Origin of the sequence: Sphingomonas colocasiae (genome assembly GCF_019880585.1) — a bacterium.
In the GTDB taxonomy this organism is placed as follows: Bacteria; Pseudomonadota; Alphaproteobacteria; order Sphingomonadales; family Sphingomonadaceae; genus Sphingobium_A; species Sphingobium_A colocasiae.
The window spans coordinates 57,364-115,034 of sequence record NZ_JAINVV010000001.1 but is presented as its reverse complement, the minus strand read 5'-3'; the positions used below and the strand labels follow the sequence as shown (position 1 = coordinate 115,034).

Annotated in this window: 49 protein-coding genes and 2 tRNA genes (2 of these 51 only partly in view); 31 read left to right on the top strand and 20 right to left on the bottom strand. The window is 65.4% G+C overall.

The window, feature by feature from the left end; genetic code table 11:
- Both K7G82_RS00520 and K7G82_RS00515 read left to right on the top strand, forming a co-directional pair.
- Nucleotides 1–452: the 3' portion of a 3-keto-disaccharide hydrolase gene (locus K7G82_RS00520; RefSeq protein WP_222987867.1), read on the top strand. The gene continues 436 nt to the left of window position 1, outside the view; the window shows 452 of its 888 coding nt (coding positions 437–888); the start codon falls outside the window, past its left edge; its stop codon occupies nt 450–452.
- Nucleotides 453–465: 13 nt separating this feature from the next.
- Nucleotides 466–1,365 carry a 3-keto-disaccharide hydrolase gene (locus tag K7G82_RS00515; RefSeq protein WP_222987866.1) on the top strand — a complete coding sequence of 300 codons (900 nt, stop codon included), beginning with the start codon at nt 466–468 and terminating at the stop codon, nt 1,363–1,365.
- 167 nt (nt 1,366–1,532) lie between these two features.
- Here K7G82_RS00515 and K7G82_RS00510 read toward each other — a convergent pair whose 3' ends face one another.
- The 3 genes from K7G82_RS00510 to K7G82_RS00500 form a co-directional block, all read right to left on the bottom strand.
- Nucleotides 1,533–2,417: a 3-keto-disaccharide hydrolase gene (locus K7G82_RS00510; RefSeq protein ID WP_222987865.1), complete on the bottom strand. Its 885-nt coding sequence runs from the start codon at nt 2,415–2,417 to the stop codon at nt 1,533–1,535.
- Nucleotides 2,418–2,463: 46 nt separating this feature from the next.
- On the bottom strand, nt 2,464–4,290 hold the full coding sequence (locus tag K7G82_RS00505) for a hypothetical protein (RefSeq protein WP_222987864.1): 1,827 nt from the start codon (nt 4,288–4,290) through the stop codon (nt 2,464–2,466).
- Between the two features lie 181 nt (nt 4,291–4,471).
- Entirely contained in the window at nt 4,472–6,262 is a 1,791-nt protein-coding gene (locus K7G82_RS00500; RefSeq protein ID WP_222987863.1) for a phosphoenolpyruvate hydrolase family protein, read from the bottom strand.
- 205 nt (nt 6,263–6,467) lie between these two features.
- Between K7G82_RS00500 and K7G82_RS00495 the strand changes: the two genes are divergently transcribed.
- From K7G82_RS00495 to K7G82_RS00465, 7 genes are all read left to right on the top strand, one after another.
- A complete protein-coding gene (locus tag K7G82_RS00495) occupies nt 6,468–7,688 on the top strand; it encodes a Tm-1-like ATP-binding domain-containing protein (protein ID WP_222987862.1) in 1,221 nt (406 codons plus the stop codon).
- A gap of 32 nt (nt 7,689–7,720) precedes the next feature.
- A complete protein-coding gene (locus K7G82_RS00490; RefSeq protein WP_222987861.1) occupies nt 7,721–8,560 on the top strand; it encodes a phosphoenolpyruvate hydrolase family protein in 840 nt (279 codons plus the stop codon).
- Entirely contained in the window at nt 8,560–9,792 is a 1,233-nt protein-coding gene (locus K7G82_RS00485; RefSeq protein WP_222987860.1) for a ThuA domain-containing protein, read from the top strand. The genes K7G82_RS00490 and K7G82_RS00485 overlap by 1 nt, the downstream gene beginning before the upstream one ends.
- Before the next feature lie 226 nt (nt 9,793–10,018).
- Complete coding sequence (locus K7G82_RS00480) at nt 10,019–13,003, top strand: TonB-dependent receptor domain-containing protein (protein WP_222987859.1); 2,985 nt, start codon at nt 10,019–10,021, stop codon at nt 13,001–13,003.
- An 80-nt stretch (nt 13,004–13,083) separates the two neighbouring features.
- Complete coding sequence (locus tag K7G82_RS00475; protein WP_222987858.1) at nt 13,084–13,566, top strand: DUF1097 domain-containing protein; 483 nt, start codon at nt 13,084–13,086, stop codon at nt 13,564–13,566.
- An 82-nt stretch (nt 13,567–13,648) separates the two neighbouring features.
- Entirely contained in the window at nt 13,649–13,969 is a 321-nt protein-coding gene (locus K7G82_RS00470) for a hypothetical protein (protein WP_222987857.1), read from the top strand.
- A 146-nt stretch (nt 13,970–14,115) separates the two neighbouring features.
- On the top strand, nt 14,116–14,427 hold the full coding sequence (locus K7G82_RS00465; RefSeq protein ID WP_222988395.1) for a hypothetical protein: 312 nt from the start codon (nt 14,116–14,118) through the stop codon (nt 14,425–14,427).
- A 227-nt stretch (nt 14,428–14,654) separates the two neighbouring features.
- Here K7G82_RS00465 and K7G82_RS00460 read toward each other — a convergent pair whose 3' ends face one another.
- Complete coding sequence (locus K7G82_RS00460) at nt 14,655–15,806, bottom strand: DUF4139 domain-containing protein (RefSeq protein WP_222987856.1); 1,152 nt, start codon at nt 15,804–15,806, stop codon at nt 14,655–14,657.
- Between the two features lie 31 nt (nt 15,807–15,837).
- Between K7G82_RS00460 and K7G82_RS00455 the strand changes: the two genes are divergently transcribed.
- The gene (locus K7G82_RS00455) at nt 15,838–16,155 is read left to right on the top strand and encodes a hypothetical protein (protein ID WP_222987855.1); all 318 of its coding nucleotides are present in this window, start codon (nt 15,838–15,840) and stop codon (nt 16,153–16,155) included.
- A gap of 105 nt (nt 16,156–16,260) precedes the next feature.
- On the opposite strand, the gene K7G82_RS00450 is transcribed toward K7G82_RS00455, so the two are convergent.
- Nucleotides 16,261–17,805 carry a DUF4139 domain-containing protein gene (locus tag K7G82_RS00450; protein WP_222987854.1) on the bottom strand — a complete coding sequence of 515 codons (1,545 nt, stop codon included), beginning with the start codon at nt 17,803–17,805 and terminating at the stop codon, nt 16,261–16,263.
- A 207-nt stretch (nt 17,806–18,012) separates the two neighbouring features.
- On the bottom strand, nt 18,013–18,723 hold the full coding sequence (locus K7G82_RS00445; RefSeq protein WP_222987853.1) for an SDR family NAD(P)-dependent oxidoreductase: 711 nt from the start codon (nt 18,721–18,723) through the stop codon (nt 18,013–18,015).
- Between the two features lie 220 nt (nt 18,724–18,943).
- On the opposite strand from K7G82_RS00445, the gene K7G82_RS00440 reads away from it, so the two are divergent.
- Nucleotides 18,944–19,303: a hypothetical protein gene (locus tag K7G82_RS00440; protein WP_222987852.1), complete on the top strand. Its 360-nt coding sequence runs from the start codon at nt 18,944–18,946 to the stop codon at nt 19,301–19,303.
- Between the two features lie 46 nt (nt 19,304–19,349).
- Here K7G82_RS00440 and K7G82_RS00435 read toward each other — a convergent pair whose 3' ends face one another.
- Nucleotides 19,350–20,075 carry a M23 family metallopeptidase gene (locus tag K7G82_RS00435; protein ID WP_246623157.1) on the bottom strand — a complete coding sequence of 242 codons (726 nt, stop codon included), beginning with the start codon at nt 20,073–20,075 and terminating at the stop codon, nt 19,350–19,352.
- A gap of 206 nt (nt 20,076–20,281) precedes the next feature.
- Here K7G82_RS00435 and K7G82_RS00430 point away from each other — a divergent pair, with 206 nt between their 5' ends.
- From K7G82_RS00430 to K7G82_RS00385, 10 genes are read left to right on the top strand one after another with little or no spacing between them, the layout of a single operon-like run.
- Nucleotides 20,282–21,088 (top strand): aldolase/citrate lyase family protein, encoded by an 807-nt coding sequence (locus tag K7G82_RS00430; RefSeq protein WP_246623156.1) that lies wholly within the window; start codon nt 20,282–20,284, stop codon nt 21,086–21,088.
- A 53-nt stretch (nt 21,089–21,141) separates the two neighbouring features.
- Nucleotides 21,142–21,993, top strand: coding sequence for an inositol monophosphatase family protein (locus K7G82_RS00425; RefSeq protein ID WP_343228493.1), 852 nt, complete (start codon nt 21,142–21,144; stop codon nt 21,991–21,993).
- Nucleotides 21,990–23,909 (top strand): polysaccharide biosynthesis/export family protein, encoded by a 1,920-nt coding sequence (locus K7G82_RS00420; RefSeq protein WP_222987850.1) that lies wholly within the window; start codon nt 21,990–21,992, stop codon nt 23,907–23,909. The genes K7G82_RS00425 and K7G82_RS00420 overlap by 4 nt, the downstream gene beginning before the upstream one ends.
- Nucleotides 23,906–25,039: a capsule biosynthesis protein gene (locus K7G82_RS00415; protein ID WP_222987849.1), complete on the top strand. Its 1,134-nt coding sequence runs from the start codon at nt 23,906–23,908 to the stop codon at nt 25,037–25,039. The genes K7G82_RS00420 and K7G82_RS00415 overlap by 4 nt, the downstream gene beginning before the upstream one ends.
- Nucleotides 25,036–26,058, top strand: a complete 1,023-nt coding sequence (locus K7G82_RS00410; protein WP_222987848.1) for a glycosyltransferase family 2 protein — start codon at nt 25,036–25,038, stop codon at nt 26,056–26,058. Before K7G82_RS00415 ends, K7G82_RS00410 begins: the two co-directional genes overlap by 4 nt.
- A gap of 2 nt (nt 26,059–26,060) precedes the next feature.
- Nucleotides 26,061–27,371, top strand: coding sequence for a hypothetical protein (locus K7G82_RS00405; protein ID WP_222988352.1), 1,311 nt, complete (start codon nt 26,061–26,063; stop codon nt 27,369–27,371).
- On the top strand, nt 27,368–28,390 hold the full coding sequence (locus K7G82_RS00400) for an NAD-dependent epimerase/dehydratase family protein (RefSeq protein WP_222987847.1): 1,023 nt from the start codon (nt 27,368–27,370) through the stop codon (nt 28,388–28,390). Before K7G82_RS00405 ends, K7G82_RS00400 begins: the two co-directional genes overlap by 4 nt.
- On the top strand, nt 28,387–30,213 hold the full coding sequence (locus tag K7G82_RS00395; protein ID WP_246623155.1) for a thiamine pyrophosphate-binding protein: 1,827 nt from the start codon (nt 28,387–28,389) through the stop codon (nt 30,211–30,213). The genes K7G82_RS00400 and K7G82_RS00395 overlap by 4 nt, the downstream gene beginning before the upstream one ends.
- A complete protein-coding gene (locus K7G82_RS00390) occupies nt 30,210–30,644 on the top strand; it encodes a GtrA family protein (RefSeq protein WP_222987845.1) in 435 nt (144 codons plus the stop codon). The genes K7G82_RS00395 and K7G82_RS00390 overlap by 4 nt, the downstream gene beginning before the upstream one ends.
- Nucleotides 30,641–31,603: a class I SAM-dependent methyltransferase gene (locus tag K7G82_RS00385; protein WP_222987844.1), complete on the top strand. Its 963-nt coding sequence runs from the start codon at nt 30,641–30,643 to the stop codon at nt 31,601–31,603. Before K7G82_RS00390 ends, K7G82_RS00385 begins: the two co-directional genes overlap by 4 nt.
- Here the strand turns inward: K7G82_RS00385 and rfbG are convergent.
- Both rfbG and rfbF read right to left on the bottom strand, forming a co-directional pair.
- Nucleotides 31,555–32,637, bottom strand: coding sequence for a CDP-glucose 4,6-dehydratase (rfbG, locus tag K7G82_RS00380; RefSeq protein WP_246623191.1), 1,083 nt, complete (start codon nt 32,635–32,637; stop codon nt 31,555–31,557). The two genes, K7G82_RS00385 and rfbG, sit on opposite strands and share 49 nt — an antisense overlap.
- Nucleotides 32,638–32,642: 5 nt before the next feature.
- Entirely contained in the window at nt 32,643–33,416 is a 774-nt protein-coding gene (gene rfbF / locus K7G82_RS00375) for a glucose-1-phosphate cytidylyltransferase (RefSeq protein ID WP_222987843.1), read from the bottom strand.
- Nucleotides 33,417–33,496: 80 nt separating this feature from the next.
- Here rfbF and K7G82_RS00370 point away from each other — a divergent pair, with 80 nt between their 5' ends.
- A complete protein-coding gene (locus K7G82_RS00370; protein WP_222987842.1) occupies nt 33,497–35,131 on the top strand; it encodes an ArnT family glycosyltransferase in 1,635 nt (544 codons plus the stop codon).
- Nucleotides 35,132–35,165: 34 nt separating this feature from the next.
- Here the strand turns inward: K7G82_RS00370 and K7G82_RS00365 are convergent, their stop codons facing one another.
- The gene (locus tag K7G82_RS00365) at nt 35,166–35,363 is read right to left on the bottom strand and encodes a heavy-metal-associated domain-containing protein (protein ID WP_222987841.1); all 198 of its coding nucleotides are present in this window, start codon (nt 35,361–35,363) and stop codon (nt 35,166–35,168) included.
- A gap of 156 nt (nt 35,364–35,519) precedes the next feature.
- Here K7G82_RS00365 and K7G82_RS00360 point away from each other — a divergent pair, with 156 nt between their 5' ends.
- Both K7G82_RS00360 and cueR read left to right on the top strand, forming a co-directional pair.
- Complete coding sequence (locus K7G82_RS00360; RefSeq protein ID WP_246623154.1) at nt 35,520–38,054, top strand: heavy metal translocating P-type ATPase; 2,535 nt, start codon at nt 35,520–35,522, stop codon at nt 38,052–38,054.
- On the top strand, nt 38,051–38,548 hold the full coding sequence (cueR, locus tag K7G82_RS00355) for a Cu(I)-responsive transcriptional regulator (protein ID WP_222987840.1): 498 nt from the start codon (nt 38,051–38,053) through the stop codon (nt 38,546–38,548). The genes K7G82_RS00360 and cueR overlap by 4 nt, the downstream gene beginning before the upstream one ends.
- On the opposite strand, the gene K7G82_RS00350 is transcribed toward cueR, so the two are convergent.
- The 3 genes from K7G82_RS00350 to ettA form a co-directional block, all read right to left on the bottom strand.
- The gene (locus K7G82_RS00350) at nt 38,542–40,359 is read right to left on the bottom strand and encodes a gamma-glutamyltransferase family protein (RefSeq protein ID WP_222987839.1); all 1,818 of its coding nucleotides are present in this window, start codon (nt 40,357–40,359) and stop codon (nt 38,542–38,544) included. The two genes, cueR and K7G82_RS00350, sit on opposite strands and share 7 nt — an antisense overlap.
- Before the next feature lie 172 nt (nt 40,360–40,531).
- Nucleotides 40,532–41,803: an O-antigen ligase family protein gene (locus tag K7G82_RS00345; RefSeq protein ID WP_222987838.1), complete on the bottom strand. Its 1,272-nt coding sequence runs from the start codon at nt 41,801–41,803 to the stop codon at nt 40,532–40,534.
- Nucleotides 41,804–41,864: 61 nt separating this feature from the next.
- Nucleotides 41,865–43,544 carry an energy-dependent translational throttle protein EttA gene (ettA, locus tag K7G82_RS00340; RefSeq protein WP_222987837.1) on the bottom strand — a complete coding sequence of 560 codons (1,680 nt, stop codon included), beginning with the start codon at nt 43,542–43,544 and terminating at the stop codon, nt 41,865–41,867.
- Nucleotides 43,545–43,668: 124 nt separating this feature from the next.
- On the opposite strand from ettA, the gene K7G82_RS00335 reads away from it, so the two are divergent.
- From K7G82_RS00335 to K7G82_RS00320, 4 genes are all read left to right on the top strand, one after another.
- On the top strand, nt 43,669–45,039 hold the full coding sequence (locus K7G82_RS00335) for a M20/M25/M40 family metallo-hydrolase (protein ID WP_222987836.1): 1,371 nt from the start codon (nt 43,669–43,671) through the stop codon (nt 45,037–45,039).
- Between the two features lie 100 nt (nt 45,040–45,139).
- Complete coding sequence (locus K7G82_RS00330; RefSeq protein ID WP_222987835.1) at nt 45,140–45,373, top strand: hypothetical protein; 234 nt, start codon at nt 45,140–45,142, stop codon at nt 45,371–45,373.
- A gap of 158 nt (nt 45,374–45,531) precedes the next feature.
- Nucleotides 45,532–45,606: transfer RNA gene (locus K7G82_RS00325), tRNA-Ile, on the top strand.
- A gap of 28 nt (nt 45,607–45,634) precedes the next feature.
- Nucleotides 45,635–45,711, top strand: a tRNA-Pro gene (locus tag K7G82_RS00320).
- A 60-nt stretch (nt 45,712–45,771) separates the two neighbouring features.
- Here K7G82_RS00320 and K7G82_RS00315 read toward each other — a convergent pair.
- From K7G82_RS00315 to K7G82_RS00300, 4 genes are all read right to left on the bottom strand, one after another.
- Nucleotides 45,772–46,683 (bottom strand): glycerophosphodiester phosphodiesterase, encoded by a 912-nt coding sequence (locus tag K7G82_RS00315; RefSeq protein ID WP_222987834.1) that lies wholly within the window; start codon nt 46,681–46,683, stop codon nt 45,772–45,774.
- A 10-nt stretch (nt 46,684–46,693) separates the two neighbouring features.
- Entirely contained in the window at nt 46,694–49,858 is a 3,165-nt protein-coding gene (locus K7G82_RS00310; protein ID WP_222987833.1) for a TonB-dependent receptor, read from the bottom strand.
- A 144-nt stretch (nt 49,859–50,002) separates the two neighbouring features.
- On the bottom strand, nt 50,003–50,968 hold the full coding sequence (locus K7G82_RS00305; RefSeq protein WP_222987832.1) for a FecR family protein: 966 nt from the start codon (nt 50,966–50,968) through the stop codon (nt 50,003–50,005).
- Nucleotides 50,961–51,488, bottom strand: a complete 528-nt coding sequence (locus tag K7G82_RS00300) for an RNA polymerase sigma factor (protein WP_222987831.1) — start codon at nt 51,486–51,488, stop codon at nt 50,961–50,963. Before K7G82_RS00300 ends, K7G82_RS00305 begins: the two co-directional genes overlap by 8 nt.
- Nucleotides 51,489–51,594: 106 nt before the next feature.
- On the opposite strand from K7G82_RS00300, the gene K7G82_RS00295 reads away from it, so the two are divergent.
- Nucleotides 51,595–52,176 (top strand): HD domain-containing protein, encoded by a 582-nt coding sequence (locus K7G82_RS00295; RefSeq protein WP_222987830.1) that lies wholly within the window; start codon nt 51,595–51,597, stop codon nt 52,174–52,176.
- A gap of 63 nt (nt 52,177–52,239) precedes the next feature.
- Complete coding sequence (locus tag K7G82_RS00290; protein ID WP_222987829.1) at nt 52,240–53,793, top strand: amidase; 1,554 nt, start codon at nt 52,240–52,242, stop codon at nt 53,791–53,793.
- Between the two features lie 110 nt (nt 53,794–53,903).
- On the opposite strand, the gene K7G82_RS00285 is transcribed toward K7G82_RS00290, so the two are convergent.
- The 3 genes from K7G82_RS00285 to K7G82_RS00275 are packed head-to-tail and all read right to left on the bottom strand — an operon-like array spanning nt 53,904 to nt 57,225.
- Nucleotides 53,904–54,458 (bottom strand): pseudouridine synthase, encoded by a 555-nt coding sequence (locus K7G82_RS00285; RefSeq protein WP_222987828.1) that lies wholly within the window; start codon nt 54,456–54,458, stop codon nt 53,904–53,906.
- A 30-nt stretch (nt 54,459–54,488) separates the two neighbouring features.
- A complete protein-coding gene (locus K7G82_RS00280) occupies nt 54,489–55,565 on the bottom strand; it encodes a polysaccharide deacetylase family protein (protein ID WP_222987827.1) in 1,077 nt (358 codons plus the stop codon).
- Nucleotides 55,558–57,225, bottom strand: a complete 1,668-nt coding sequence (locus K7G82_RS00275) for a sensor histidine kinase (RefSeq protein ID WP_246623153.1) — start codon at nt 57,223–57,225, stop codon at nt 55,558–55,560. The genes K7G82_RS00280 and K7G82_RS00275 overlap by 8 nt, the downstream gene beginning before the upstream one ends.
- Nucleotides 57,226–57,399: 174 nt before the next feature.
- Between K7G82_RS00275 and K7G82_RS00270 the strand changes: the two genes are divergently transcribed.
- Nucleotides 57,400–57,671: the 5' portion of an Lrp/AsnC family transcriptional regulator gene (locus tag K7G82_RS00270; protein ID WP_222987826.1), read on the top strand. Its footprint extends 214 nt past the window's final position; the window shows 272 of its 486 coding nt (coding positions 1–272); it begins with the start codon at nt 57,400–57,402; its stop codon lies beyond the right edge, outside the window.

Below are 57,671 nucleotides of genomic sequence, written 5' to 3'. Positions count from 1 at the left end.
GCGACCGGCAGGAAATGGCGCTGCTCGGCCAGCAGGCGGTGATCACGCGACGCAGTGCCAATGGCGCGGGCACCGGGCGTGTCGTGCGGACGGTGACGGGCATGGTCAACGATCGCGCCGCCATCATCGGTTCGATCCGCCCCAATCCCGAATGGAACGAGGTCGTGCTGATCGCCTATGACAACCGCATGCTCTCCGCGATCAACGGGCTGCTCGCCTATGACGCGCTCGACAATGATCCCGTCGGCAAGCGCGACGGGCTGTTCGGCATCCAACTCCACAAGGGGCCGTCGATGTGGATCCAGTATAAAGACATCGTGATCAAGCCGCTGACGGCGATGCCGAAGGTCGAAGGGCGCTTCAGATCGACTCCGTCCGCAGCCCCCGCCCCGCTCAAGACCTACAAGGATTCGACGCGCGCCGCGCTGGCAGACGTCGCGCTGCCGGAATGAAGGGAGAGCTTGGATGATCACCACGCCATACAGGATCCTGATGGGTGGCGCCGCGCTCGCGACCGTCGCATGCCTCGCCGCCTCGCCGATCGAAGCCCAGCGCGCGCCGGCGGAACGTGTCGCGCCGGTGCCCAAGGGCTTCGTCTCGCTGTTCGACGGCCGCACGCTCAATGGCTGGCGCGGCGATCCCGCGGTCTGGTCGGTGCGCGACGGCGCGATCACGTCGAGTTCGGACAAGGGGCTGTCGCACAACACCTTCCTGATCCTGAACCGGCCCTATGCCAATTTCGAGATCCGGCTGAAATATCGCTTCGTCACGCGCGTCGGCAATTCGGGGCTCCAGTTCCGCAGCGGCCAGGTGGAGGGCAATCATGTGCTCGCCGGCATGCAATCGAACATCACGCCCGCGAATTTCAGCGCATGCGGCCTCCCCTCCTGCGGCGAGGAACGCTTCGGCATGCTCTACGAGGAGCTCAACCGGCTCGAGATGGTGCTGCTCGGCGAACGCGCCGTGATCACGCGGCGCCAGGCGACGACCGGCGGCCAGGGCGCGATCGTCCGCACCGTGCTGGGCACCACCAACCCGCGTGAGGCGATCATCGCGTCGATCAAGCCCTATCCCCAATGGAACGAGGATGTGCTGATCGTCCACGGCAATCGCATCGTCCATGTCATCAACGGGCTGGTCGCCTTCGACGCCACCGACAATGATCCGCTGGGCGCGAAGGACGGGCTGATCGGGCTCCAGGCCCATGCCGGCCCGCCGAGCACCGCACAGTTCAAGGATCTCGTGATCAGGCCGCTCACCAGCTTTCCGGATATCAGCCGGCGGTTCGTGACGAAGCCGGGGCCGGCACCCGAGCCGGTGCGCACGCAGCTCAATATCAAGCTGGAGAAAGCGGCGTCCAACTGAACAATTGATCCAATTACCGTTCGGGCTGAGCCTGTCGAAGCCCCCGTCCTGTTCCTTCGAAGTTGAAGAAGGACAAGGGCTTCGACAGGCTCAGCCCGAACGGGTCTGGATGATAGCGCGATCCTCCAACCCCCGCCCGCCGATCGACGCGCGGGGCATGAATACCCTCAATCCGGCATCGGCGTGTCGGGCAGATTGACCTTGGTCGAATCCTTGTAGGTCCGCCGCGGTTCCGGCGCCGGGCTCGGCCTGGTGATGAAGCGGCCGCTGATGTCGGGGAATGCCGTCAGCGGACGGATCACGATATCCTTGAACTGGACGGTGCTTGCCGGCCCCTTGTGGAGCTGCCAGCCGAGCAAGCCGTCCCTGGCGCCCATCGGATCCTTGTCGAGCGCGTCGAAGGCGAGATAGCCGTTCACCGCATGGACCATGCGATTGCCATGGACGATCAGCACATCCTCGTTCCACTGGCCCGCCGGCTTGACCGCCTTCAGGATCTCGTCGCGCGAATTCACCATGCCGGTGACGGTGCGGACGATGCGCCCCTGCCCGCCGCCCGCCGCCTGGACGCGCGTGACTTCGGCCTTCTGCCCCAGCAGCACCATTTCCTGGCGCTCGCCCAGTTCCTCGTAGAGCATCGCGAAGCGTTCGGGCGACTTGGTGATCGGCGTGACATTGGCCTGCATGCCGACCATGATGTGATTGCCGTCGAGCTGCGCGCTGCGGAACTGCAGCCCCGAATTGCCCGCCTCGGTCATGAAGCGGTATTTGAAGCGGATCTCGAAATTGGCATAGGGTTTGTCGAGGATCAGATAGGTGTTGTAGGGGATCGGCTGGTCCGAGGCACCGGTGATCGCGCCATCGCGGACCGACCAGTAAGCCGGATCGCCGCGCCAGCCCTTCAGCGTCTTGCCGTCGAACAACGATGTGAAGCCCGCCGGCACCGGCGCCTGCCCGCCCCCCGATTGGGCGCCCAGCGGCGCGGCGGCCGCGATCGCGAGCACGGCGAGCGCCGCGGATTTCAGGATCATTCTGCGATGCGGTCCGGTCATTCCATCCTCCCTTGGTGATTGGCGCGCCTCCGGGGCGCGGTGCGGTCTATCTGGCGCGCAGGCCGAACGCCTGGATGCGATCCGTGCCGACCAGCGCCATGCCGTTGACGATCGTCGGTTCGTTGTACTTGCCCGATGTGAAGAGCTCGCCGTCGCCGGTCTTCCACAGCAGTTTGAAGTTCAACGCGTCGAAGGCGTAGAGCACCGGCTTGGGCGCGCCGGCGCCATAGAGATTGGCGGTGCGCGGCGCATTGTTGTCGAGCACCCAGACGACCGCGTCGCGGCCGCCATTGCTGCTGACGACGGGGTTTCCGGGATTCTTGAAGGTCTGGCTTTCCTCCATGCCGTCCACGCGCAGGAAGGCCGGCTTGCCCGGGCTGGTGATCACCTTCACCCGCGCCAGCCCCGGCGGCGCATCGGTCGTCAGATTCTCGCCGATCTTCTTGCTGCCGCTGACGAAGACGTAGCTGCTGCCGCGCGCATCGCGGAAATAGGCGGCGGTGCTGCGGCTCTTGGCCTGATCGAACGCGCCGAGATCGTCGGAGAAGGGCTTGAACAGGTTGATCGGGCCGGGCTTGCCGAATTCGGGCTGCGGCTCGGGCGCGAGCAGCGACTTGTCCTGCGAGGGATCGTCGGTGCAGGGCTGGCGCTTGACGAGCCCGCCGGGCATGTGATCGCGATCGAGCAGATAGATATTGCCCTGCTTGCCGCCGCCCAGCGACAGCAGGCTGGTCGTGCTGGAACTGCCCTTGGGCAGATCGAACGCGATGACGCCGCTGCTGCCGATATCGATGTCGGTCTTCGATGCCTGGCAGTAATTATAGGGGGTATAGGTGCCGGTGAGCGTCAGCCCCTTCGAGCGATCGTCGACGAACTGCATGATCGTCTGGCCCCATGCATTGTCGCATTCGGGGCAGACGCCGGACAGGCCATAGAGCCGGCCGGGAATGAGGTTGGCGCCGGTCGAGACGTGAATGCGGCCCTGGCGATCGATCGCCGGCCCGCCCGAGGCCCACATGCCGCCCTGTTCCTGCTGGTTGGTCTGGATCGAGGTGAAGGCGGTCGCGACCTTGGCGGCAGCGGTATCGACGACGACCAGCCAGCCCACGCCATCGGGGCCGAAGGTCAGATACAGCCGCTCGCCATCGGCGCTGAGATTGAGCCCGCCGCGCTGCGTGTAGCAGGGTGTGCGGCAGACGGCGCGCTTGCCGTCGGACGAGAAGCTCTTCTTGTCGTCGGTCTCGGCCACCCATTTGGTGCTGCCGTTGCGGTTTAGCCCCGGCCGGTTCATCGTCGCCGCATCGAAATCGATGGGCCAGCCCGACATTTCCTCGCCGCTGCGGATATCGAGCGCATGGACCTGCCATTGCGGATCGCTGCAGCTCGTCACGTAGAGCCGGTTGGTCTTGGGATCGATCACCGGCGTCGCGAGATTGGCGAGCGTCCCCTTGCCGCATGGCGCCTCGGTGAGGCGCTTGCGCCACAGGATCGTGCCCGCCGGAACCCCGCCCGACGCCGCCGCGCTGATCGCATAGGCATAGCCGGTGGTGGTGACCGCGAACACGGTCTGGAACGTCTTGCCGGCATGGTCGCCGCCGGTCATGCGGACCGCGTTCATATAAAGCGGTGCCGCGAACAGGCGTGGCGGCGTCCCGTTGAAACCATCGAGCTGCGGCGACGACCAGAGTGCCCCGAAGCCGCCGCCCGAAACCGCCTTGGGCGTCAGCTTCTTCTCATTGGGATTCCAGCCGCTGCGCTGGCGATCATTGTGATTGGTCAGCTTGTCGAACGGCGACGTTCGCGTAACCTGCGCCGATCCCGCGGTCGATACCGCCGACAGGACGACAAACATCAGCGCGGTCTTCAGCTTCATCCGGCATTCTCCCCTGCGGCATGGCGCGTCGCCCGTCTGCGCGGGGCGGATTCACGCCAATGCCCGTTTCAATGCATGGACTGTGCCAGTTTCGGGATCGGGAGGAAGCCCCGTTTCGTCGCGAAATCGTCGCGCCACCCCTGTCACCAAGTAACAGTGGAAACAGTCCGGGTAACAGTTCTCAGTCGACCGGTTCGGTCACGCCTTGCCGTGCGGCATCGAGTTTCGCGTAAAGCGTCTTGCGGCTGATCTTCAGAGAGGCGGCCGCAACGCTCTTGTTGCCGCCCGCCAGCGCGATCGCGCGGTGGATGTCCTCGATCGTCACGCGCCGCGACAACGCATTGTCCGAAGCATGGCCCGCCGACATGGCCGTACGACGGCCGCCATCGGGCTGGAAATAAGTGCCGCGCAACACCGGGCCGTCTTCCAGGATCGCCGCGCGAGAGATCACCTGGCGCAATTCGCGGATATTGCCCGGCCAGCTATGGCGCGCCATGTCCTCCTCGAAACGCTCGTCGATGGCGAGGCCGGACAGACCGAGTTCCGCGGCGGTCTTCTGCAGGAAATCGCTCGCCAGCACGGACAGATCGTCCAGCCGTTCGCGCAGCGGCGGGATGTTGAGCGTCACCGTGCTCAACCGATAATAAAGGTCGGACCGGAATTTGCCTTCCTCCACCAGTTCGGCGAGCGAGCGATTGGTCGCGGCGATCACGCGGACGTTCAGGGGAATGGGATTGTCGGCGCCCACGCGCACCACTTCGCGCTGCTGAAGCACGCGCAGCAGCGCCACCTGCGCCGCCGGGCTGAGATCGGCGATCTCGTCGAGCAGCAGCGTGCCGCGATTGGCCAGCTCGAACTTGCCGATCCGGCGCCGGTCTGCGCCGGTGAAGGCGCCGCGCTCATGGCCGAACAATTCGCTTTCGAGCAGGCCTGACGGAATCGCGCCGCAGTTGAGCGTGATAAAGGGCTGTTTCGAACGCGGGCTGAGTTCGTGGATCAGGCTGGCGGCCAGTTCCTTGCCCACACCGGTCTCGCCCTCGATCACCACATTGGCGTCGAAGCGTGCGACGCGCTCGATCGTGCGCACCAGATCGTGGAAGGCGGGCGACCGCCCCAGCATCTCGCGCCGTCCCGGTTCCTCGACATCGGGATCGACCAGCCGCAAGGTCTTGCACCGGCGCACGAAGTTCGACGTGATCGCCTGCACCGGCAGACGTTCGAAGACCGATCCGCCGGCGATGCCGTCCACCTTCACCTGGCGGAACAGGGTCGCGAAATCCTCGACATCGGTGAACGGCCCACCATAGACCAGGCACAAGGGTCGCGACGCCGCGCCATCGAGCGCAGCGATCATGCGATTGATATGAATGAGCGAATCCTGAAGCCGGTCACGCCGGTCGCCGATCGCGAATTGCAGTGGGGTCAGCCCGGCATTGATGATGAAAGCATCGACGCCCACCGCCGCGAAGCGACGGATATCCTCGACATTGAGCACGAAGGCGAAGGTCGCCATGCCCTGTTTGCGCGCAGCGGCGAGCAGTTCGACTTCGTTCGACAGGCCATAGCCTTCCTCCTCGAACGCCTCGCGGATCTTGCCGTCGATAAAGCCCACCGTCGGCCAGTTGGTGACCCCATGCACGCCCATGCGCCGGAGATGCGCGAGCCGCGCATCGACATCGATCGTCGGATCGCTCGCCATCACACCCGCCACCACCGGCAGCCCGCCGGCATTGGGCAGGATATGGCGCCTCAGCAATTCCTCGGTCTGTTCATTGGCGTTGCCATAGGCGAGCAGCGACGCCAGCGAACCATGGCCCAGGCTGCGATACAGTCCGGCATTCAGCGCGAAAAGCAGGTCGGCGCCGGCCTCCACCACATATTCGGCGATCTGCCCGGAGCCCGCCGACACGGCCAGCACCGGCGATCCGCTCTGCTTGGCGGTCCGCGCGAGATCGCGCACGAGACTGTGCATCGCCAGCCTTTTCCTCCCCGGTTTTTGTTACCTATGGCGACCATGTTGTCACAGGGTAACAAAAGTGACAACCAGATGATGCGAAAAATCGGGCTGGCGCGGCTGTCTGCGTTCGTCATGATATTTGGCACGGTCCGTGCATTGCATTGGCCGAGCCCGCAAAGAGGCATCGAACCCGCAAAGATGGGTGGAGGGGATGAACGCAATGAGCAATCTGGCGCCGATCTATGTGTTCGCCACATTGGACACCAAGTTCGACGAGGCGAACTTCCTGGCGGACGCGTTGCGCGCCGAAGGCGTCCAGGCCGTGCTGATCGACGTCGGCACGCTCAATCCGCCCACCGCCCAGCCCGGCATCGACCGCGCGACCGTCGCCGCCTTCCATCCCGAGGGCGCCGGCGCCGTGCTCGGCCACACCGATCGCGGCACGGCGGTCACCGCGATGAGCCGGGCGCTGCGCAGCTTCATGATCGACGCCTATCGTTCCGGTCGCTGTTCGGGCGCGATCGGCCTGGGCGGCACGGGCGGCACCTCGATGATCGCGACCGCCATGCGCGGCCTGCCGATCGGCTTTCCCAAGCTGATGGTGTCGACGGTCGCGAGCGGCGACACCAGCAGCTATATCGGCACCAGCGACATCACGATGATGTTCTCGGTGGTCGACGTCGCGGGGCTCAACCGCGTCTCGCGCCAGATCTATCGCAACGCGGCGGCCGCGATCGCGGGCATGGCCCGCCTCGCGCCCGCGCAGGACGAGGGCCAGCGGGCGCTGGGCCTCACCATGTTCGGCGTCACCACGCCCTGCGTCACCAGCGTCCGCGAGATCCTGGAACCGATGGGCTACGACACGCTCGTCTTCCACGCGACCGGCGTCGGCGGCCGCGCGATGGAGGAACTGGCGGGCAGCGACATGCTCGACGGCGTGCTCGACATCACCACCACCGAAGTCGCGGACGAGGTGGTCGGCGGCGTCTTCGCCTGCGGCCCCGCCCGGTTCGACGTTATGCTGGAACGGCGCATGCCCTACGTGTTGTCGGTCGGCGCGCTCGACATGGTCAATTTCGGCCCGCTCGACAGCGTCCCGCAGCAATTCCGCGATCGCAACCTCTATGTCCATAACAGCAGCGTCACGCTGATGCGGACGACGGTGGAGGAGAATATCGCCTGCGCGCGCTGGATCGCGCGCAAGCTCAATGCCCATCCCGATGCCGGTTTCACATTGCTGATCCCCGAAGGCGGCGTGTCAGCGATCGACAAGCCCGGCGGCCCCTTCCACGATCCGGAAGCCGATGCCGCCCTGTTCGCGGAACTCGAAAGCGCCGTGGCCCAGGGGCCGACGCGCCGGATCGTCCGCTATCCCCATCACATCAACGATCCGGAATTCGCGCAGGCGATCGTCGATGAATATCGCAAGGTGATGCACTGAACATCGCCCACCCCATTTTGGTTGGAGGCTCTATGCGTTGGAAACGTCAGGAAATTCTGGGTCGGTTTCGTGAGAAGATCGCGGCGGGCATGCCGATCGTCGGAAGCGGAGCCGGAACCGGCATTTCCGCGAAATGCGCGGAACAGGGCGGCGCGGACCTGCTGATCATCTACAATTCCGGCCGTTTCCGCATGGCCGGGCGCGGATCGCTGAGCGGCCTGCTCGCCTATGGCAACGCCAACGAGATCGTGCTCGACATGGGCAAGGAAGTGCTCTCGATCGTCGAGCACACGCCCGTGCTCGCCGGCGTCAACGGCACCGATCCCTTTCTGCTGACCGATCGCTTCCTGCGCGAGATCACGGAAATGGGCTTCGCCGGCGTCCAGAATTTCCCCACCGTCGGCCTGATCGACGGTTCCTTCCGGCTCAGCCTTGAGGAAACGGGCATGAGCTACAGCAAGGAGATCGATCTGATCGCCGCCGCCAATGCCGCGGATCTGCTGACCACGCCCTATGTGTTCGACACCGAACAGGCGAAGCAGATGACGCGCGCGGGCGCGGACATCATCGTCGCGCATATGGGCCTCACCACCGGGGGCCAAATCGGCGCCAAGACCGCGATGAGCCTCGACGCCGCCGCCAATCTCGTCAACGAGATCATCGACGCGTCGCGCAGCGAGCGGTCTGACGTCATCGTGCTCTGCCATGGCGGGCCGATCTCCTCGCCAGAGGATGTTCAGGTGGTGCTCGGCCGCTGCCCCAATGTCGACGGCTTCTACGGCGCGACCTCGATGGAGCGCCTCCCCGCCGAGATCGCCATCACCGAACAGGTGCGCAAATTCGCCAGCCTGCCGCTGCAGAGGAAATCATGATGGCGCCGCGCTCCCGCCTCGTCCGCTGGTCGGTCGCGGCCGCCCTCGCCGCGGTCGCGACACCGTTGGCTGCACAGCCGACGATCGTGCTGATCGGCGGCAAGAAGCAGGGCATGGCGACGGGGGAGCATGATTTTCCAGACGGCGTTCTCAAGCTGGAGCGGCTGATCAAATCCTCGCCCGATTTCGCGAAACTCAAGCCGGTCGTGAAGACCTATCCGGTCGGTTTCCCGAAGAACCTGGCGGAGATCGACGATGCCAGCGTCGTCCTGCTCTATTTCGGCCCGGTCGCTGGCGCCGACGGCAAAAGCGTCAATCCGGCGCAGGATCCCGCCGTCCAGGCGCAGTTGGCCAAGCTCGCCGCGCGCGGCGTCGGTTTCGTCGCGATGCACCAGGCCTTCACCGTGCCCGATAAGGCGAGTGCGGCCCCGCTGGCCGATCTGCTCGGCGGCGTCCGCGCCTCGGGAAGCGACTATGCGATGGAAGCGGCGCCCGTCAGCGTCGTCGCCAAAGGGCATCCCGTCACCAGCGGCGTCGGCAATTTCGATTATCTCGACGAATATTATTCGGCGATCGATTTCGGCAAGGTGACGCCGGTGCTCAGCGGCCGCGCGCATGTGCAGTTCCGCAAGGCGGGCGCCGTCTATGAGGAACCCGCGAAGGACCGCGTCATCGCCTGGACGGTCGAGCGCCCGGGCGGCGGGCGCACCTTCAGCTTCGCCGGCGGCCATTATCTGGCGTCGCTCGATCATCCGCAGGTCCGCACCGTCCTGCTGAACGCGATCCTCTGGGCCGCCAGGCAGGACGTGCCCCAGACGGGCGCGACCTCGACGATCCCCACCGCACCGCGCATGGGCGCGGCGCCGCCCCCCGCCCCGCAGATCCTCGTCCTGCCCTATTCGGACGTGAAGCCGGAGGCGCAGCCCTGGGGCAAGCTGGAATGGTTCGCTTCGCGCCCGCTCGGCAATTCGAGCAAGATGACGGTCGGCCAGGCGACGATCTCGCCCGGCAAGCAGAATCCCGTCCATTGGCACCCCAATTGCGACGAGGTGCTGCACGTACTGCGCGGCCACATCATGCACCGCGTGGGCGACAAGGAATATGAGATGAAGGCCGGCGACACCGTCGTGATCCCGGAAGGCGTGCTGCACAACGCCCGCAATATCGGCACCGAGGACGCCGTGCTCGCCGTCTCGTTCAATTCGGCCGACCGCGTAGCGATAGGAGAATGAGGATGCTCTCGCGCCATCATTCGACGCAGACAATAGATACGGCTCGACGAAGACCGTGTCAGGGCGTGCCCTGATCCTGCCCGTCGAAGCACCGGGTTTGAGTTGAAGTAGCCAATCAAAAAACGTTGCCGGCGGGGGCGTGATTCCGCCGGAGGGCGGAGCTTTGCCTAGAAAAATCGAGGGGCGGCTCCGGCGAAAACAGAAAAAGCGAGATGGAGGGGACGACATGACCTACAAGATTCATCGCAAACATTATCTGAAATCCGTCGGATTGCTCGCGCTCACCCTGGGCTGGGCCTATCCCGCGCTGGCGCAGCAGACGCCGGCTCCCGCGGCGGACGCTCAGGACGCCGCGGAAGAGTCGGATACCGGCGCCAGCGCACCCGATATCATCGTCACCGGATCCAGCATTCGCGGTGCACCCGCGGTCGGGTCCAACCTGATCAGCGTCGGCCGCGACGCGATCGAGGACAATGCGGTTCAGACCGTCCAGCAATTGCTCAAGACCGTGCCCGCGATCTGGGGCGGCAACGCGGCCGGCCAGGGCGGGTTCGCCGCCAATGATTCCGCAGGCGCATCGGTGCCGCAGATCCACGGCCTGGGCGGTTCGAACAGCTCCAGCACGCTGGTCGTGATCGACGGCCACCGCTTCCCGCTGACCGGCATCATCCGCAACCTGCCCGATCCCAACTTCATCCCGACCAATGCGATCGAACGCGTCGAGGTGCTGGCCGAGGGCGCATCGTCGATCTACGGTTCGGACGCCGTCGCCGGCGTGCTCAACTTCATCACCCGCCGCCGCTTCGAAGGGGTGGAAGCCAATGCCCAATATGGCTTTGGCGACGATTACAAGAACTGGAGCGCCAATATCGCACTCGGCCATCGCTGGGACAGCGGCGGCGGCGCGATCTTCTACAGCTATACCGATCGCGGCAATCTGCTCGGCGCGGATCGCCCGCTCACCCTGCCCGATCAGCGCGCGCGCGGCGGCGCCAACTTCGCCAATTTCAACTGCTCGCCCGCCAGCTTCCAGCCCACCGGCAGCTCGCTCATCTATCTGGCGCCTTACAAGACCGGCATTTCCAATGCCCAGGCCAATGCGCCATGCGAACAGGCGAGCTATACCGATCTTATCCCGCAGGAACGCCGTCATTCGGTGATGGTGAAGCTCGATCAGCAGGTCGGCGATCGCCTGTCGCTCAACGCCGACTTCGTCTTCTCGAGCCGCTCGAACATCCAGCGCAACTCGGTCACGATCGCGTCGAGCACCGGCGCCACCCCTGCCGCGCAGCTCATCACCGCCCAGGTCTTCGGCCCGGGCAGCGGTCGCGGCGGTCAGATCAATCCCTTCTTCGTCGCGCCGGACGGCACCAATGCGACAAGCGGCACGATCCGTTTCGACGCCAACGAACTGTTCCCGGAGGGCGCGCGCGCCAAGGGCGTCAGCGAAACCTTCTACGGCTATTTCAACGCCGAATATAAGCTCAGCGACAAATGGCGGCTCGGCGGCTTCGTCATGGCCGGCGTCAACACCGCCAAGACCACGATCACCGGCTCGCTCTGCCAAAGCTGCCTGTTGCTCGCGCTCAACGGCACCACCAACGCCAATGGCAACCTCACCCAGCCATCGATCCCCAATACCAACGTGCTCGTCACCAACGTGCCGCTGACGACGGCCAATGCCGTCGACGTCTGGAATCCGCGCGCCACCAACCGCACCTCGCCCGAAGTGCTCAAGCGCCTGCTCGACAGCCGCAATTACCAGGCGGCGCGCCAGGTGATCCAGCAGTACAATCTGAAGCTCGACGGTTCGCTGTTCGAACTGCCGGCGGGTGAAGTGAAGGTCGCGCTCGGCGCCGACATGACGAAGTACAAGATCGATACCGAAGTGGTGGAGCCCAACAATACCGGCCCCTCCAGCACCGGATCGAGCTTCAACGCCTTCCGCTATCTGCGCACCGTCAAATCGGCTTATGCCGAAGTGCTGATCCCGATCGTCTCGCCGGAGATGGAGGTGCCGTTCGCCCGGCGCATCGACGTCAACGTCTCCGGCCGCTACGATCATTACAGCGATTTCGGCAGCATCAAGAATCCGAAATTCGCCGCCACCTGGGAAGTCGTCGAAGGCCTGAAGATCCGCGCCAACTACGCGACCTCGTTCGTGGCGCCGCAATTCTCGACCTATGGTCCGGACGTGCTGAGCGGCATCGACGGCCGCAGTGTCGATACCTTCTTTGGCCCGCAGAACGGCACGCTCAACGTGCCGCTCGACAAATATCCGGAAGCGCGGGCGATCCCGGGCTGCAACGCCCCCGGCCAGACCACCTGCATCCTCGGCACCGCGACGATCGCGGGCATGCGCCTCGATGGCGCCAATCCCGACGTGAAGCCGGCCGAGGGCAAGACCTGGGCGATCGGCGCGGACTTCGCCCCGCGCTTCCTGCCCGGCCTCACCGCCAACCTGACCTATTGGCACACCACGCTGGAGGGGACGAGCGGATCGCCGCCGCTGTCGATCGTGATCAATTCGGACGCGTTCCACGATCTGCTGAAGATCTATCCGAACGGGGCGACCCCGGCCGAGATCGAGGCTTATCGCGGCGGCCGCCGCCAGCGCTCGCCGCTCAGCTCCGGCCCGATCTATTTCGGCCTCGATTTCCGCAACTACAATGTTTACACCGTCTACGTCGAAGGCATTGATTTCGATGTCCATTATCGCCACAGCTTCGACTGGGGCTCGATCCGCGGCGGCATCGCCGGCACCTACAAGACCAAGTTCGACCAGACGGCCGCTCCCGGCGAGCCGGTGTTCAGCGTGCTCAATCGCAACCGCTTCAACGGCACCTTCCCGTCGATCCGGACCGATCTGCGCGCCGATCTCAACGTCGATGTCGGCCCGGTCTCCGCGTCGGTCTTCGCCAACTATACGGGTGGCTTCACCTTCTGGGGCAGCACCGCGCTCAATCCGGTGACATCCTCGGGCGGCATCCCGAACGGCGGCGGCGACAAGGTCGGTTCCTACACCACCGTCGATCTCAACCTCACCTACAAGTTCGGCGACAGCCTGCCGGGTGAACCGAGCGTCTATGTCCAGGTCTCGAACCTGTTCGATACCTATCCGCCATTCGAGAATACGGCTCAGGGTTTCGACAATTTCGTCGGCTTCGTGCTTGGCCGCACCGTCAACGTCGGCCTCCGCATGAAGTTCTGAGCCGTACAGGGGCCGCGGCGGTTTTCCTTTCCCCCCGCCGCGGCCCGGTTTTCGGGATCATCGATCAGGAACCAGCGATCATGAAGAACGTGCTTGCACTTGCCGTCACCGCCCTTGTCGCCGCCGTATCGAGCGTGATCTGCGCTCGCCTCGGCATTCCGGTCTGGTCGATGTTCATCGGCTGGATCGCCTTCGTCGCCGGCGGCATGAGCGCCAGAACCGCCGCGCCAACCTTCGTCTGCGCGATCCTGGGGCTGGTGCTCGGTTTCGTCGGCGCATCGATCATCGGCGGCGGCGCCGCCGCGCTCGGTGGCGATATCGCCCTGTTGCTCGGCGTTTTCGTCATCGTATTCGCGGCGCTGCTCGCCCAGTTCGTTCCCTTCGCCAGCCTCGTCGTCTGCTATTTCATCGGGATGACCACCTTTTTCGCCTCGGGCCTCCCCCCGACGGCGCCGACGGCGCTGGTGCTGGGATCGGGGCTGCTCGCCGGCGTGCTGTCCGGGCTGCTCGCGGTCATCCTGTCGGGGGTGATCACGCGCGGCCCGGCGGCCGAGACCACATGATTCCGTTCAACTTCGCTTAAACTCGGATACACCATGATGGGCCCGAAAAGCGTTTAGACCAATAAGCGTTCAGGAGTGAGTGATGTCGACGGTGAAGCGTAAGGGCATTGTGGCCGGCGTCCTGATCGCGGGGATCGCGACCGCGACGATTTCGACCGGACTGAAGGCGCAGGATCCGAAGGAAGGCCCCGGCAAGGATCTGTTCGTCCAGCGCTGCCATACCTGTCACGAGCTCAATACGGTGACGGTCCAGCGCCTTTCGGGCAATGACTGGCGTGTGATCGTCGAACGGATGATCCAGAACGGCGCCCAGCTGACCGAGTCGGAAAGCGAACAGATCATCGCCTATCTGACCAAGATGTATGGGCCGGAACCCGCGCCGTCTTCGGCGTCCGCCCACTAATTGCAGAACCGGTCGGCAAGGACCGGACTCGATATGCCCGGCGGCCGCCACGGACCGCCCCGCCCGAACGAGGCCCATGCTTCGTCGACAGCGATGTCGCGTGCGCGAGGGCCGGAGACCAGAACGCGAGTTGAGGAGTGAAGTCGATGACCCTGGCAGTTCGAACACCCACCCCCGAGGATCGCCCTCGCCCACCGCTCTTCGCGAAGTCCGCCGGCACGCAGCCGGCACCGCATGCCGGCAGCGGCAATGTGATCCACACCGACAATCCCAGGCTCAGCTACGTCAATCCGAGCTTCATCGAAAAGATGAACACCCGTCTGCGCGCGCAGACCGCCGAATGCGTGATGGCCACCTTCGGCATCAGCGTGAACACCTGGCTGAAGATGCGCAAGGGCATGCCCATCCGCAAATCGGTGGCCGAACGGCTGGTGCGACGGATGAGCGCGGATCTGTAATCATCGGGATCGGCCCGTCGCGCCGCGACTTCCACGGCGGCGACGACAGCGATGACGGGCGATGACGGCGATATCGCTGCCACCGGGCCGGTTGCGGACGGGCCGGTTCTGGCGAAAGAGTCGATCATATTGTCGCCGGGACGCGTCTTCAGTCGCGGTTCTCCCCATCCTCAACGAAGTTCGGGCGGCCCTTGCCAAGAGTATCGGCCATATCCGGTCTCTCCCCGCTATTCGGTATTGCGGATATCCCAATATAGCGGGCGGCTGCTGTTCGCCGGCACAGTGATGGCCATGATATGCCGACCGTCGGAGATCATATGCCGGCCTGACGGCTTGCGCACCGCCCACACGGCACTATCGGCAAGGTCGATCTCGAGCGTGATCGCATGATTATTGGCGTTGCTCACCAGCGCATCGCGCATGTGCCATTGACCATCTGCCACGCCCCTATCTTCGGTTTCAGGTCCGCAGACCAGATAGACGCTGCGGGAGTTTGCCAGCGCGAGTTCCACGATCTGGCCTGAAGCATGGTCGCGGATCGACTGCTCGCCCAGCACCATCTCGCCAGCCGAAGTCGGTTCGAAAACCGCCACTTTTCCCGACGGCAGCGCCACGCCCAGCCCATGCGCCGCGTCGTTGCGCGTTCGCAGCCACAGCGCGACCGGGGAGAACCGGCCATCGTTCCCATCGCGGCTTTCCGGCCTGCATGCGCCGCGATGAAAAAGTGTCCCGTCGACCCTCGGCCGATCGAGAAAGGCCACCTGCTTCAGCGATTGCGCCGCGACCGTGACGGCTTCGGGGACGCGGTAGAGCTTCACATCGCCCAATGCCTCTTCGCGGGCCTTCATGGCGATCGCAGCGGAAGCGAGCGCCGCCACGCCGGACACCCGGCTGGCTGTGACGATAATTTCCCCATCCTCGTCCGCTTGCACGCGTGGAGCAGGATAGTGCACCGGCTCCGCCATTGTCGCACGCGCCGTGCTTCCCAGCGGATAGCAGGTCAGCCGGAGCGGCCTTGCCTCGAGCGGATCTGACAGGGAACGGAAATCGCGTTCGACATTGATCGTTCCGGCGACCGCCAACATCGTGGCGTCTGGAAAACTCTGTCCATTGTCATTGGCGATTGTGAGCCACGCGATCAGGCGGAGCTTCTGCCTGCCGGAACCGGGATTCTTCTCCAGCGTGGCCAGATAATTGGCCTGCCAATCGAACCCCGTCGCCAGATAGGTCAGGGTGATGCGATAGCTGCCGCCCTTTGGACTGTTGGTGTCGATCGAGAAGACAGGCTTGGCGGAAAGCCCGGCAGGCACGCTGTTGAACAGCAGTTTTTCCGGCAGGCCGGCGCAACGCACCGCCTCAAACCCTTCGCTGGTCTGCAAGACAAGCCCGCCATCGGCGCGGGTGCGGACGATGGCGTTCTCGGTTGTCGCCAGACCAGTCGCGGGATTGGTGCGGCTGATCGCGACCCGATTGCCCAGACTGCCGTCGATCAACGCGGCCGGGGAGAGCAGATCGCCGTTGCGGTTCTTCTCGATCACGCCGCCGGGCAGGCCGGTGACGATCGCGGTGACCGCGACCATGCCTTCCGCCACGCCCTCGAAACGGATCGTCGATGGTCCGGCGGGCAGGACGACGGTGCGGGTCTCGCTGATCATGGCGAAACCGTTCAGCGACGCGGAGGATAGCGTGGTCGGCAAGGGTCTCTCCGCGCGATCGGGATCGCGATAGACCGTGACCGACAGGCCTTAGGGCGACGATGCCGAAACGGTTTCGCGCGCGAGCACGGGTCCCGGCAACAGCAGCAGGACGAGCAGGATCAGCCGCGCCATCGGATCAGTACCGGCTCTCGAGGACGACGGTCAGTTCGGTGGCGCCATTGGCCGGCACCGGGACGTCCCATTTGCGCCTGTCGGAATCGACCTGCTCGCCGGTGACCGTCTCGCTAACGACGCGATAGTCCAGGCTCCACCAGCCCCGGTCCAGTCCCCCCTGGACCAGGCTGACCGTCACCGGCTGCGATTTGGCGTTGGTCAATTTGTAGCGCATCGTCGTGCGATAGAAGGTTCTGGGCCGATCCACGTCGATCTGGGTGACCATCACGCCGTCACGAACCACGCGGTAGCGTGCCGTGGCCTCCCACTCCGCGCCGGTGATCGCCTCGCGCTTCACCACATTGGCCTGGGCAAAGACATCGAAGGCGGCGCCGGTCGTCAGCAGCATGTCGCTTCCGGTTGGCGTATGCCCGATCGGGCTCTCGCCGATGAATTGTGGCGTGCCCTTGCTATCGCGCTGATAGAAACGGACGGTGCCGGCGGGGAGCGCGTCGCCCAGTCCACCCGCACGCGAGGTCGAAAAGGCGATCTGGCTCGATATATTGACCGGTGCGTTGTCGTTCTGCATCCAGCCGATCGTGCGGCCATAGACCTTGCGCGCCGACACCCCCGCGACATCCAGGAAACCCACCTGTTTGGTCTGGGCATTGGCGATCGTGGTGCGCCCGGCGATCGGATAGAGATAATAATCCCCCAATTGATCGCGACTGGTCTTTTCGGTTCCGGCCTTCACCATCCCGGATTGTCCGGGCTGGCGGTTATACTGATTGTATGAATTGCCATGGATGGCGTTGCCGGTGACCATGGGGCTCCCAGCCACCAATACGGTGCGGGCGTTCGCGAAACTGGTGCCGGTCTGGTTGGTGAGCGTGACCCAGCCCTGCATGTCGATCACGCCCTTCGCCTCGTCGTAAAGCGCAACGTAATCGGCGGTCCATCCCAGTCCCGGGGTAAGATAGCGGATCGAGGCCGGCCGCGGTCCGGCCCGGTCGCTCTGCACGGTTACCGACAGGGTCGGCCGCGCGCGCAGATTCGGGGGCACGCGATCGAAGATGGCACGGACCGGCAAGCCGTCGTCGCGCAGCACCTCGATATGATCGCCGACCCGAACGACGACCCCGCCGGCTGTCGAGAGCACGGTCGCCCGTTCGCGGGTTTCCACGCCGCTGGAGGGATTGGTGCGGACGAGGGTGATCGTCTGTCCGATTGCCTTTTGCATCAGGCTTCCGGGACTGAGCAGATCGAAGTCGAAATTCTGCTCGCTGATCGCGGCGCCAGCAGCGGCGAAGCTCAGCGTTTCCGGACGGATGCGGCTGGACACGTCCGGAAATTCGATCCGGTTCCGGCCCGCCGCTATGTTCAGGGTGCGCACATCCTGAATCAGGGCGAGATCGTTGTTGTAGATGGTGACCGCAACGTCGCCTTGCGCACTGGGGTCCTCGACCTCGGCCGCCGATGGGGTCTTGTCCTGCGCCAGCAGCAGAGTTGGGCAAAGCAGCGCGAAGCCGGTCAATCCGACAAGATGCCGATGGTGAAAACGGGGCATGAGAATCTCCCTGGTGACAGCGGCGTCATGATCCGCATGTCACTGGGACGCGCCGACTCCGGATATCCTTGGGAGCGATTTCAAAAGTTTTTCGGGAAGCCTCCACGCTGGTGTCGATCGTGGAAAAGGGACGAGCGACCGGGCCGAGAGCGTCGACAGGCCTTATTGAGAACTTATCGGCCTTTGCGCCCGGCACCATAATAGCGTCTAGAACGGCACTTCCTTGCCTTCGAAGTCGAACAGCTTGCCACTATCCGGCACCTTCAGTTCCTCGATCACGTCCAGCAACTGCAGCGCGGCACGCTCCGGGGTGAATAGCCGGCCGGCCTGCACATTGCCTTGGAATGGGCGGGACAATGCCGTGTCGACCGTTCCAGGATGCAGCCCGACGACGATTGCGCGATCGTTGCGGCGGCGCTCCTCGATCGCGAGGTTGCGCACCAGCATGTTGAGCGCAGCCTTCGAAGCGCGATAGCCGTGCCACCCGCCCAGCCGATTGTCGCCGATCGATCCGACGCGGGCCGACAATGCCGCGAACACCACGCGCCCGGTCCTGGGCATGATCGGCAGGAAATGTTTCGCCACAAGCGCGGGGCCGATCGCATTGACGGCATAGACCTGGGCAAGCCAGCTCGGATCCAGATCGCCCAACGCCTTTTCCGGGCCGCCAGCTTCCGAATGCAGCAGGCCGGTCGCGACGATCACCAGCCGGAGTTCGGGGCCGGCACCGGCATGCGCGGCCGCGGCGGCGATGCTGGCCTCGTCGAGCAGATCGAGATGTTGCACCCCGCTTCGCGAACGGGCGAAGCCGTGAACCGCCTCGAACGTGCCTTCCTCGATCAGTGCCGCTTCGATCGCCCCGCCAATTCCGCCGGAAGCCCCGATGACGACCGCGGAGCTGCCCGCCTCCCTGCTCATATATGGATCTCGACGTCGTTCGCAGCCATCATCTTCTCCGCTTGGCTGTTGTGCTTCATATCCGCTGCAAGCGGCGCGATACTATGAACGGCTGCGATCGGGAACCGCCAAGCTCGGCGGGAATCGGCGCGACACTGCCTGGCGCCTGCCCTTTCCGGCGGACCTGGCTTTCCTCCACCCCTCTATTGAGGCAATGGCGAGCCGGATTTGGGAGAGTGTGATGAGCAATCCGTCAAAGGCATGGGATGGTGAGCAGGTCCGGACATGGCTGGAGCGCCGGTTCGAGGCGTCGAAACTCGATCAGGCGGCGGCGGACAGGCGCGGCTACGATGCGCGGGACGATTATGACAAGGCGGCGGCCGAGGAAAGGGTCTGCCGCGCGCTGAAAGGCGCGGATTGCACAAACGCGCAAGCCGCCTTCGCCGCCCGTCTCAAGGAACTGATCGCCCAGGACGACTATCGGGCGACGGGCATCCATGACGATGCACGGTTCGAACGGCATGTTCGCGGCCAGCTCAGGACGCTCGCAAAGATGACGAAGGCGAATGAGGGGTTCGAGAAGACGCTACGCTATCAGTGAGTATAGGCGACCGATCAGCTAAACAGCCTCGTTCAACTCCGCCGTTTTAGGGACGAGCGCCCTGATCATCCCCTTCTGCCCGCCCATTGGCCTCCCGCGCACGCGCGAATGCCGATACGAAGGGCTCCATCGGCGTGATCCGCAGCGCCGGACGTTTCGACAAATCGTCCCACACATGTTCGTCACCCAGATGCGGTAGCGGATCGATCGCCGCGCCATTGGCGCGCATCTCGAAATGCAGATGGCTGCCGGTCGATCGCCCCGTCGATCCCATCAGCGCGATCACCTGCCCCTGTCGCACCATCGCGCGCTCGCCCACCAATATCCGGGAAAGATGCGCGTAGCGCGTGCGGATGCCGTTCGGATGGGCGATCTCGATCATGTTGCCATAACCGCCGGCGCTGCCGGCATAGCGCACCTCGCCATCGGCCGAGGCGAGCACGGGCGTCCCCAATGGCGCGGGAATATCGACGCCCGCATGCCGTGCATATCCCCCACGCAGCGGATCGTTGCGGAGGCCGAAACGCGACGACAGGCGCGGCAAATCGGACGAACGCGAGCGCGGCGCCTCCACCTTCGGCGCGATTGCGGGCGCAGATACGGGTTTGGTCGCAGGTGCTGCGGACCAGTCCATCATGCGCTGGCGAAAGGCCTGGCTGTCCCCGGCGGGAAGCCCTGTGGCCGGCGATCCGGCATGTGCGAAATCGGGAGATTTCTGCGGTTCATCGGCAAAGGCCGGCGTCGCGACGCTCAGGCCTATCGCGATCGTCATGGGCACGCGAAACACATGCATCGGGGCTTTACGCTTCAGCATGGGGGCAGGCCTTTACAGCATCGTGCGGAAAAGCGGGAGCCGGTTTTCCGCAAAATCGGCGTCCCGCGAGTGCATCGACGAAAAATGAACGGACGATTGCGGGATCATTGTCGGCGCGCCGTCTTAGTGTCGATCAGTAACCGAGTATCGCAAGGGAGACCGCCTTGACACCCACCGAACGCCGCATGCTCGACATGCTCAAGAAAGGCCGCGATCGCCATGGCATCGTCGCGGTCAAGGCCGAGTTCGAAGCGGAGGGCACCCGCCCCGACGAATTCCTGCGACTGCTCGAACTGGCGCATCGCGCCGATCTGAAGGTGGCGCTCAAGATCGGCGGTTGCGAGGCGATTTCCGATCTTCAGGCGTCGAAGCTCTATGGCGTCGATTACATCATCGCCCCGATGGTCGAGACCGCCTATGCGCTCACCAAGTTCGTCGAGGCGAAGACGAAGACGCATGGCGACACCGGCCATGCCACCCAGTTCCTGTTCAACCTGGAAACCGAAGCGACGCTGCGCAATCTCGAGGAGATCCTGCCCGTCGCCCGCGCCGGCGTCGACGGCGTCGTCTTCGGCCGCGTCGATTTCACGCTGTCGCGCGGATTGCCGCGCAAGGCGATCAATGAACGCGAGATCACCGATGCCGTGCTGAAGGTCGCGCGCGCCTGCGCCGATGCCGATCTGGAACTGGTCGTGGGCGGCTCGGTCGCGCCCGAAGCGCTGCCGGCGCTCCGCGAGATCCGGCAGGTCCGTCTCGATCGCTTCGAAACGCGCAAGATCGTCTTCGACGGCGCCGTCGTCGAGACGAGCGGCTATGACGCCGCCGTCGCCACCGCGATCGCCTTCGAACTCGACTGGCTGGAGAACAAGCGCGACTATTATCGCGAGATCGCCGAGGAAGACGGCGCGCGCATCCGCATGATGCGCGAGCGTTCGGCCACCCGCGCGACGCTCTCCAGCGTCGCGGCCTGACCGAACCATGGCCGGGGGCATGCCGCCTCCGGCCAGCCTTTCGAAATCCTGCCGTGAGCCCGCCCTTGCCCTTCTCCATCCTGCACGATCGCGTGCCGGCGCTGCTGCGCGACGTCGCCGCAACCGTGATCATGCCGCGTTTCCGCATGCTCGCCTCCGAAGACATCGTCGAGAAATCGCCCGGCGAGATCGTAACCCTCGCCGATCGGGAGGCCGAATTGCGCCTCTATGACGGGTTCGACGCGCTCGGGCTCGACGCGCGGATCGTGGGCGAGGAGGCCGTGGCGGAAAATCCCGGCCTGCTGCGCGGCATCGGCGAAGGCCGGGTCTGGCTGATCGATCCGCTGGACGGCACCGCCAATTTCGCGGCGGGGCGCGAACCCTTCGGCTTGATGGTCGCGTTGATCGAGGATGGCGTGCCCGTCGCCGGCTGGCTCTACGATCCGGTGAACGGCAGGATGTGCGTCGCGCAGCGCGGCGCCGGCGCCCGCTGCAACGACGTGCTTGTCCGTGCGCGTCCGACCGGGCACAACCGGCCGATCGCGGCGCTGGCGACCCAGTTCATGAGCCCTGATCTGCGTGCGCATATCCACGCCCGCGCCGCACGCCGGCTCGATCTGGTGCCGATCCCGCGCTGCGCCGCCGAACATTATCCCAGGCTCTGCCTCGGCCAGAACGATGTCGCGCTCTTCCAGCGGACCCTGCCCTGGGATCATGCGGCGGGCGTGCTCTTCCTCACCGAAGCGGGCGGCCATGCCACCCGCTGGGACGGCAGCACCTACCGCGTCGGCGACGGCAAGGCGGGGCTGCTCGCGGCTTCCAATCCCGGCCTGTGGGCGCGCGCGGCCGATGTGCTGCTGGGCGCCGAACTCGGCCTCAATCAACTGGAACAGCGCGCGGCATGATCCCGATCACATCTTCCATGCGGCATCGCCTGCTGATCGGCGGCGCCTGCGCGGCGCTGCTGCTGCCGGCCGACACCACCGCGCAATTCGCCTCTCCCGTCGCAAGCGGCGCGCAACAGGCGGGCGGCGGCGCTGCATCCAGCGGACGCAGCGCGGCGGCCGGCCAGGTGGCCTTGCCCCCGGCCGATCAAAGCCCGAGCTTCCAGCCTGCGATCATCGAGGGCCAGGCGCCTCCGCCGTCGCGCGACGCCGCCGATCCGTCGGTCGCCGGCCCGGCCGATGCGAAGCAGAAGCCGCCCCGCCCGCCCGCGCCGCCCAGCGAGTATGAGGTTTTCGTTTCCGATATCGTCGGCAAGCCGCTCCGCCGTTTCGGCGCCGAACTGCTCGTGCCCGATGCGCGCGATTTCACCGCGCCGCCGACGACCAGCCTGCCCGCCGATTACCGTCTCAATCCCGGTGACGAACTGGTGCTCGGGCTCACCGGATCGGTGCAGGCGTCGAACCTGCGCCTGATCATCGACAGCGAAGGCCGGATCTTCGTGCCCCGCGTCGGCGCGATCACCGTCGGCGGCGTGCGCTATGGCGATGTGCAGGGCGTCATCGCCCGCCAGGTCTCACGCCAATATCGCGGCTTCGATCTGGAGGTGACGGTCGGGCGGCTGCGCGGCATCACCGTCTATGTCACCGGCTTCGCCGCCACTCCCGGCTCCTATACGGTCAGCAGCCTGTCCACCCTGGTCAACGCGGTGCTCGCCGCGGGCGGCCCGTCGGCGGGCGGCAGCTTCCGCTCGATCCAGTTGCGCCGGAACGGCAAGCTGGTCTCGGACTTCGATCTCTACGATCTGCTGCTGAAGGGCGACAAGAGCGGAGACGCCGCGCTTCAGAATGGCGACGTCATCTATGTGGCGCCCGCCGGCGCGCAGGTCGCGGTGATCGGCAGCGTCAATCGGGAGGCGATCTTCGAGGTCGGCGCCGGCGAGACGCTGAACGACGCGGTGCTCTATGCCGGCGGCATCAACACCGTCGCCGACGGCAGCCGCCTGATGGTGCTGGATTCACTCGGTCAGCGCGACGCGGGCTGGCAGCAGCTTTCCGCCGAGGAAGCGGGCAAGCGCCACGCCAGCCGGGGCGACATCGTCCGCGTGCTTTCCAATGTCGGCATCGCCCGCCCGCTCCAGCAGCAATCGGTGCTCGTCACGATCGGTGGCGAAGTAGCGAAGCCCGGCCGCTATTATTTCACGCCCGGCACCCGGCTGGCCGATGTCGTCAATCAGGCTGGCGGCCTGACGCACGACGCCTTCCCCTATGCCAGCGTGATCACCCGCGAAAGCGTCAAGCAGCAGCAGCGCGTCAGCTTCGATCGCGCGATCCGCGATCTGGAACTGCTGCTGACCGCGCAGCCCGTCACCTCGGTCAACCGCGCCCAGCTCAGCAATCCCGCCAATCTGGCGCTTGTCCGCTCGGTCGTCGATCAGCTCCGCGAACGCGAGCCCGACGGTCGGCTGGTCTTCGATCTGCCGGTGACCGCAGCCACCCTGCCCGAGGATCTCGTGCTGGAGAACAACGATTCCATCTATGTGCCGGCCCGGCCGGTGACAGTGGGCGTGTTCGGCGCGGTGCCGAGCCCCGCCTCCTTCGCCTATCGCCAGGGAGCGACCATCGGCGACTTCGTCCGTGCGGCCGGCGGCGTGCAGAAACTGGGCGACAAGAGCGAGATCTTCATCGTGCGCGCCAACGGCACTGTGCTCGCGCCGCATGGCCGCCGCGCGATGAGCGAGCGCGCGCTGCCCGGCGATCTCGTCTTCGTGCCGATCGATGCGGATCGCGGCGAATTCTGGGCGCGCGTGCGCGATATCACCGGCAGCCTGTTCGGCGGGCTCGCCGGCGCCGCCACCATCAAGACGCTCGCGGAATGAGCCGCCCCCTTGAGTTCTGGCGCTCGGCGACCGATCTGGTCGCCGACGATCGCCGCCGCCGCATCGGCTATGCCGTGCTCGCACTACTGCTCGCCTTGCTGTGCATATTCCCGCAGCCCTATGTCGCGCGCGCCAAGGTGACGCCGCAGGACAATAACAGCGTCGGGCTGGGATCGATGCTCAATGCGGTCGGCGGGCAATTGCAGAGCTTCGCCTCGCTGTTCGGCGGCGCGAAGCAGCCCATCGATTTCTATCTGGCGGTCGGCCGCAGCGCCGAGGTGACCGACGACGTCATCCGCCGGCTCAAGCTGGTCGGCCCCTCCGCCGACTATGCGACGGCGGCCGATGCCCGCATCGCCCTGGCGCGCAAGGTCGACATCCATTCGCTGACGGGCGGCATGATCGAGATCGAGACGCGCACGCACGATCCCGAACGCTCGCAGGCGCTGACCAAGGCCTATGTCGGTGCGATCAGCGATCGGATCATCGCGCTGGGCCGCGACCGGATCGCGCGCAAGCGCCAGATCGTGCTCGAACGGTTCGAGGAAGCGGGCGACCGCGTGGTGAAGGCCGAAGCGGCGCTCAACGCCTTCCGCCGGCGCAACAATCTGGCCGAACCCGAAGCGCAGCTCGGGTCCGCGCTGGCGCTGCGCACCGGGCTGGAGGCGCGGCTCCAGGCCAAGCTCGTCGAACTCCAGACGCTGCAGCGTTTCCAGGGCGCGGAAAATCCACAGCTTCAGGCCGTCCAGTCCGAAGTCGCTTCGCTGCGCGCACAGATTTCGCGCACGGTGCAGCCCGGCCCGGGCGCCGCCGGCCCCAACGTCGCCGGATTGTCCGAGATTTCGGGCGAATATCTCGATCGCTATCGTGACTATCGTTTCGCCCAGGCGCTCTACGAAGTCTATGCGCGCTCGTCGGAGGAAGTCGCGGTCGAGACGCTCGCGGCGGAAACCGCGTCGGACGTGCAGGTTGTCGAAGCGCCGCATCTCGATGCCGGCCGACATTACAACGTGCCCGCCGTCGCGCTGCTGCTGCTGCTGCTGGTCGGCATCTTCTTCACGGAGATTTACGCGCCGTCCACCGGCATCGCGCTGTTCCGCCGGCGTCCCCCGGCGGACGCCGGGCAATGACCGGCGCCGCCCCCCCGGCGGCGGACGCGGCCGAACTCTCCCCCGAACTCTCTATCGTCATTCCCTGCTATAATGAGGAGGAGAATGTCCGCGCGATCTGCGCCGCCGTCACGGCGGAAGCCGATATCCATGCGCGCTCGCACGAGATCATCCTGATCGACAACGGGTCGACCGATCGCACGCGCGACCTGATGCGCGCGCTGTGCGCAGCGGATCCGCGCATCCGTGCGATCTTCAACAACCGCAATTACGGCCAGATGCGATCGCCCACCTACGCCATCTATCAGGCGGAGGGGGCGGCGGTGATCGGCATGTGCGCCGATTTCCAGGATCCACCCGCGCTGATCGGCGACATGGTCCGCCAATGGCGCGCCGGCGCGCAGGTGGTGCTGGGCCAGCGCCGGTCCGAACCGGCATCCATGCTGCTGACCGCCGCGCGCCGCTGGGGCTATCGCCTGCTGCGCCGCTTCGCCGATTATCCGATCGTGCCGGGCGCGACCGGCTTCGGCCTGTTCGATCGCACCGTCGTCGACGCGCTGGCTGCCTGGAACGAGCCCGAGCCCTTTTTCCGTGGCATGGTGATCGAAAGCGGCTTCCGTCTCGCCGTGGTGCCGTTCGACCGCCCGCCGCGCGCGGCGGGCGAGACCAAGAACAATCTCGCTACGCTCGCCTCTTTCGCGCTGTCCGGCCTGGCGGGCTCCGCCAAATCGCTGCTGCGCATGCCGATCCTGCTGTCGCTCTACGCGGGCGCGGTGGCGCTGCTGCTGCTCGCCGGCGCGACCGGCGCGGCGCTGTTCGCCGGTCCGGCCTGGCCGCTGTTCGGCTTCGCCACCGCATTCGGCATGTTCGCGGTGCTGCTGCTCTTCCTCGGCCTGATCGGTGAACAGGTCCGCATGCTCGCCGAACGGACGCGCAACGTGCCGCTGGTGATCGAGGAGGAACGGCTGAACTTCCCGAAAGGGCGCGAACGCCCCGCCGCGCGCACCATCGTCCAGCCGGTCGCGGCGGCGCGGCCGTGACCATGCGCCGCCGTCCGGCAAGGCTGATCGCATTGCTGCCGGAGGTCGCGCTGGCGATCGCGGTGGTGGCGAGCGTCTGCTGGACCGCATCGCTCTTCCTCGATCGCGGCTTCCTGCCCCAGCCGTTCGTCTTCGATACCAACGACACCTTCATGGACTGGTTCAACACCGCCTATTGGGCGAACCATCCGGGAGCCTATGATGTGTGGCGGACCATCTATCCGCCGCTCTCCTTCGTCTTCCTCGACATGTTCAGCATGCCGGGCTGCTATCTCCAGTCGTCCTTCCATGCCCGCGATTGCGACTGGTTCGCGCGCGGCACGATCTTCGCCTTCTATCTGATCGACATCGCCCTGGTCTGGATCAGCCTGCGCCGCACCGATCCCCGCACCGCGCCGTTCCGCACCGTTGCTTTCGCGCTGGGCCTGCCGTTGCTCTTCACGCTGGAGCGCGGCAATCTGATCCTCGTCGCCTTCGCCTTCTTCGTGATCGCGCATGGCCGCATCACCCGGTCGCGCCGCTGGCGCGCCGTCTCGATGGCGATGACGATCAACTTCAAACCCTATCTGCTGCTGCCCGTGCTCGCGCTCGCGGTGAAGCGCAACTGGCGGCGGCTTGAAGCCGCCGGCCTCGCCACCGTCGCGCTCTATCTTGCCACCCTCGCCATCGTCGGCGGCGGCACGCCGATGGAATTGGCCTCCAACACCGCCAACTGGGTGATCTTCCAGGGCGGGCAGGTGTGGAACGAGGTCCATTATTCGACCAGCTACGCGCCGCTGCTGCAGGTGCGCATGTCGCAGATCCCGATCCTCAGCTTCGTGCCGTCGCGCACCGTGGAAGCGATCGAGACGATCGTGCCGATCGTCATCCGCGCCAGCCAGGCGCTCACCCTGCTCTGCCTGGCCGGCGCCTGGCTGCAGCCGCGCGCGCTGCCGCTTCACCGCATCTCCATCCTGATGCTCGCCGCCTATCTCGTCACCCAGTCGCCCGGCGGCTACACCCAGACCTTCCTGCTGTTCCTCGTCTTCATGGAGCGCTGGCGCGGCCCCGGCCCGATCATCGCGATCGTCTGCGCCTATCTGCTGTGCATCGCTGCCGATTGGCCCTTGTCGACGATCCTCGACGTATCGGCGAACTCCTGGCTCGGCGAACGGCCGGTCACCGCCAGTTTCGGCCTGGCGATCGGCCATTTCGTCCGCCCCGGCCTGATCGTGCTGCTGCTCTGGGCGCTCGCGCTCGACAGTCTCGCCCGCGTGATCCGCGCACATCGCTCCGAACGCCCCTCGCTCGGCCTCACACCGGTAACCGCATGACCATCGAACGCGATCTCGACGCCATCTACGCCACATTGGCGCCGCTCTGGCCGCGCCTGGCGGGCGCGCGCATCTTCATGACCGGCGGGACCGGCTTTATCGGCCGCTGGATGCTGGAGGCGCTGCGCGATGCCGACCGTCGCCTTGACCTCGGCATCGACATCACCGTCCTCAGCCGCGATCCCGCCGCCTTCGCCACCCGCGCGCCGCATCTCGCCGCCTTTTGCCGCATGCTGCCCGGCGACATTCTCGACCACCCCGGCACCGGCGGCACCTTCACCCATGTCATCCACGCCGCCACCGACGCCAGCGCCGCCCTCAACCGCGACGATCCGCGCCGGATGTTCGACACCATCGTCTCCGGTACCCGCCGCGCGCTCGACCTGGCCGTGGCGAACGATGCCCGCCTACTCTTCCTCAGCTCGGGCGCGGTCTATGGCATCCAGCCCTGGGATCTCACCCATGTCGGCGAGGACTGGATGGGCGGCCCCGACCCCCGTGATCCCCGCTCCGCCTATGGCGAGGGCAAGCGTGCGGCGGAGATGCTCTGCGCCATCCATGGCAAGCAGTTCGGGCTCGATATCGTCAATGCCCGCATCTTCGCGCTGCTCGGGCCGCTGCTGTCGCTCGACATCCATTTCGCCGCGGGCAATTTCATCCGCGACGCGCTCGCCGGCCGCAAGCTGGTGATCGAAAGCGACGGGCGGGCGGTCCGATCCTATCTCTACGCCGCCGATCTCGCCGCCTGGCTCTGGACGCTGCTAATCGCGGGCAAGCCCGGCGCAGCCTATAATATGGGATCCGAAGACGCGATCTCGATCGCCGACCTCGCGCGGCGCGTCGATGCGCTGCTCGGCGGCGGCGGCGTCGAGATCCTCGGCAAGCCCGATCCCGGCTGGAACGCCGGCCGCTATGTGCCCTCGACCGCGCTGATCCGCCGCGAACTCGGCGTCGCGCCGACGGTCGACCTCGATGAAGCGATCCGCCGCACGGCGATCTGGAACGGATGGAAACCATGACCAAGACGATAAAGCTCTCCGCCTGGGTGGCGGACCGGCTGGCCGAACATGGCGTGCGCCATGTCTTCATGCTGACGGGCGGCGGCGCGATGCACCTCAACCATTCGCTCGGCACGCATGAAGGGCTGGAGACGATCTTCACCCATCACGAACAGGCGCTGGCGATGGCGGCGGAGGCCTATTACCGGCTGACCAATCGCCTGCCCGTGGTCAACGTTACCTCGGGGCCCGGCGGCACCAATGCGATCACCGGCGTCTACGGCGCCTATGTCGATTCGATCGGCATGCTCGTGATTTCAGGCCAGGTGAAGATCGAGACGACGGTGCGATCGACCGGTCTGTCCCTGCGCCAATATGGAGATCAGGAGCTCGATATCGAGGAACTGGTGCGCCCGATCACCAAATATGCGGTGATGGTCACCGATCCGCGATCGATCCGCTACCATCTCGAAAAGGCGCTGTATCTGGCGACCAGCGGCCGCCCCGGCCCATGCTGGCTCGACATTCCGCTCGATGTGCAGGCCGCGAAGATCGATCCCGACGACCTTCTGCCCGGCTTCGATCCCGCCGAGCTCGACGAGCCCTGGAAGCGGACCGATCTCGCCGCGACGGCGGACACGATCCTGGAGAAACTGCGCCAGGCCGAACGGCCGGTGGTGTTCGCGGGCGCCGGCGTACGATTGAGCGGCGCCCATGCCGATTTCCTGCGGCTGATCGAGAAACTGGGCGTGCCTGTCGTCACCGGCTGGAACGCGCACGACACGCTGTGGAACGATCACCCGCTCTATGCCGGCCGGCCCGGCACGGTCGGCGATCGCGGCGGCAATATGGTGACGCAAAGCGCGGACCTGCTGCTGATCCTCGGCAGCCGGCTCAATATCCGTCAGGTGAGCTACAACTGGTCGAGCTTCGCGCGCGAAGCCTACAAGATCTGGGTCGATATCGATCCGCTCGAACTGCAAAAACCCAATGTCTCGCCCGATATGCCGGTGGTCGCCGATCTCGCGGAGCTGATCCCCGCGCTGCTGGCCGCCGGGCATGAGGGCCCGACACCCGCGCAAAGCGAATGGCTGGGCTGGGCGCGCGAACGCGTGCGGCGCTTTCCGACCGTGCTTCCCGAATATCGCAGCCACGGCCCCGTCCTGCATCCCTATGCCGCGATGGACGCGCTGTTCGCCGCGCTGGACGAAGACGACATCATCGTCACCGGCAATGGCAGCGCCTGCGTCGTCAGTTTCCAGGTGGCGGAGATCAAGCGCGGCCAGCGGCTATGGACCAATTCCGGCTGCGCGACGATGGGTTACGACCTACCCGCCGCGATCGGCGTCTGCGCGGCGACGGGCAATCACCAGCGCGTCATCTGCATCGCGGGCGACGGCAGCATCATGATGAACCTGCAGGAGATGCAGACGATCGCCGGCTACGCGCTGCCGGTAAAGGTCTTCCTGATCAACAACAACGGCTATGTCTCGATCTTCCAGACGCATCGCAACTTCTTCAACGGCGTCGAAGTGGGCGGCGGCCCCAAGAGCAACGTGACCTTCCCCGATTTCGGCAAGGTCGCCCACGCCTTCGGCTTCGCCTATCACCGCGCCGAAACGCGGGACGAACTGACCGCCGCGATCGCCGCGACGCTGGCCGAGGACGGGCCGGTGGTGTGCGAGATCATGGTCGACGAACATGTCGCCTTCGCGCCCAAGCTCGGCGCCAAGCAGCATCCCGACGGGCGCATCACCTCCCCCGCGCTCGAAGACCTTTCGCCCTTCCTGCCGCGCGAGGTGCTGCGCGAGAACATGGCGATCGACCTGCTGGATGACGCATGACGCTGCGCGACACCCTCACCCGGGGCGGTCAGCGCCCGCTGCGCTTCGTGATCGCCGGCGCGGCGAACACCGCCTTCGGCCTGGCGATCTATCCGCTGCTGCTGTGGAGCGTACCCGCGCTCCACACCCATTATATGATCGCGCTCGGCATCGCCCAGGCGGTCAGTCTGTGCTTTGCCTTCGCCACCTACAAGCTCGGCGTATTCCGCACGCGGGGCAATGTGGCGCGCGAATTCGGGGCGTTTTCCGGCTTCTACCTGGTCAACTATGCCGCGAACTGGCTGGCGCTGCCGCTGCTCGTCGAAGCCGGCGGCCTGCCCCCGGTGATCGCCCAGCTCGGCTTCACCCTCATCCTGATCGTCGGCAGCTATTTCTGGCACAGCCGCGTCACGTTCCGGCCAACGACCAGACCGACAGGCGACCGTACATGACCCGATCCGATTTCATGCAGCGCCCCTGCCCGATCTGCGGCGCGACCGCCACGCACGAGGAAGTGCGCAGCGATGAACGCGCCGAGACGATGACGCTCGACGCGCTTCGCCCCTTCTGGTCTGGCCTGTTCAAGAAGAAGCTCTTCTTCTCCTATCATCGCTGCGCCGATTGCGGACTGCTCTATGCCCCCATCTTTTTCGACGGGCCGCAACTCGCCGATCTCTATGCCCGGATGGCGCCGAACATGGAGGTGGTTTCGAGCGACGCGATCGCCGCCACCCAGCGCGGCTATTTCGAACGCGCCGCGCGCCAGGGCCTGTCGCGTGGCGGATATCTGGAGATCGGCCCCGATATCGGCCACATCGCGGCCGCAGCCGCGAGACATGGCGATTTCGGCCATTTCTGGCTGTTCGAACCCAATCGCGCGATCCATGACACGCTGCGCGCCGCGACCGCGGGGCGACCGACGACATTGCTCACCGACATGGACGACCTGTCGGCGGTGCCCGACGGATCGATCGGCCTGGCGGTGATGGTGCATGTGCTCGACCATCTGCTCGATCCGCTGGCGATGCTGACGCAGCTTCGCGCGAAGCTGCGTCCCGGCGGCACGCTGATGATCGTGACGCACAACGAGAAATCGCTGCTCAGGACGCTCATGGGCGTGCGTTGGCCGCCCTTCTGCCTGCAGCACCCCGAACTCTACAATCCGGATGTCATGGCCAATCTGCTGACGCGAGCGGGCTATGCCGACATCGCGGTCGAGCGCAGCGTGAACCATTTCCCGATCGACTTCCTGGCACGCCAGGCGGCGTGGACGGTGGGACTGAAGCTCGATCGCGTACCGCTGCCGAGCCGGGCCATCGGCCTCAGGCTCGGCAACATCATCACCGTCGCGACCGCTCCCGGTCAGGCAGCGGCCGCACGGGCCTCGAAAAGCCTGGAGACGGCAGCATAGTCCGCGATCTGCGACAGCGTAACCGCGCGTGCATCCCCGCCCGCGCCGATCGCCTTGTGCCATGTCACGATCCAGTCGATCGCGCCTTCGAGCGTGAGCGCGGGGCGCCAGCCGAGCGCCGCGCGCGCCTTGGAGCAATCGAGACGCAGCAGCCCCGCCTCGTGCGGGCGCGGGCCGGTATCCGCGAGCGGACCACCCGCCCCGTCCCCCCAGGCGGCGCGCATCCGATCGACGATCCACGATACCGGGCGCGCATCGTCGTCGGCGGGGCCGAAATTCCAGGCATCGGCGAACTGCGCCTCTCCACCCAGCAAACGGTCCGCGATCAGCAGATAGCCGCCCAGCGCCTCCAGCACATGCTGCCAGGGCCGCACCGCCTCGGGCGAACGGATCAGCGGCGCCGCGCCCGCCTCGAAAGCGCGCACCAGATCGGGCAGCAGGCGATCCGCCGCCCAGTCGCCCCCGCCGATGACGTTGCCGGCGCGCACCGATGCGACCGCCGGCCCCGCCCCCTGGAAGAAGGAACGGCGATAGGCGGCGACGACGAGTTCCGCGCACCCCTTGGAACTGCTGTACGGATCATGCCCGCCCATCGGGTCATTCTCGCGATAGGGCCAGATCCATTCGCGATTCTCATAGCATTTGTCGCTGGTCACGCAGACCACCGCCGCGACGCCCGGCACCGTGCGCGCCGCTTCCAGCACATGCACCGTGCCCATGACATTGGTCGCATAGGTTTCGACCGGCTCCTCATAGGAGAGGCGGACGAGCGGCTGCGCGGCGAGATGGAAGATCACCTCCGGCCGGGCATCCTCGACCACCTTCCGCACCGCCGCCGCATCGCGGACGTCACCCTCGACATGATCGATGAGTTCACCGATCCGCGCGGCTTCGAACAGGCTCGGCCGCGTCGGCGGCGGCAGCGCGAAGCCCGTCACCTTCGCGCCGAGCGCGTGCAGCCACAGGCTGAGCCAGCTTCCCTTGAACCCGCTATGCCCCGTCACCAGCACGCGGCGGCCATGCCAGTCGCCCATGCCGCTCACCAGCGCTTCCACGGCGCATTGCCGCTGTTCCAGAGATCATCGAGATATAATTTGTCGCGGAGCGTATCCATCGGCTGCCAGAAGCCGTCATGCCGATAACCCATCAATTCGCCGCCGCGCGCGAGCCGTTCGAGCGGTTCGGCCTCCCACACGGTCTGCGGCCCATCGACGAGATCAAGCACCGATGGATCGGCAACGAAGAAGCCGCCATTGATCTGGCCGCCGTCGCCCGCAGGCTTTTCGCGGAAATCGACGACACGGCCCGCTTCGAATTCCAGCGCACCGAAACGCCCCGGCGGCGAAACCGATGTGATCGTGGCGCGAAGCCCGTGTGCCTTGTGGAATTTAACCAGATCGGCGATATCGATATCGGCAACACCATCCCCATAGGTGAAGCAGAAGGGTTCGCCCGGCTCCAGATAGGGTCGGATCGCGGCGAGCCGGCCGCCCGTCATCGTCGACGGCCCGGTTTCGACCAGGGTGATGCGCCAGGGTTCGCTGCGGGTGTGATGGATCTCCATACCGTTGCCGCCGCGCAGGTCGATGGTGACGTCGGCGGTGTGCAGGAAATAATTCGCGAAATATTCCTTGATCAGATAGCCCTTATAGCCAAGGCAGATCACGAAATCGTTGAATCCGGCGGCCGAATAGATCTTCATGATATGCCACAGGATCGGCATTCCTCCGACCTCGACCATCGGCTTCGGCCGGACAGCCGTTTCTTCACCCAGCCGGCTTCCCAGGCCGCCAGCCAATATCACGGTACGCATTGCAACTCCTGCATCAGGGACCAACGGGCCACACCGACCATGACGGAGTCGGCACGCCCGGCCCGCAACGGAGCGACAGCATGAAGATCGCCGGCCTCCGCATCGCCGCCGCCCCGCTGCTCCTGCTGACGATCCTGGGCATCGCGACGGCGCTGCGGCTGCACGGCATCGGCTTTGGCCTGCCCGCGCTCAACGATCCGGACGAACCGCTGTTCATGATGACGGCGTTCGAGATGCTCCGAAACCAGAGCTTCAATCCGGGCTGGTTCGGCCATCCTGGCACGACGACGCTCTATTGCCTCGCCTTGATCTGCTTGGCCGTCGGCGGGATCGGGCTCGCCACCGGGCGCTTCGCCGATGCCGACGCGGTCGCCGGCGCGCTCTATGCCGATCCGGGCATCGTCTTCCTGCCCGGCCGCCTGTTCATCGCCGCCTGCGCGATCGGCTGCGTCTATCTGACCTATCGGCTCGGCCGACGGCTGGGTGGCGCGCGGCTGGGGCTGACGGCGGCGGCTCTGCTCGCGGTCAACGCCGTCCATATCGAATATTCGCAGATCATCCGCACCGACATGCAGGCGAGCCTGTTCATGCTGCTCTGCGCGCTCTGCGCGATCGATATCGCAAGGACCGGCAAACGGCGCGCCTATCTGCTCGCCGGGATCTGCGTTGGCCTCGCCACTGCCACCAAGTGGCCCGGCGCGGTGATCGCGCTCTCACCCGTCTGCGCCGGGCTGTGGCGCATGGCGCAAGACCGGAGCGATGCCACCAGACAGGCGGGATTTCTGGTCTTGTTCGGCGTGACGGCGGCTGCGGCACTGGTGGTCGCCTCCCCCTATCTGCTGCTCGATTATCCGACGGTGCTGCGCAACCTTGCCGGCGAAGCACGCCCGGAACATCCCGGCGCCACCGGTGGCGGATTCTTCGCCAACCTCGCCTGGTATGTCATGCATCCGCTGCTGACCTCGATGGGAGCGGTCGGGCTGGCGCTGGTCGCGGCCGGAGCGGTCCTGGCAGCCTGGCGGGGCCGGCTGATCACCTTCGCCGTCGCGCCCGGCTTCCTGCTGTTCCTCGCGATCATCTGCCTGCAGGCGTTGCGATGGGAGCGCTGGCTGGTCCCGCTGCTGCCCTTCCTGGCACTGCTTGCTGCGTTCGCGCTGTGCGGGCTGGCCGACTGGCTGCGCCGGCGCATGGCGCGGCCGATGCCCTGGATCGAAGCAGCGGCGGTGCTGCTGCTGGCGATACCGATGGTTCACACCGCGCTGATCGAGGCGCACGAACGCACCCACGACACGCGGCAGATGGCATCGGCCTGGGTACGCGTTCATGTGCCGGCCGGCAGCAGCATATTGATCGAGGACGCCGCCTTCGATCTGACCAGCGGGCCCTGGCGCTTCCTGTTTCCCCTCGGCAGCGCGGGCTGCGTGGACGTGCGCGCCGCGCTTGGCGGCCGCATCCGCTATTCGAAGGTCGAGGGGTTACGCGCCAGCAAGCCGCTGGTCGATCTCGGCCATGTCGATCCCGCGCTGCTGCCCACCTGCCGGGCCGATTACGCGATACTCAGTCATTATGGCCGCTACCGCACCGATCCGCATTTCAGGCCGGAATTCGAACAATATCAGCGGCTGATCGGCGGCGGCAAGATCGTCGCGATATTCCAGCCCGTTTCAGGGATGAGCAGCGGACCGGTGGTGCATGTCGTCAGGACGGATCGGTGACGACCGGCGACCAATCCCGCCTGCCTCCATATCTTCATGCCGGGTACGCCTCATATCCGGCTTCGCGGATGGCCGCGACGAGTGCATCCCTGCCTACACGGCTTTCGACACCGACATGCTTGGCGGAAAGATCGGCCTCGACCCTGGCTTTTCCATCCATGGCCTGAATGACGGCGATGATGGAGCGCGCGCAGCCACCGCAGGTCATACCGGGAATGTTGAAGCGCATCATCTCTGAACCCCTGCGATTTCGATCAGAATCGGGAAGATGGCGTCTGCCATCATGGCAAGGTCAATGACCGCGAGGATCTTTTTGCGCGCCGCTTGACCTTCCCATGGTTGGAAGCACCATATTCCTCTCCAGCGAATTCAGCCGGAGACGATGTCGATGTCCGATGTGATGGAATTGAAGCTGAGCGGCACCGCTCCCGCGGGCGCCCCTGCACGGCTGAGCGTGCCCGTCGCCGGCATGACCTGCGCCTCGTGCGTCGGCCATATCGAAAAGGCCATCGGCAGCCTGCCTGACGTCATCGGAGTCAGTGTCAATCTGGCGACCGAACGCGCCGATGTGACGTTCGCGCACGCCGCCGATCCGCAGGCCGTCGTGCAGGCGATCGAGCATGCCGGCTATCGGGTGCCTGAAACCGAAATCGAACTCGGCGTCGCCGGCATGACCTGCGCCTCATGCGTCGGGCACGTCGAAAAGGCGCTTCTCAAGGTTCCAGGCGTCACTGCGGCCAGCGTCAATCTCGCAACCGAAAAGGCAAGCGTACATTATCTCGGCGGCATCGCTTCAGTGCGCGATCTCGAAGCCGCGATCCGTGGCGCCGGCTATGAACCGCGGAGGATCGAGCACGGCGCGACATCGTCCGACCAGGATGCATCGGCACGCGAACGGGAAATCCGCGATCTGCGCCGATCATTGATATTTGCGGCAGTGCTGGCGCTGCCGGTCTTCGTACTGGAAATGGGATCCCACCTCCTCCCGGTTGTGCACGATCTCGTCATGAACACGATGGGCATGCGAACGAGCTGGCTTATCCAGTTCGCCCTCACCACCATCGTGCTCTTCGGTCCGGGGCTGCGCTTTTTCAGCAAGGGCATTCCCGCGATCGCACGCGGAACACCCGACATGAATTCTCTCGTCGTGCTGGGCACGAGTGCCGCCTGGGGATATTCGCTGGTGGCCACCTTCGCCCCCGCTATCCTGCCGCCCGGCACCGCCAACGTCTATTATGAGGCCGCTGCGGTGATCGTGGCGCTGATCCTGCTCGGCCGCTATCTCGAAGCCAAGGCGAAAGGCCGTACATCCGACGCGATCAAGCGGCTGATCGGGCTGCAGCCGAAAACCGCCCGCGTCGTACGCGATGGCATGACGCAGGAGATCGCGCTCACCGATGTCCGCACCGGCGATATCGTCGAACTGCGCCCCGGCGAGCGCATACCGGTCGATGGCGAAGTCGTCGACGGCAATTCCTATGTCGATGAATCCATGATCACCGGTGAGCCCGTTCCGGTTGCCAAGTCCGTCGGCGCGGAGGTTGTCGGCGGCACCATCAACAAGACCGGCGCCTTCACCTTCCGCGCGACCAAGGTGGGCGCGAACACGGTGCTGGCGCAGATCATCCGCATGGTCGAACAGGCACAGGGATCCAAACTGCCGATCCAGGCGATGGTCGACCGCGTCACCGCCTGGTTCGTTCCAGTGGTGATGGGCATCGCCGCGCTGACCTTCCTCATCTGGCTCGTTTTCGGCCCCGCTCCGGCACTCAGCTTCGCGCTGGTCAACGCGGTTGCGGTGCTCATCATCGCCTGCCCCTGCGCCATGGGCCTCGCCACGCCGACTTCGATCATGGTGGGAACCGGGCGGGCGGCCGAACTGGGGGTGCTGTTCCGCAAGGGCGAGGCCCTTCAGACGCTGCGCGACGTCTCGGTCGTGGCGCTCGACAAGACCGGCACGCTGACCGAGGGACGCCCCGAACTGACCGACCTGGAGCCCGCGGAGGGGTTCGAATACGACATGGTGCTGCAATTGGTCGCCAGCGTCGAAACGCGGTCGGAGCATCCCATCGCGGAGGCGATCGTCGCCGCGGCGAAGGCGCGCGGCCTTGCCGTGCCATCGCCCACGGCTTTCGAAGCCACGCCCGGCCTTGGCGTATCGGCAAGGGTCGGCGAGCATGACGTACGGATCGGCGCCGATCGCTTCATGTCGAAGCTCGGCCATGATGTGTCAGCCTTTGCCGACAAGGCCGGCCAGCTCGGCGCCAAGGGCCGTACGCCGCTCTATGCCGCGATCGACGGCCGACTTGCGGCGGTGATCGCGGTCGCCGACCCCATCAAGGGCACGACGCCCGAGGCGATCCGGGCGCTGCATGATCTCGGGCTGCGCGTTGCGATGATCACGGGCGACAACCAGGCCACCGCCGATGCCGTCGCGCGCATGCTCGAGATCGACGAAGTGGTCGCCGAAGTGCTTCCCGACGGAAAGGTCGATGCCCTGAACCGCCTTCGTTCGGATGGCCGCAAGATCGCATTTGTCGGCGACGGGATCAACGACGCCCCCGCGCTCGCCGCAGCCGATGTGGGCCTCGCCATCGGCACCGGCACCGATGTGGCGATCGAATCCGCCGATGCCGTCCTGATGTCGGGCGACCTTCGCGGCGTGGTGAACGCGATCGCGCTGTCGCAGGCGACGATCCGGAACATCCGGCAGAATCTGTTCTGGGCGTTCGGCTACAATGCCGCACTGATTCCCGTGGCGGCGGGCGCCCTGTTCCCGCTGAACGGCACATTGCTGTCGCCGATCTTCGCCGCTGGCGCGATGGCGCTGTCGAGCATCTTCGTGCTAACCAATGCCCTCAGGCTAAGGGTGTTCCGGCCCGCGATCGCCGCCGGCCGGCACGCGCTGGGAGAAGCGCCATGAATATCGGCCATGCCTCGAAACGGTCGGGCGTCTCGACGAAGATGATCCGCTATTATGAGCAGACCGGGCTTATTCCGAAAGCCGCGCGTCAGGATTCGGGGTATCGCGACTATGACGATGCCGATGTGCATCGGCTTCGTTTCATCCGACGTGCGCGCGACCTTGGCTTCACGGTCGGACAAATCGGCGCGCTGCTCGAATTATGGTCGGACCGAAGCCGCGCCAGCGCGGACGTGAAATCGTTCGCGCTGGATCATATCGCGCAGCTCAAGGAGAAAATCGCCGAGATCGAAGCCATGGTCCGCACGCTCGAAACGCTGGCCGATCATTGCCACGGCGACGACCGGCCGGAATGTCCGATCATCGAAGGACTGGCCGATGGAAACGGCACGTTTTCCACGCCTGGGCAACGCGAACCCCGGCATTTCGGCCAGCCTGGCGAGCACCCCGCACGGCGGCGCAGCGACGCCGCGCGGCGCGCGACGCATCAATAAGCGAGTGCGAGCCCGTCGGCCCGCATTTCGCTGGCCGCAGCATAGACGCGTTCATTGCCGCTCATGCGATGCTCGACGCATTGATAGCGGCCAAAACCGCCGTCGGGCTCGGCCATCACCCAGCCCATCTCGACCAGCGCCTTGCGCGTCGCGTCGGGAACACCGCTTTCGAGGCGCAATATTCCCTTGGGGCCAAGGCCCGGCAGATCCTCCCCCATGCTCTGCGACGAGCCTTCATGATGCCAGCGCGGCGCATCACCGGCAGCCTGCGCATCGAGGCCGTAATCGACACGATTGACGACGATCTGGGTCTGGCCCTGCGGCTGCATGTCTCCGCCCATCACCCCGAAGGACAGCCAGGGCGCATCCCCCCTGGTCGCGAAGCCGGGAATGATCGTCTGGAAAGGCCGCTTGCCCGGTGCGTAGAGATTGGGGTGGCCGGGCTGCAACGAGAAAAGCTGCCCGCGATCCTGGAACATGAAGCCCAGGCCATCGGCAACGAGCCCGGCCCCCATGCCCCGGAAATTGGACTGAATCATCGACACCATCATGCCCGAGGCATCCGCCACCGTGAAATAGGTGGTATCGCCACGGCTCGGCGCCTTGCCGGGATCGACCTTCGGATTGATCCGGGCAGGGTTGATCAGCTTCGCACGCTCGGCCGCATAGTCCTTCGACACCAGCCACTCGCCCGGCACCTTGGAGAAATTCGGATCGGCGTAATAACGGGCGCGATCCTCATAGGCCAAACGCTTGGCCTCCGCCTGGATATGGATCGAACGTGCCGACTGGAAGCCGGCGCCACGCATGTCGAAATGCTCGATCATGTTGAGCATCTGCAGGGTCGCGATGCCCTGGGTGTTGGCGCCCAGCGCGTGAACGGTAACGCCGCGATAATCGGTGGCATAGGGATCGGACCACTCGGCCTTGTGCGCTGCAAGATCCGCCTTGGACAGCCAGCCGCCGATCCGCTTGAAATAGGTGTCGATCGTTTCGGCGATCGCCCCCTGGTAGAATTCGTCCCGTCCCCCTTTCGCGATCATGCGATAGGTGCGGGCGAGGTCTGGGTTGCGGAAGATTTCCCCCACCCCCGGCCCCACACCGAAGGTCTTCTTCGCGTTCTCGACCTCTTCGATGCCGCGCCCGGGCTTGACGAAATTGGCCATGCCGCGCCGCATATAGTGGCTGATGACCTCGGGCACGGGTACGCCCTCGCTGGCATAGGCGATCGCCGGCTCGAACAAATCGGCCCATTTGAGCTTGCCGTAGCGCTGGTGCAGCGTCCACCAGCCATCGACGGCGCCCGGTACCGATACGGTGACCGCGCCATAAGCGGGCAATGCGCCATCCTGGGCACGCGAACGCGCGGTTTCCAGGCTGAGCGAACGCGGCGACCGGCCGGATCCCGCGATGCCGACGACTTTCTTCTGCGCAGGATCCCAAAGCATCGCAAACACATCGCCGCCGATCCCGCAGGCAGTGGGCTCCAGGAAACCGAGACAGGCATTCATCGCGATCGCCGCATCCACCGCCGATCCGCCCTTCTTCAGGATCTCGATCGCGGCGAGCGTGGCGAGCGGGTGCGAGGAACCCGCCGCCCCCGAACGGCCATAGACCGTCGATCGCGAAGCGAAGCTGGCGCCGACCGGCCGGTCACCGGCATGGACGTCGGGCCGCGCATAATTCTCCGCATCTTTCGGCTGAAATCCGGGCTGAGCGGCGGTTGGGTTCGATTGCGCCGATACGGCGCCATCCAGCGACAGCGCGGCAGTGGCGGCCGGCACTCCGGCAATGAACGTCCGACGCTTCATCCGAATCTCCCCTTTTCCGGAGAGACTAGAGCATCGTGCGGAAAAGCGGGAACCGGTTTTCCGCAAGGACGATCCGACGACAAAGAGCGACGACGGCACATTTCGCGCAGCACGCCGCAGAGTGAGCGCGGGCCGGAAATGATCGAGATCAAGGAAAACGGATCGACTTCACCTATCCTCCCGGTGGCGCCGCGAAGCCGGATCGATCGGGATCGCGGGGCAATGCCGATGCCGCCAGCCCGACCGCGAGCAGGAATGCCAGGATCATCATCGGATAGACGAAGAACAGCACGCCGTCCGTCATCGCATAGACGATGAAGGTATTGACCGCGACGAATGCAGGCGCGGCTGTCGCGCCGGCCCGGCGCGTGCCTTGCAACAGGCGCCACCACAGCATGACGGCGAGTGTTCCGAACAGGGCGGTCCCCACGCCGCCCCACTGAACCAGCGACTGCAGCAGCGCATTGTGAGGATGATAGAAAATCGACTGGGCTTCAGGCACGACGGTGATGAACTGCGCTTCTCCATGGCCGAACAGCGGACGGGCGAGGAATGTGCGGATACTGCCGCGCCAAAGGTCGACGCGTCCGCTGCTGACTTCATTCGCGGTCGCCTCCGCCCCCGCTTTCACCATGCGCAGCAAGCCATAATTGCCGAACGGCGGCGCATGGATCAAAGAGAGTGCCCCACCCCCGGCATAAGCCAGGATCATCGCCAAGGGCAGACGGATGGTCCTCAGCGCCGGGATCAGCGCGGCACTCAGCACGCCCGATATGAGGAGCGCCAGCAAAGGCGCGCGCGAGCCTGACCAGAACAGCGCTGCGCAGCACAGGGTTCCCGCCCCGACGGCAAGCCAATAGCGGAGTTTATCCGGCTCGGTTGCCGCGAGCCCGAACGAGAAGGCCGCGCCGACCGCGACATAGAAGCCGGAATGGCGGATGTTGACCACCCCCAGGCCGAAATGCAGCCAGTCGAACCGCGCCGGCTGTTCGATCGCCACCACAAACGCCGCCATGATCGCCACATAGAGCGTCGAACCCGTGAGCAATGCCCACCACAATGCGCGATAGTCGTTGAAACCGCGCGCGCGCATCAGATCGACGACACCCAGAGCGAACAGCAGATGAATGAGCGTCATGGCGCTGCGCATCAACGCGGCGCTGGGATCGGGCGCAACCAGCAGCGCATCGCCGATATCGATCGCGACGAGCAGGCCGATCAGGCCGGAGCTCCAGCCCGGAAGGGCCAGGATCGTCGCCAGGGGCCTGAAGCCCGCACGCCATGCGATCGCGATCGCCGCGAGTTCGATCGCGATCACCGGCGGAGCGAGAAAACGCCAGAAATAGAGCGGCGCGGAAAAATATCCGTCGGGCGTCCAGGTCGTGACCGCCATGATCGCGGGCGCAAGCGCGACGAGCAGGCAGACGATCCAGACAGGTCTCATCCCCGCCCTGCCGTCCGCCTGCTCCATATTCATGCGTCCCCGCCTTGCCCGGGTTCAGCGTTTAGCGGGTCAGCTTCTTATAGGCCAGCGCGGTCGGCCGGTCGGCGGCGTCACCCAGGCGGCGGCGCTTGTCTTCCTCATAGGCTTCGAAATTGCCCTCGAACCACTCGACATGGCTGTTGCCTTCGAACGCCAGGATATGGGTGGCGAGACGATCGAGGAAGAAGCGATCGTGGCTAATAACCACGGCGCAGCCCGCGAAATTCTCGATCGCGTCCTCCAGCGCGCGCAGCGTCTCGACGTCGAGATCGTTGGTCGGTTCGTCGAGCAGCAGCACATTGCCGCCGCGCTTGAGCATCTTGGCCATGTGAACGCGATTGCGCTCGCCGCCCGAGAGCTTGCCGACATTCTTCTGCTGGTCCTGCCCCTTGAAGTTGAACGCGCCGACATAGGCGCGCGTCGACATGTCGTGGCCGTTGACCTTCATGTAATCGAGGCCGTCCGAAATCTCTTCCCAGACGTTCTTCGAGCCTTCCAGATGGTCGCGGCTCTGGTCGACATAGCCCAGGCGAACGGTTTCGCCGATCGCGATCGTGCCCGTATCGGGCGTTTCCTGGCCGGTGATCAGCTTGAACAGCGTCGACTTGCCCGCGCCGTTCGGCCCGATCACGCCGACGATGCCGCCCGCCGGCAGCGTGAAGGAGAGATCCTCGAACAACAGCTTGTCCCCAAACGCCTTGGAGATGCCATTGACCTCGATCACCTTGCCGCCCAGCCGCTCCGGCACCTGGATGACGATCTGCGCCTTGCCGGGCGTGCGGTTCTCCTGCGCGGCGACCAGCTGGTCGAACTTGGCGATACGCGCCTTGGACTTGGTCTGACGGCCCTTCGGGCCCTGCCGGATCCATTCCAACTCTTCCTTGATCGCCTTCTGGCGGCCGGCGTCCTCGCGATCCTCCTGCTCGAGGCGCTTGGCCTTCTTGTCGAGATAGGTGGAATAATTGCCTTCGTACGGGAAATATTTCCCGCGATCGAGCTCGAGGATCCAGCCGACGACATTGTCGAGGAAATAACGGTCGTGGGTGATCATCAGCACCGCGCCCGCATATTCCTTGAGGTGGTTTTCGAGCCAGTCGACGCTTTCTGCGTCGAGGTGGTTGGTCGGTTCGTCGAGCAGCAGGATGTCCGGCTTCTGGATCAGGAGGCGGGTGAGCGCGATGCGGCGCTTTTCACCGCCCGACAGCTTGTCGACCGGCCAGTCGCTGGGCGGGCAGCGCAGCGCTTCCATCGCGATCTCGAGCTGGTTGTCGAGCGTCCAGCCATCGACCGCGTCGATCTTTTCCTGCAGTTCGCCCATCTCGGTCATCAGCGCGTCAAAATCCGCGTCTTCCGGCGGATCGGCCATCAGGTTGGAGATCTCATTGAAACGATCGACGAGATCGGCAGTCTCGCGCGCACCGTCCTTGACGTTCTCCAGCACGGTCTTGTCGGGATCGAGTTGCGGCTCCTGCGGCAGATAGCCGACGGTGATGTTCTCGCCCGGCCAGGCTTCGCCCGTAAAATCGGTATCGATGCCCGCCATGATCTTCATCAACGTCGATTTACCGGCGCCGTTGGGGCCGACGATGCCGATCTTCGCGCCCTGATAGAATTGCAGGTTGATGTTGCTGAGCACGGGCTTCTGCGCCCCGGGGAAGCTCTTGGTCATCCCCTTCATCACATAGGCATATTGTGCGGCCATCGGCGCGGAACTCCGTGGAATGGGTTTGTCTGGATTTCGCGCACGCCCTAGCGGACGCAAAAAGGCTTGGCAAACGCCCGCGCGCGGCTTGCATATCGGAACGCCCGGTTTACGAAACAAGCCCATGACAAAACCGATCGCACGCGCGCTCGCCGCGCTTCTCGCCACCGCCATCGCCACACCGGCCCTGTCGCAGCACGACGCCGCCGCGCTGCGCGATGCTGCGCTGAACGACGATATCGCCTGGGACATCACCGAAGGGCTGACCACCGAAGTGGGCCCGCGCCAGGCCGGGACCGAGGCGGAAGCGCGCGCGCGCGACTGGGGCAAGGCCAGGCTGGAATCGCTTGGCTTCCGCAATGTCCGCATCGAGACATGCGAGATGCCGGTCTGGACGCGCGGCGAGGAAAGCGGGTCGATCATCGCCCCCTTCCCCGCCAGGCTGGCCCTCACCGCGCTCGGCAACAGCGGTGCGACGCCGGCCAAGGGCATAGAGGCTGAAGTCGCCTATTTCCCGACGCTCGCCGATCTGGAAGCGGCACCGGCGGGCAGCCTGACCGGCAAGATCGCCTTTGTCGGCCATGCGATGAAGCGCACACAGGACGGGTCGAGCTACGGCTATTTCGGCCGCCTGCGCCGCAACGGCCCCGCCGTTGCCGCCGGCAAGGGCGCCGTCGGCATCGTCATCCGCTCGATCGGCACCGACTATCACCGCAATCCGCACACGGGCGGCACCGTCTTTCCGGCGGGCACGAAGCCGATTCCGGCGGCGGCGCTCGCGATTCCCGATGCGGAGAATCTCGAACGCATCTTCAAGCGCGGCAAGCCTGTGCGGATGACGCTGCTGCTGACCCCCGTGCGCGCCGAAAAAGGCCAATCGGGCAATGTGGTCGCCGAAGTGCCGGGCAGCGATCCCGGCGCGGGAATCATCACGATCGGCGGCCATCTCGACAGCTGGGACCTCGCCACCGGCGCGATCGACGACGCATCGGGCCTTGGCATCACCACGGCGGCGGCCAAGCGGATCATGGATGCGGGCCAACCGCGCCGCACCATCCGCGTCGTCTGGTTCGGCGCGGAGGAAGTGGGCGGCTGCGGCGGCCCCGATTATTTCGCGCGCCGCAAGGATGAACGCCATGCGCTGACCGCCGAATCGGACTTCGGCGCGGACCGAGTCTGGCGATTCGCGGTGAAGCTGCCCGACGCCGCGAAGCCCGTCGCCGATCGATTGGCGATCGCACTCGCTCCGTTGGGCATCGGGCGCAATTCGGAGCCCGCCGGCGGCGGCGCGGACATCGCGCCGCTGGTACGCGCGGGCGTGCCCGTGATCGACCTGGAACAGGACGGAACCCGCTATTTCGACGTGCATCACACACCTGACGACACGCTCGACAAGGTGGACCTCGAACAGCTTCGACAGAATGTCGCGGCATGGACCGCGATGCTCGCAATTACGGCCAATGCACCCGAGGAACTGGCACCCGTTAACCGTTAATCCTCAATTTGTCGTTGACCGTGCAGGATTCATCGTTATTTGGATCGGGCTCGCGACGGCGTTCGGGCCGGCCGCGAAAAATGCTATGGGAGCAAACCGAATGAAGAAGATGTCTTTCGTTCTCGCTGCCGCCGGCCTGATGACCCTGGCCGCCTGCGACAAGCCTGCTGAGAACGCTGTCGAGAACGCCGTCGAGAACGTCGAAGACGCCGCCGCCAACCTCGAGGACGCTGCTGGCAACGCCACGCTCGACGCCGCCAACGGCGCCGCCAACGTTGTTGAAGACGCCGCCAACGCGGTCGACAACGCTGCTGCGAACGTCTCGGGTTCGTAATTCAGTGCCTGCCCGCTCCGGCGGGCAGATACGAAAAGAACGGGCGATCCGCGATCGGGTCGCCCGTTTTTTATTGTCTACCGAATGATCAGAGAATCAGGGCACAGTTCCCCTTGCCAGCGTCCGCAATGCTCCGTATCGCGGGCGGCGCACGCGGAGGGCCTGTAGCTCAATGGTAGAGCTGGCCGCTCATAACGGCTAGGTTGGGGGTTCGAATCCCTCCGGGCCCACCAGCGTGCGGGCCACGGAAACGGGGTCGGTCGGGGAGTGGCGCAGGCTGGTAGCGCACCTGGTTTGGGACCAGGGGGTCGCAGGTTCGAATCCTGTCTCCCCGACCATTTCGGCGAAAGCGCGGCTATCGCCCGTTCGGCTCCGCCCAAGCATGGGCGCCTGCGCCGTTATCGCCGCAGTTTCGATTCCCGCAGGAAATCGATCAGCCCCGCCGGATCATTGGTGAAGAGCGCGTCGACGCCGAGATCGACATATTTTCGCCAATCCTCCGGGCTATCGGCCACATTTGAAAAGACGGTTATCCCGTCCCGCCGCAAGGCGCCCGCCCCCTCCGCATCGATATCGGCATGGCCCAGCACGATGCAGGTCGCATGATGCCGACGCAGCATGGCGAGATAGTCGCGCGTCAACTTCGGCACGCCCAGCAGGCAGGTGCGGATGCGGGGATTGATCGCGTGAAGCGCATCGATCGTGCGGAAATCAAAGGATTGCAAGATCAGCCTGTCTTCTAGGCCATGTTCGCGCACCGCCACGTCGAGCAGCGCCGCGAACTTGACCGGATCGATATCGGCCCCCTTGGGAATCTTGGTTTCGGCAAAGAAGCGCGCGTCGCCACCCCTGAAGCCCCGTAGCACCTCATCCAGTGACGGAATGCGCGCGCCCGGCACGGCGACAAAGCCCTTGCCGGCATAGGCGGGCCGCACATCCGATCCGCAGTCGAACTGCCTGATCTGGGCGAAACTGAGGCCACGTATCGGCCCAGGCACAACCCTGGCACCAACATCGGGCCTGCAGAAGTCCGGATTGATGTCCGCGTCATGATGAACGACGATCTTGTCGTCGGCGGTCATCATCATGTCGAACTCCAGCACCTCCGCGCCAAGGTCGGCGGCGTGGCGCAGCGCGGGGACGGTATTCTCGGGCCGCAGCAGCGCCCCGCCGCGATGCGCGATCACCGCGATAGACGGAGGACCGCTTGCCGCCTGCACGCCGGCGGATGCGAACAGCATCGCCGTCGCGGCGACCCCAGCGGCAATGCGCCGGGGAGAGGAACGGAATGACCATCGAATCTTCTGCATCGCCGCCCCCTCAGAACTTGAAATTGACGTTGGCGAAGACGTAGCGGCCATAAACGTCATAGACGCCGCCGCCGCCCTGATAATAGGTGCGCGGAGCGTAGGGCGGCTTCACGTCGAAGACGTTGTTCACCCCGACGCGCAAAGCGACAGCGTCGGTCATCTGCCAGCCGATGTTGAGATCATTGTAGATCCGGCCGGGCAGCCGGTTGCCCTCATAAGCCTCGCCGGACACGTTGGTGTAGTTGAGCGCCTTGCCCCAATAGCGCGTGTTGAAGCCGATATCCCAATCGCCGATGTCGTAGCGCGCGAACAGATTGGCGCGGATGCGCGGGTTCTGATAGCCGCCATCATAGACGATCACGCTGGACGCGACGCCCGGCAACGTCGTGGTCTCGAACTTCAGCAGATAGCTGGCGCGGAGTGCAAGGTTGAAGCGCCCCGGCCCCAGATTGCGCCGGTAATTGGCGCCGATATCGATGCCCTTGGCCTCCGATTCCGAGACGTTCATGTAGCTGGTGTCGACACCCTCGGCATAGCCGCGCGAGTCACGTTCGATACGGTCGCAGAACTGGTTGTCGATCGAGGGCAGATCGACGCACAGGTTCAATATGTCCTGCTGCGCGATCGCGGCGATCATGTTGCCCAGCTTGATGTTCCAATAATCGACGGTCAGATCGAAGCCGGGCAGGAAGCGCGGTTGCCAGACCAGGCCGAAGGTGAGGCTGTCGGAGGTTTCAGGCGTCACGTCCGCACTACCGCCGGTGACGACGAAGCCCGTGCCGATCTCGCTGGGCAACGGCGAGCCGACGCCGAGCTTGCCCAGCAATTCGGCGCAATTCTTCTGCCGTGTCGGGTTCGCGTTATAGGTGGGCTGCATGCAGGCGTCCCGCACGCCGATCTGCTGCACGGCGCGGGAAGAATAACGCTCTCCGAAATTCGGCACGCGTACGCTGCGCGATCGCACCGCACGCAGCGTCAGTTCGCGCAGCGGCATCCAGGTGCCACCGACCTTCCAGGTATTGGTCGGCTCGAAATCGCTATAGTCCGAATAGCGATAAGCGCCCTCCACCGTCAGCCGGTGGACGAAGGGCAGATCCTTCAGCACCGGGACGACCAGTTCGCCATAGACTTCGGAAACGCTGTTCGACGCCCGCAATTCGGGTTCGTACGGCGCCCAGGCGCCAAGGTGCGACAATTCGTTGGCGGGCGGACGCGCGCCATTGTCGTCGACATTGTGGATGCTTTCCTTGCGCCGCTCGACACCGAGCACCGCCTGCACCTCGCCGGCGGGCAGTGTGAAGGGGCTACCGGCGATGTTGGCGCCATAAATGGTCTGCTTCTGCTCGCGATGCTTGCGGCGCGTCGCCATCATCCAGTTGCGCTGTTCCGCGGTCAGCGGATCGGTGCTGAAAATGTTGAAAGGCACGCAGCCGATCGCGCGGGCAGCCGCGCTGCGACATACAGGCGCGCCCGTGACCGGATCGGCGATGACGTCGCGGGCGGCGATGAAGCGCGACGCCATGGGAACATTGTCCGCATGGATGTCGTTGCTGCTCTTGCCATATTGCCAGAAGGCCTCCCACTCGAAGCCGCCGGGCAGCTTGCCCGAAAAACTGTTGCCGACGGTCAGCGTCTGGCGATCGCTGTAATCGGTCATCTGCCCGAAATTCTCGTAGCTCCGCCGCACGGCGGTCGATGTGAGTTTGTTCGCGACCATGAGTTGCCGGAACGAGGCCGGCAGATAGGGATTGTCGAGATAGGCGGTCGCACCGCCCGCGCCGTTGAGCCAGGTCAGCCGGTCGTCGTCGCGATAGGGCCGCCGATAGGCGTCGTAGCGCGAACGCCCGTAATCGAAGCGGAAATTATAGCTGATCCAATCAGCCAGCTCATAATCGAAGCGCCCGATGAACGAGGCGTTCTCGATCGGCGCGATCAGGAAATCGCTCCAATATTGGCTCTGCGGAAAGCCGCCGTCACCGCCGTCGCGCGACGTGCCGCAGCCCGAGATACAGCCATTGGCATAGCTGCCGAGCAATGCCGAGCCGTCGGGCTGGAGAAGGTAGGTCTTGCCGCCGACGAAGATATTCGCGACCGGCTGCAGATACATGTTGGTCATGTTGTAGCGCACGATCCGGTCCGGAATGCCGTCGGCGGGTCCGGTATTGGCCGGATTGGTCTGGTAGCTGAGGTTCGTGTCCTTCGAATAGCGCTGGTGGAAATAGATCGGGTCGTTCTTCATCCAGGTGCCGCCGATGACGATGGACCCGCGATCGTCCGCGAACTTGGTGCCGGCGACGAGCGAGACCTGCGACTTGCTGCCGCCGCCATGCTGGGTGGTGCCCGTCGTCGCGGAGAGTTCGAACCCCTGGATGTTCTTGCGCGTGATGATGTTGGCGGCGCCCGTGACGGCATCGGCGCCATAGACAGCGGCGGCGCCGCCGGTGACGATCTCGATCCGCTCGATCATGCCCGACGGGATCATGTTGATGTCGACGGCGGAGGAAGATGCCGCGCCCGACACGCGGCGACGGCCGTCGACCAGGGTCAGGGACCGGCTGACGCCCATGTTGCGCAGCTCGATCGTGGCCATGCCGCCGTCATACTGGCCTTCGGGCGCGCTGTTGTAGGGGCCGTTGCCAGGCCCCACCGCGATATCGCGCAGGATGGTTTCATAGGCGGAGGTGTTGCCCGCCCGCATCGCGGTTTCCATGTTGATGACGCCGATCGGCATCGCCGATTCGAGTTCGGGCCGCGCGATGCGCGATCCGGTGACGATCAGTTCCGCTCCTTCAGCCGATGTGTCCGCGTCCGGTGCGGTATCGGCGATATCGGCAGCAGCCATTGCGGCCATCGCGACCGGCGTGGGCTCCGGCCGAACCGCCGCCCGTGCGATACGCGCCGGCTTCACCACGACGGTGGCGCCCACGATCGTCGCCGAAACCTTGCCGCCGGTAAGCTGCCGCAGCGCGGTTTCGGCGGTGAAGCGGCCATTGACCGCACCGCTGCGCTGCTGGGAGAGCGTGGCGGTATCGGCGATGATCTGGAGGCCGGTCACACGCGAATAGGATGACAGTGCCCTGGCGAGATCCTGCGCAGGAATCGAAAATGAATATACCGAATTGGTATTTCCTTGCGCCATGGCCGGCTGCGCCAGCACCATGGCGGACGTCACCATCAAAATATTCGAAAAACCGTTTCTTGAAATTGTCACGACAACCCCCGTTCAGGATAGCTTTCGGGGGCTAAGTTCCTTTCGCAGACAATAACCCGACAAATTTTTTTGGTTTCATATACTCGTCACATTTATGACGATATTATTTCATTCCAGAACGATATTCACCGCCGTCTCGCGCATATGCACGCCATAGGCCGCCTCGATCGCGCGCAGCGTATCCTGCACCGCCTGGACCCGGAAACGCCCGGTGATCCCGCGCCGCGCCAGATCAGGACGGCGAATGAGGATGGGCTTGGCGGAATAGCGGTTCAGCTTGTCGATCAGCGCGGCAAGCGGAACGTCCGACGCCTCGAACCAGCCCGTCTTCCATTCCGGCCCGTGCTGCCCGGGATCGATCCGCGACATCGTCAGGCGGGTGCCGTCCATATAGCCTGCCCTGCCCTTGTCGATCGGCACCAGCCTGCCGTTGCGCGGGCCAAGGCCGACCCGACCGCGAAATACCTCGACGACGGTGCTGACATCGCTTTGGCGATCGACGTTGAAGGCGGTGCCGAGCACCTTCACCTCATTGGCGCCGCTCGCCACCCGGAACGGACGCCAACGTTCGTGACGGACGTCGAAATAGGCCTCGCCACGCACCAGCGTCACCGTTCGCGACAGGACACCATATTCCGCCGCAATCTCCGTATCGGGCCCAAGATCGACGCGGCTACCGTCCGCGAGCGTGAAGCTCGCCCCCGCTCCCTTGGCCGTCGACAGCCGCTGAGGAGCGCCCGTTGTCAGCCAGAGCGGAACGGCGGCGGCGATCGCGGCCGCGATGCCGATGCAACCACCCAGCAGCCAAACCCGTCCGCGCGGCGCGAGCGGCGATGCTTCCGCCACCTGCATTTCCGTCGACGCATCATCCACCATCAATTCCGGATCGTTCAGCGCCGCTTCCAACACCGAGGAATCCCACAGCGCCTGAAGGCGCGCGAACGCGTCGCCATGGCGGGGATCCACACCGATCCAGGCATCGAACCGCGCGCTCTGCGTGGTGTCGACGGCAGGCCGGTTGATCTGTTCGACCCAGTAAGCGGCATCCTTCGCGATACGCTCTTCGTCACTCATGCAGGTCGCGCCGATCGAGGGCGTCGTTCAGGTCCCGCAATCCCCTCGTGATATGTTTTTCCACCGCTTTCGTGCTCATGTTCAGCGCCTGTGCGATCGTCGCGCAGGATTCCCCCCTTATGCGCCTGCGCACAAGCACTTCGCGCCGCAGCCTGGGCATACGGCGCAGGATCCGAGACACCAGCGCCACATCCTGCCGCACCGCGACCATATGATCGGGCAAGGGATCGTTGCTGGCATGACTTTCCGCGATTTCATCCTCACTCATGCGCGCCGCCGCCCGATGATGCTTCAGCAGGAGCTTGCCGGCGATCCGGAAGCCCAACCCATAGATCGTCGCGATTTGATGGGTCCGGCCATATTCGATCAGGCTCGCCACGGTTTCCTGCGCGATATCGTCCGCCAGATCGTGCCGGCCGGTTCGGCCGAGCACATAATTCCGGACGGCGCCGCGAACCCCCGACCAGTCGACATCACCGGCGGCCTGCTGAAGCGGTTGAGGGGAAAGAGAGCCGGTCATGGATTCGCGCCTGTAAGGCGCCCGCTAGCCGGCGAATGTGACGCGCGCGTGAAGCCATGTATGAAATGCCGGTTCGGATTTCGGTCCGGCAGAACAAGGGAGACCCATGCTGCTCGAAGAATCCCTGGACAGGCTGGGCCTTTCCCACCCCGTCACCTCCGCCTGGATCGCGCAGCTTTCCGAGCCCCATCGCCATTATCACACGCTCGACCATGTCACGCACATGCTTGCCCACCTGCCGGACGCCGAGGCGAGCCGAGAGATGATCGCGGCGATCTGGCTGCACGACATCATCTATGATCCACACGCCGCGAATAATGAAGAAGCATCGGCCGAACAGGCGCTGAGAGACCTGTCAGCGACCGATATAGACGCGCCGCTGGTGGCCGCGCTGATCATGGGCACGAAGCGGCATGAGGCGGGATCGGGCGCGCAGAATCTGCTCAACGATCTCGATCTCGGCATCTTCGGCGCATCACGGGCCGCCTATGCCCGCTATTCCGATCAGATCCGGCGCGAATATGGCTTCGTGCCCGACGATATCTATCGTCCCAACCGCGCGCTCGTGCTGGAACGGTTCGACAAGATGAGGATCTTCCACACCCCCGGCTTCACCAAGCACGAGGCCGATGCGCACGCCAATCTGCAATGGGAGATCGGGATGTTGCGTGACGGGTCCCTGCGCTGAAAGGGGTTTGCCGCGCCGCACAACGAATGGCATCAATTCGTGCGTTGAGTTGGGGGAATCGCGATGGCGGATGTGGACGGTTCGGATACGGCACTGAGCAGGCGCGCCTTTTGCGGGCTGGCGGGCGGCGCGATCGCCGCGATGGGCCATGCCGCGCCGGCGACCGCAACGGCGAAGAGCGCGACGAACGAACTCGTCATGATGGACGCGACCACGCTCGCCGCGACGATCCGGGCGCGGCGCGCATCCTGCGTAGAGGTGATGACGGCGTTCCTCGATCATATCGATCGGAACAACCCCGTGGTGAACGCGATCGTCGCGCGACAGGATCGGACGATGCTGATGGCGGAGGCCGGCAGGCAGGACGATCTGGCGAGGCGCGGCGAATGGCTGGGCACGCTTCACGGTTTCCCCCACGCGGTGAAGGATCTCCAGCCGGTCAAGGGCATCGTGTCGACGCGCGGATCGCAGATCTTCCGCGATCATGTGCCCATTGCCGACGGGCTGATGGTGGAGCGGCTCCGCCGCGCGGGGGCGATCTTCATCGGCAAGACCAATGTGCCCGAATTCGGCCTGGGATCGCATAGCTACAACGCCGTCTACGGCACCACCCGCAATCCGTACGACACGACGCGGTCCGCCGGCGGCAGCAGCGGTGGCGCGGGCGCGGCGCTGGCGATGCGCATGCTGCCCGTCGCGGACGGCAGCGATTTCGGCGGCAGCCTGCGCAATCCGGCGGCCTGGAACAATGTGATCGGCTTTCGCACCGGGTTCGGCCGCATCGCCATGTCCGGTGACGATGTCTGGTTTCCGGGCATGGGTGTGCTCGGCCCCATGGCGCGCAATATTCCCGATCTCGCCCTGCTCCTGAAGGTGCAGTGTGGTCACGACGATCGCGCGCCACTCTCTATGGAAGGCGACAGCCTGGATCTCACCGCCAGCCTCTCCGCAAGCCCCAAGGGCAAGAGAATCGGCTGGCTTGGAGACTTTGGTGGCACGGTTCCCACCGAGCCGGCGGTGATGGCCCAATGCGGAGAGGCGCTGAAGACGCTGGAAGCCTTGGGCTGTTCGGTGGAAGATGCAGTGCCCGACATGGCCATCGAGCCCGTCTGGCAAGCATTGCTGAAGATGCGCGCGTGGCAGTCCGGCGGAGGTATCGCCGAGCTTTATGCGGCGCCGGAAAAGCGCAAGCTGATGAAGCCCGAGGCGATTTACGAAGTCGAGAACGGGCTGAAACTCTCCGCCTTCGATCTTCGCGCGGCATCGGTGGTGCGCAGCCAATGGTATAACGCGGTGCGCAAGCTGTTCGCCCGATATGACTATCTGATCGCACCCGCCACCCAGATCCTCCCGTTCGACGGAAAGCTCGACTGGCCACACGAGATCAATGGACAGGCGATGGGCAGCTATCACGAATGGCAGAAAGGCAATTTCCTGATCACCATGTCCGGATGCCCATCGCTGGCCGTGCCGGCGGGGTTCACCGCCAACGGGCTGCCTGTCGGTATCCAGATCGTGGCCCCGGTCACGCGTGAGCTTGCCTGCCTTCAGCTCGGCCATGCCTATATGCAGGCGAACGACTGGACGGCGAAACGGCTTCCCCCGCAACTGGCCTGAGCCGTATCATATCAAGGTGCAGGGATGCTGACGCATCCGCACCTTGGAACGCTCAAGCGCCGCGCGGACTTGACCAAAATGCGATGAGTCACGCTCATCGCATCTTGGTATCAGCCCTTCACAGCGGCGGCGCGCCATTCGCCGGGCGCCACGCCATCCAGCGCCCAGTCGCCAATGCGCCAGCGCACGAGGCGGAGCGTGGGATAGCCGATCGCGGCGGTCATGCGGCGCACCTGGCGATTGCGCCCTTCACGGATCGTCAGGCTGATCCAGCGATCCGGCACGCTCTTGCGGAAACGCACGGGCGGATCGCGCAGCCAGAGCGCCGGATCATCGATACATTCCGCCTCTGCCGGTCGCGTCGGGCCGTCATTGAGCATCACGCCGCGCCTCAGCGGTTCGAGAGCGGCATCATCGGGATCGCCCTCCACTTGGACGAGATAGGTCTTGGGCAGTTTGAAGCGCGGATCCGCGATGCGCGCCTGAAGCCTGCCGTCGTCGGTCAGCAGCAAAAGCCCCTCGCTGTCGCGATCGAGCCGGCCGGCCGGATAAACCCCGGGCATATCGATGAAATCGGACAAGGTCGCCCGCGCGCCCTCGGTTCCGCGATCGGTGAATTGCGAGAGCACGCCATAAGGCTTGTTGAACAGGATCAGCCGCGCCATCGCACGCTTTCAGGCTTCATCAAGATCGGTTCAGCGCGCGCCCGCGCGCTTCCGCCAGGCCGCCGCGACAATCTCGTCCAGCCCGGTCGGCCGGATGCCCAGTCTCGCGAACTCGGCGAACACCGCATCCCACCAGGCGTAGAACTCCCTGAGATCGGCAGCGTCGCGAACATAGGGGGTAAAACCGGCTTCCAGCGACGGCGAATGAAAGGACAGGCTGAAGATATCGAGCCCTTCCCCCGCCAGCACACGGATCGCCTCGCACGCCTCATGCTTGCCATAACCTTCGGGCGTCAGCGGCACGCGCGTGAACAGGCCGGTGCGCGACAATATGCCCTCGCCGCGCGGCAGGATCTGGCTGAGCCGGTGCAGCGAACGCCCGAAGACGCGCAGATGGCCGATAAAGGCGGCGGTCAGCGGCACTTCGAGCAGGGTCCCCTTGGGACCGGCCCAGAAAGGCTCCAGCCCGAAGCCGATGAAATCCGGCCCGCCTTCGCCATGATAGCGGAACAGGCTGCGCACCGAGACGTCCAGCCGATAACCCAATGATTCCAGGATGGCGGCGCTGTTGGGGCCGATGCCGTAGCGACCGGCGCGATAGATGTCGGGCCGCTTGCCGAAACGCTCGGCGATCCGTTCGGTCAGCGCCACGATCTTCGCACGCTCGAGCGCGGGCGGAAGATTGCCGCAGAAGCTGTTGCGCGGCGTCAGTTCTTCCTCGAACGGCGGATTGACCCAGGTGTGAAGCTGGGTGCCGATCGAGCAGGCGCCGCTTTCGAGCCACGGCCCCATGATCGCGACCGCCTCGTCGCTGTCGGCGATGGGATGATCGACGACATAACAGGGCGCGACACCATTCGCCTCGAACATCGCCTGGCCTTCGGGAAGCGCCCGCACCGTCTCGGTCGCGACATTCTCGCGCGCCAGCGGCTTGGTCCAGTCGAACTCCTCCTCGGTATCGCACACGACGAAGAAGCGCCGGCCGAAATCGGCAGCGAGCGGCGCATGTGCGGAGGCGGGCGGCGGTACGTCGATCCGCACGCCCCGATCCGCGACATTGATTTCTGCATTCCCGGCAAGCTGCGGCTCGGCGATCGCGTCAGCCACTATTTTCCCCCTTCGCCGGCGTCCCGATCGCGCCAGGCAGGACCAGCGCGAAACTGTCCGCACCGATCACGAACTGCCCGCCCGCAGCAAGCGCCAGATTGCGCACCAGGCGCAGCGCGAAACCGAGGCCCAGCAGCGGCGCTTCCGGCCAGTCGCCATCGGGGCTGTAGCCGGGATCGAGCAGCGCGCGCTCGTCCTGTTCCCCCAACGCGCGCGGGCGCCCGATCCTGAGCGCGACCTGCGAGGTTTCGGGCTCCAGCTTGACGCTGAGCGCTTCCCCCGACGCGGTGACCGCGATCACCGCCGCCAGCAGGCGCGAAAACATGCGTTCAAGCGCCGACGGGTCCACCGACAAGGCGGGCAGGCCCCGCGCGACGCTCACCCGCAGATGAACGCCGCGATCGTCGGTGAGCGGCGCGAGCTCGCCGCAGACGCGCTCAAGCAGCGCCGCACCATCGACCCGCGCACGTTCCAGCCGCAGCGCGTTACTGTCTACACGTGCGGCGGTGTCGAGATCGTCAACGGCGCCGAGTAGTCGGCGCGCCTCCCCCAATATCTCGATCGCCTTCGACCGATAATCCTGCGCGGCCGGCCCAAGCATCTGCCGATCGATCATCTCGGCGAAACCGAGGATCGCGTTGAGCGGCGTGCGCAGTTCATGGACAAGCTGGCGCAGCGACTCGGGCGGCAGCGCCGATCCATAGAGGCCGGTGCCGCCGCCGGGCACGCGCGCGACCTCGTCGATGCGCGGACGGCGGGCAGTGCCGCGATAGCCGGTGAAGCGGCCATCCTTGTGATTGAAGAAAGGCACGGCGGAAATCCGCCATTCGCCCGACGATGCCCCGCCCCCGGCGACAGACAACCGCGCATCGCGGAACGGGGCGCGGCGGCGATAGGCACCGGCGACATGGCCATCGACACCATGATCATGCGCATCGGCCACCGCCGCGATCGAAATGCCGATCAGCGGCTCACGCGGGGCGCCCTCGACCCAGGTGACGATACCGTCCGATCCGGTTTCGAAGCGAAAGGCCTCCGCCTGCGCCGTGTCCACGCTCGGCCCCGCCTCGGCCGCAGGGAGTGGACGTTCGCGACGATAGGCGGCGATACGATCGACCAACTCGCGGATCTGTACCCCGCCGGTCAACGGATCGGGCTCGGGCGGTCCGTCCAGCGCCGCGACGGGATCCGTTTCAGCCTGAGATTCGAAAGCGGTTTCCGCGGACGGGCCGGCGATCACCATATCGGCGGCGCCGAAGCTGGCCAGCGCATGCGCCACTGCGGGGTCCAGATCGGTGCGATGCCGCAGCAGCGCACGCACGGGCGGCGGAAGCGCCGGCAGCAAGGCGGTCCATTGATCGACATCGAATCGCGCCGTACGCGCGAGCGGCGCCGCGATCCCCGCGCCGTCCTCCGCGAAAAAGGCGAACAGCGCGGGCGGAATCCTGCGGCCGGCAAGAGCACGCGCGGTCTGTGCCCGCTCGACGGCGGGAACCCCACCGCGCCAGGCCCGCAGCGTGCCGTACACGGTATCCACCTGATCATGGTCGGTGCGGCACTGGGCCACAAGATCGACGAGCTGGCGCCAGGCGACGCGGCGTGCCTCCGGCGTCGCGCCCGATCGCGCAATCACCGTCGCCGCCATGTCGTCGAACCGCAAAGCGCTCGCTCCTCGCAATGCCAGGCCCCATTTCGCGGCCCGCTGCCAAGCTGGATAGCCAAGGCGAAGGTTCAGGGGAACCCAGGAAAAAGCTGCCGTTGCAATGTGGGACAATTGCAATGGCTCGTAATTAAATTATACACTGGCGCCTATACCGGAATGGAAGTTCTTCTGATGGCGCAATTATCCATCGACGATCTCGATCGTCAGATTCTCGCCCTGCTTCAGGGCGACGGACGCATGACGAATGTCGAACTCGCCTCGCGCATCGGGCTTACGGCCCCACCCTGCCTGCGGCGCGTCCGCAGCCTGGAAGATGCCGGGGTGATCCAGGGCTACAACGCCCGGCTCGATCAGGCGGCGCTCGGCTATGGCATCACCATCTTCGCGATGGTCAGCCTGCGCAGCCAGGCGGAAGCCGATCTGCAGGCGTTCGAGAATCATGT

Excerpts from the sequence above, each read along its gene's own strand:
- K7G82_RS00515 (WP_222987866.1), top strand. The coding sequence starts at position 466 with ATGATCACCACGCCATACAGGATCCTGATGGGTGGCGCCGCGCTCGCG.
- K7G82_RS00420 (WP_222987850.1), top strand. The coding sequence starts at position 21,990 with ATGATCCCGATCACATCTTCCATGCGGCATCGCCTGCTGATCGGCGGC.
- K7G82_RS00485 (WP_222987860.1), top strand. The coding sequence starts at position 8,560 with ATGGCGCCGCGCTCCCGCCTCGTCCGCTGGTCGGTCGCGGCCGCCCTC.
- K7G82_RS00335 (WP_222987836.1), top strand. The coding sequence starts at position 43,669 with ATGACAAAACCGATCGCACGCGCGCTCGCCGCGCTTCTCGCCACCGCC.
- rfbG (WP_246623191.1), bottom strand. The coding sequence starts at position 32,637 with ATGGGCGACTGGCATGGCCGCCGCGTGCTGGTGACGGGGCATAGCGGG.
- K7G82_RS00435 (WP_246623157.1), bottom strand. The coding sequence starts at position 20,075 with ATGACGATCGCGATAGGCCTGAGCGTCGCGACGCCGGCCTTTGCCGAT.
- ettA (WP_222987837.1), bottom strand. The coding sequence starts at position 43,544 with ATGGCCGCACAATATGCCTATGTGATGAAGGGGATGACCAAGAGCTTC.
- K7G82_RS00330 (WP_222987835.1), top strand. The coding sequence starts at position 45,140 with ATGAAGAAGATGTCTTTCGTTCTCGCTGCCGCCGGCCTGATGACCCTG.
- K7G82_RS00385 (WP_222987844.1), top strand. The coding sequence starts at position 30,641 with ATGACCCGATCCGATTTCATGCAGCGCCCCTGCCCGATCTGCGGCGCG.
- K7G82_RS00345 (WP_222987838.1), bottom strand. The coding sequence starts at position 41,803 with ATGAGACCTGTCTGGATCGTCTGCCTGCTCGTCGCGCTTGCGCCCGCG.
- K7G82_RS00395 (WP_246623155.1), top strand. The coding sequence starts at position 28,387 with ATGACCAAGACGATAAAGCTCTCCGCCTGGGTGGCGGACCGGCTGGCC.
- K7G82_RS00490 (WP_222987861.1), top strand. The coding sequence starts at position 7,721 with ATGCGTTGGAAACGTCAGGAAATTCTGGGTCGGTTTCGTGAGAAGATC.
- K7G82_RS00495 (WP_222987862.1), top strand. The coding sequence starts at position 6,468 with ATGAGCAATCTGGCGCCGATCTATGTGTTCGCCACATTGGACACCAAG.
- K7G82_RS00315 (WP_222987834.1), bottom strand. The coding sequence starts at position 46,683 with ATGCAGAAGATTCGATGGTCATTCCGTTCCTCTCCCCGGCGCATTGCC.
- K7G82_RS00470 (WP_222987857.1), top strand. The coding sequence starts at position 13,649 with ATGTCGACGGTGAAGCGTAAGGGCATTGTGGCCGGCGTCCTGATCGCG.
- K7G82_RS00405 (WP_222988352.1), top strand. The coding sequence starts at position 26,061 with ATGCGCCGCCGTCCGGCAAGGCTGATCGCATTGCTGCCGGAGGTCGCG.
- K7G82_RS00505 (WP_222987864.1), bottom strand. The coding sequence starts at position 4,290 with ATGAAGCTGAAGACCGCGCTGATGTTTGTCGTCCTGTCGGCGGTATCG.
- K7G82_RS00510 (WP_222987865.1), bottom strand. The coding sequence starts at position 2,417 with ATGACCGGACCGCATCGCAGAATGATCCTGAAATCCGCGGCGCTCGCC.
- K7G82_RS00480 (WP_222987859.1), top strand. The coding sequence starts at position 10,019 with ATGACCTACAAGATTCATCGCAAACATTATCTGAAATCCGTCGGATTG.
- K7G82_RS00310 (WP_222987833.1), bottom strand. The coding sequence starts at position 49,858 with ATGGTGACGTCCGCCATGGTGCTGGCGCAGCCGGCCATGGCGCAAGGA.
- K7G82_RS00370 (WP_222987842.1), top strand. The coding sequence starts at position 33,497 with ATGAAGATCGCCGGCCTCCGCATCGCCGCCGCCCCGCTGCTCCTGCTG.
- K7G82_RS00300 (WP_222987831.1), bottom strand. The coding sequence starts at position 51,488 with ATGACCGGCTCTCTTTCCCCTCAACCGCTTCAGCAGGCCGCCGGTGAT.
- cueR (WP_222987840.1), top strand. The coding sequence starts at position 38,051 with ATGAATATCGGCCATGCCTCGAAACGGTCGGGCGTCTCGACGAAGATG.
- K7G82_RS00290 (WP_222987829.1), top strand. The coding sequence starts at position 52,240 with ATGGCGGATGTGGACGGTTCGGATACGGCACTGAGCAGGCGCGCCTTT.
- K7G82_RS00360 (WP_246623154.1), top strand. The coding sequence starts at position 35,520 with ATGTCCGATGTGATGGAATTGAAGCTGAGCGGCACCGCTCCCGCGGGC.
- K7G82_RS00410 (WP_222987848.1), top strand. The coding sequence starts at position 25,036 with ATGACCGGCGCCGCCCCCCCGGCGGCGGACGCGGCCGAACTCTCCCCC.
- K7G82_RS00365 (WP_222987841.1), bottom strand. The coding sequence starts at position 35,363 with ATGATGCGCTTCAACATTCCCGGTATGACCTGCGGTGGCTGCGCGCGC.
- K7G82_RS00285 (WP_222987828.1), bottom strand. The coding sequence starts at position 54,458 with ATGGCGCGGCTGATCCTGTTCAACAAGCCTTATGGCGTGCTCTCGCAA.
- K7G82_RS00445 (WP_222987853.1), bottom strand. The coding sequence starts at position 18,723 with ATGAGCAGGGAGGCGGGCAGCTCCGCGGTCGTCATCGGGGCTTCCGGC.
- K7G82_RS00475 (WP_222987858.1), top strand. The coding sequence starts at position 13,084 with ATGAAGAACGTGCTTGCACTTGCCGTCACCGCCCTTGTCGCCGCCGTA.
- rfbF (WP_222987843.1), bottom strand. The coding sequence starts at position 33,416 with ATGCGTACCGTGATATTGGCTGGCGGCCTGGGAAGCCGGCTGGGTGAA.
- K7G82_RS00440 (WP_222987852.1), top strand. The coding sequence starts at position 18,944 with ATGAGCAATCCGTCAAAGGCATGGGATGGTGAGCAGGTCCGGACATGG.
- K7G82_RS00400 (WP_222987847.1), top strand. The coding sequence starts at position 27,368 with ATGACCATCGAACGCGATCTCGACGCCATCTACGCCACATTGGCGCCG.
- K7G82_RS00500 (WP_222987863.1), bottom strand. The coding sequence starts at position 6,262 with ATGCACAGTCTCGTGCGCGATCTCGCGCGGACCGCCAAGCAGAGCGGA.
- K7G82_RS00455 (WP_222987855.1), top strand. The coding sequence starts at position 15,838 with ATGGCGTTCTCGGTTGTCGCCAGACCAGTCGCGGGATTGGTGCGGCTG.
- K7G82_RS00390 (WP_222987845.1), top strand. The coding sequence starts at position 30,210 with ATGACGCTGCGCGACACCCTCACCCGGGGCGGTCAGCGCCCGCTGCGC.
- K7G82_RS00465 (WP_222988395.1), top strand. The coding sequence starts at position 14,116 with ATGACCCTGGCAGTTCGAACACCCACCCCCGAGGATCGCCCTCGCCCA.
- K7G82_RS00295 (WP_222987830.1), top strand. The coding sequence starts at position 51,595 with ATGCTGCTCGAAGAATCCCTGGACAGGCTGGGCCTTTCCCACCCCGTC.
- K7G82_RS00350 (WP_222987839.1), bottom strand. The coding sequence starts at position 40,359 with ATGAAGCGTCGGACGTTCATTGCCGGAGTGCCGGCCGCCACTGCCGCG.
- K7G82_RS00415 (WP_222987849.1), top strand. The coding sequence starts at position 23,906 with ATGAGCCGCCCCCTTGAGTTCTGGCGCTCGGCGACCGATCTGGTCGCC.
- K7G82_RS00450 (WP_222987854.1), bottom strand. The coding sequence starts at position 17,805 with ATGCCCCGTTTTCACCATCGGCATCTTGTCGGATTGACCGGCTTCGCG.
- K7G82_RS00305 (WP_222987832.1), bottom strand. The coding sequence starts at position 50,968 with ATGAGTGACGAAGAGCGTATCGCGAAGGATGCCGCTTACTGGGTCGAA.